We start from the raw sequence: 52988 nt of genomic DNA on the forward strand, positions 1-52988 counted from the left end.
CATCGCGGTCGAGACCTGGGCCCGCGCGCCGACGCGGACTCCACGGGCCCCGGCTCCCCGGCGGACCTGGCCGTCCGCTGCATGCGCCAATTGACCGCGGGCCTAAACGCCCCCGCCCGCCCTTAGCGACCGCCGCCGGTATGGCGGGCGGCGCCGCCGACGCGGCGCTGGACTCCGTAGGCCCCTGTGCCCCGGCGGATCTGGCCGTCCGCTGCATGCGTGAACTGACCCCGATCCCTGGGTGCGGCGACATGGACGCCACGGGACCCGGGCCCTCGGCCGCCGTCTGCCGCGTGCGTGATGGGGGTGCAGCTTGCCCGGTCGGACGGTCGGGGCGAGGGGCGGTCCGTCTTGGTCAGGTGGGGGTGAAGGCGAGGAGGGTGCGGTCTTCGACGGGGCGGTAGCCCAGGCGCCGGTAGATGGCGTTGCTCGTGGGGTTGGCGAGGTCGGTGAACAGGACGACCTCGCGTGCGCCCGCGTCCAGGGCGGAGCGGGTCACGGCGGCGGTGACGGCGGCGCCGTAGCCGTGGCGGCGGTGCTCCGGGGGTGTGTAGACCGGCGCGACGCGGGCCGTCCCGGCGACGATCCGGGTGCGGGCGGCCATTGCGACCGGGGTCCCGTCGAGGTCCCACAGGGCGAGGCCGCCGGTGGCGATGCGGTCGTCGACGGTCGCCGGGCTCACGGGCGCGTGCTCCTCGTCCGACTCGCTGAACGCGATGAACCACTTGAGGACGGCGTCGCGGTCGGCGGTGGTCGCGATGCGGGCCGCGCCGGGCGGGAGCGGGTCGGGGGCGGCGAGGGTGCCGAGGCGGACGAGGCGCTGGCGCATCGAAACGCGGGTGGTGCCGCCAGTCCGGTGCCGCCACGCGTCCGCGAACGCCTCGGCCGTCTCGGGGGCGGCGTGCACGCCCGGGACGTCGCCGTGCAGGGCGTCCGCGAGTTCGCGGGCCGCGTCCGGTGGGCAGCCCAGCAGCGGGGGGCGCGGCGGCGTCCAGATCGCGACGCCCGCGACGCGGTCGCCCCGGGTCCAATGCCCGAACAGGACGTCCTCCCGGTCGGCGGGGTCCTGGGCGCGCATGGTCGCGGTCACCGTGAGGGTCACCGTGTGGACGGCGGGGTCGGCGTGCATGAAGGTTCCGGCGTCGGCGAGGAAGGATTCGAGGTCGCGTGTCAACGTCCAGCCCATCGGGTCAGTCTGGACGACGCCGCGTGTCCGGCGCACGCGGATATTCGATCGTCCGTCGTCCGCGGGAGCCCTACGATCGCGCCATGGACTTCGAGGTGCGGGTTGCGCGTGACGCCGATCTGGCGGTCCTGCCGGAGATCGAGCGGGCCGCGGACGGGCTGTTCCGGCCGTTCGGCATCGTGTTCCCGCCCGGCCCCACCGTGATCGAGGAGCTGATCGGGACGGACGCCGGCATCCTCGTGGCGGGCGACCCGCCGGTGGCGTTCGCCGCGGTCCGCGACGTCGACGGGGCGGCGCACCTGGAGCAGATCGCCGTCCGCGCCGATCTCACCGGGCGGGGCATCGGCGTCCCGCTGCTGGCGGCCGTCCGGACGCGCGCGGCCGGGTCGCCGGGCGTGAGCCTGCTGACGTTCCGGGACGTCCCGTGGAACATGCCCTGGTACGAGCGGCACGGGTTCGCCGAGCTGCCGGAGGCGCGCTGGGGGCCGGGCCTGCGGGCGCACTGGGACGCCGAGGTCGCGGCGGGCCTGCACCGGCTGGGCCCGCGCGTCGTCATGTGGGCGCCGACCGACCGGCCCGGCGCTTGCGGCGCAGCAGCCGGTACCCCGTCCCCAGGGTGAGCAGGATGAGGAGCAGTGCGATCACCGGTGCCAGGATCGCCGCCAGGCTCATGCCGACCGACGCGGTGTCCTCCGCGGTGCTGACGACCGGCGCGCCGACGCCGAACGTCCCGGCGTCGATCAGCGGACGCGCCGTCGCCTTGACCGCGTGCACCGCCAGCGCCACCGCGATGCCGAGCACCCAGCCGATCCAGCCGTGCTCCCGCATGAACGACGAAGCCTGCCCGTCCAGCCGCTCCGCCGCGTCGGTGGCGGCGAAGACCGCTCCGCCCGCCGCCGGACGGACGAGCGTCTGCACGGCGTCGTTCACGGTGTCGACCGCGGGGATCTTGTCCAGGACGACTTCGGCGGCCAGCAGGATCGTGAGGCCCGCCAGCACCCAGCCGTTCGTCAGCCATCCGAACTCGGCGGGCATCCGGACGAGGTCGGTGAAGCGGGCCAGGAACCCGACGACGAGCATCGGGATGTAGGCGTTCAACCCGGCGGCGGTCGACAGGCCGAGGCCGGTCAGTGTCGCGAGCATCGTCCGGAGTCCCCCGTATCGTTGTTGTCCTAGGACGCGGGTCGCCCCCGCCCGGGTTCCCGGGCGGCGCGCCCGGCACAACAGGACAGGGGGGACGATGGCGAGCCCGGGGGCGTGGTTGCGCGGTCTGCGGGGCCGGCTCGGCGATCGGACGTTCTCCGCGGCCGCTCTGGTCGCGCTGCTGGCCCTGGCGGTCGTCCCGCTGGTGGCATTGCCCGCGGTCCGGTGCGAGGTTTTCGGCGCCGGCTGCCGGGAGCCGGTACCGGACATGCGGGCCGACCCGGTCGTGGCGAAGAAGCGGGCCGTGCCTCCGGTCCAGGCGGCCACCCGGGGCAGGTACGTGGCGCTGGGCGATTCCTACTCGTCCGGGCTCGGCGCCGAGCGGACCATCACCGACCGCAATCCGCTGAACCGCTGCCACCGGACGTCCGAGGCGTACTACCACGGGGTCGCCGCGGCGTTCGAGTTCGCCCGGGGCAGCGCGTTCTGGGCGTGTTCCGGGGCCACCACCGCGGACGTGCTGGACGGCAAGGGCGGCGAGCGCCCGCAGATCGACCGGATCGGCGGCGACACCAGCCTGATCACCATGAGCATCGGCGGCAACGACGTGGGCTTCTCCAAGATCCTCGCGGGGTGCGTGGTGAAGCTGCCGTGGAGCGACGCCTGCACCGAGCAGGGTGTCGACATCGCGTCGCGGATGGCGGAGCTCCGCCAGGAGCTGCCCGCTCTGATCGGCGGGCTCCGGGAGCGGGCGCCCCGGGCGCGGATCGTCCTGATGGGCTACCCGAAGGCGTTCTCGGAGGTGGCGGGCGCGGGCGGCGACAACATCACGGTCGCCGACCAGCGGTGGCTGAACGCCCGTACGTACGAGCTGAGCCGGCTGATCGAGCAGACGGCCGCCGAGCTAGACGCGGGGATCGCGGCGACGGGCGCGCCCGGCAGCGTCGAGTTCGTGGACGCCTACGGCGCGTTCGCCGGGCACGAGGCGGGCAGCCGCGACCCGTTCATGAACGGGCTCACCGTCGACCTGTCCGCGTTCAAGGCCGAGCCGCGCAGCTTCCACCCGACCGTGAAGGGCCACGACGCCCTCGCGCGGCTGTTCGTCGAGCAGATCAAGAAGGGCCCCGGCCGCCCCCTCGCCTGAGGCGCGCGGCCGCCGGGGAGGGCGGCTTCTGCCTCCTCGCCGACGACATGGCGGAATGGATCGGCGCCCGCTAACCCGAGACCGTCCCCTCGCACCATGTGACGCCGTCGGGCAAACCGGGCACAAGGGACTGAGGGGGTTCCGATGTCCGTCACGCTCGTGCTCGCCGGAGACACGATGCTGGGCCGGGGCGTCGCCGAACGCGTCGCCGCCGACCCGGACGGCCTGTTCTCCGCCGGGGTGCGCGACGCCGTCGCCGAAGCCGACCTCGCCGTCCTCAACCTCGAATGCTGCGTCTCCGACCGCGGACGGCGGTGGGACCCGGTCGGCAAGGCGTTCCACTTCCGCGCGCCGCCGCCCGCCGCCGGCGTGCTCGCCGGTCTCGGCGTCGACTGCGTCACCCTCGCCAACAACCACGCCCTCGACTACGGCCCCGACGCCCTGGCCGACACCCTCGACCACCTGGCCGCCGCGGGCGTCCGGACCGTCGGGGCCGGGCGGAACCCGGAGGAGGCGTACGCACCGGCCGTCCTGGAAGCGGGCGGCGTTCGCCTGGCGATCGTCGGCGTCACCGACCACCCCGCCGACTTCGCCGCCGCGCCCGGCCGTGCGGGCGTCGCCCACGCCGACCTGGAGACCGGCGTGCCCGCCCGCCTCCTCGACCGCATACGGGACCTGCGCGCCGCCTGCGACGCCGTCGTCGTCACCCCGCACTGGGGCCCGAACATGACCTCGGAGCCGCTCCCGTACGTCCGGCGGGCCGCGCGGGCGTTCCTGGACGCCGGGGCCACGCTGGTCGCCGGGCACTCCGCCCACGTCTTCCACGGCGTCGCCGGTCCGGTCCTGTTCGATCTCGGCGACTTCATCGACGACTACGCCGTGGACGACGTCCTGCGCAACGACCTCGGGCTCCTCTTCCGCGTCACCCTGGACGACCGCGGCCCGGTCCGCGTGGACGCGATCCCCGTCCGCCTCGACTACGCCCGCACCCGTCTCGCCGAGGGCACCGACCGCGCCTGGATCACGAGCCGCCTCACCGCCGCCTGCGCGGCCTTCGGCACCGGGGTCGCCCCCGGCGAAGGCGGCCGCCTGACGGTCACGCCCGGCTGACGATCACTCCCCGGCGTCCCCCGAGGGGCCGAGGATCACCGGGTCCAGGGGCCACGGCCCTTCTACCGTGACCTCGCCGGACGCCGGGTCGTGCGCCCCCTCGGCGACGAGACCGCCGTAGCGGTACGCCGCCTGCCGCGCCAGATCGACACGGACGGCCCAGACCGCGCCGCGGGCGCCGGGCCCCGCGCTCCGCAAGGCCCGCGCGAGGTCCTCCATCGCCCGCCGCCGGTCCCGGCTGATGCCCACCGGGCCCGTGCCGGGTACGTCCGGGCCCCGGACGTCCCAGCTGTACAGATACTCGCCGCTCCAGGCGTCCATCCGGCCCCCTCGTCGCCCGCGCCGTCCGCCTCCCCGTGCCCTGTCCCGGGCCGGCCGGGGTCCCCACCGGTTCCCCGGCCGCCGACCGGTGGACCGCGCGGGAACACCGGTGGGCGGCCGGCGGGAACCCGCGTCGCGGGGGCACGAAGATCTCGATCTCGTGCCTCCCGCCCCCGGGAGGGGGCGCTCCCCGGGCCCCTCTTGCTGGGGGACGGCCCGGGTTCCGGCCGGCCGACGCTCATCCTGCCGAGACGGCGGCGCGGGCGCATCGGTAGGGGAACCGATCGGCGTACCGAACTTCGGCGGCGGGCGGCGGCGTCCGTACGGCGCGGCCCGTACCGAGAGCCCGCCGGTTCCGCGCTCGGTACGGCGGGAAACCCGTGACGCTGTCCGGAACCGGCCCGGCCGGTGCCGCACCGGCTCGGCGGATCGTGGTCGCGATCCGTGAGGAAGTCACTACAATTCAGCTGACTCCGCGAGCCGGGCTCCCGGCGGAAGCTGACCTGGAGGCGGCAATGACGCTTGCTACCGCGCTGGAACGACAGACGGGACGGCTTCCTGCGGAGCTCACCAGCTTCGTCGGCCGGAAGGCGGAGCTGCGGGAGATCCCGCGGCTGCTCGCCGAGCATCGCCTGGTTACGCTGACCGGGCCGGGCGGCGTCGGCAAGACGAGGCTCGCCGTGCGCGCGGCGGCCGAGCTGCGCGGCAGCTTCGCCGAGGGCGTGTTCTTCGTCGCCCTCTCCGGGCTGACCGAGCCGACGCTGCTCCCGCAGGCGGTCTGCGACGCGCTGGGGGTGGGCGAACGCACCGGCGACGCGGTCGACCGGCTCGCCGACCACCTCGCCGACCGCCGCCTGCTGCTCGTGCTCGACACCTGCGAGCATCTGGTCGACGAATGCGCGATGCTGACCGAGGCCCTGCTGCGGACCGCCCCCGGGCTCCGCGTCCTGGCGACCACCCGCCAGATCCTCGACATCATGGGCGAGTACATCTTCATGGTCGCGCCGCTCGACCGGCCCGGGAACTCCCTGGACGGCCCGGACGCCCTCGACTGCGACTCCGTCAGGCTCTTCGCCGAACGCGCGGCCGCGACCGTCCAGGGCTGGACGCTCGACGACGGCGACCGCGCGGCGGTCGTGCGGCTGTGCGACCGCCTCGACGGCATCCCGCTGGCGATCGAGCTCGCCGCCGTCCAGCTCCGGGCGTTCTCTCCCGACCAGGTGCTCGGCAGGCTCGGCACGCACATGTTCCGGGCGCGCGGCAGGCGCGCCGGCCTCGGCCGCCACCAGACGCTGCACGCCGCGGTCGACTGGAGCCACGAACTCTGCTCGGACGAGGAACGGCGGCTGTGGGCGCGGCTGTCGGTGTTCGCCGGGGACTTCGACCTGGAGGGCGTCGAGCACGTCTGCGCCGACGGCCCGGACGGCGCCGAACCCGCGCCCGAGCGCATCGTCGAGGTGCTGACGGGGCTGCTGGAGAAGTCGATCGTGCACCGTGCCGACCGCGGCGACCGCGTCCGCTACCGGATGCTGGACACGCTGCGCGAGTACGGCGCCGAACGCCTCGCGGCGGCGGGCGAGCAGGACCGGGTCCGGCGGCGCTGCTTCGAGTGGTACGCGCGGCGGCTCCGCCGCGCCCGCCTGGAACTGAACACCTCCGCGCAGGTGCAGTGGCTGGAATGGTTCGGCCTCGAACGCGCCAACATCTGCGGTGTGCTCGGCCACATCCTGGCGACGGCGGAGCCGCACGCGATCCGGGACGTCATGGCCGCCCTCGGCCGCCTCTGGGCGCTGCAGGGGGTGATGGGCGAGGCCCGCTACTGGATGGACCGCCTGCTGGCGGCCCGCGACACCACGGCGCCGGGCTGGGCGGGTTTCCTGTCGATCGCCGCCCTGACCATGACGCTCCAGGACGACATCGGCACGGCGGGCGGCCTGCTGGAACGGGCGGTGCTGCAGGCTCGCGCGGACGACGATCGGAACACCCTCGTCGAGGCGATCGCGGGCCAAGGAATCGCGGCCCTGTTCGCGGGCGACCACGACCTCGCGCTGGAGCGGCTCGGCACCGCCGCGGAGCTGTACCGCGACACCGACTACGACGACGTCGTGCCCATGCTCGTCGAGGTGTTCCGCGGTCTGGCGCACATGTTCGAGAACCGGCTCGGTCCGGCCGCCGAGCACGCCGGGCTGGCGGCACGGGTCGCCGCGGAGCGCGGGGAACTGTGGGTGCGCTCCTACGGCATGCTGGTCGGCGGGATCGCGCTGTGGCTGGCCGGTGACCTGGACGCCGCGCTGGCGCGGCTGCGTGCCGCGCTGCGGACCAAGCGCGACCTCGACGACGAGCTCGGCATCACGCTGGGGCTGGAGGCGATCGCGGGCTGCCTGTGCAGCGGCGGCGAGCACGCCCGCGCCGCGCGGCTCCTCGGCACCTCCGACCGGATGCGGGAGTTCACCCAGACGGCGTGGTTCGGGCCCCAGCACGCCGCGCTGCGCGACAACCACATCGCCTTGGCGAAGCAGGCCCTCGGGGACGAACGGTACGAGGCGGCGTTCGCGGAGGGGGCGCGGCTGCCGAGCGCCTACGCCGTCGAGGACGCGCTCGACGAGACCCCGTCACCCGGTCCGCGCGCGGACGGGCCCGCCGCGGCCGCCGCCGCGCCCGCTCACCGAGCGCGAACTGCAGGTCGCCGCGCTGGTGGCCGAAGGGCTCTCCAACCGCGACATCGCCGAACGGCTGACGATCGCCAAACGCACCGCCGACTCGCACGTCGAGCACATCCTCGCCAAGCTCGGCCACACCTCCCGCGCGCAGATCGCCGCCTGGATCACCGCGCGCGACGGCTGAGACCGTCCGGGACGCCCGGTCAGTGCAGGTCGCCGTCCTCGTGCAGGCGGTCGAAGATGATCTGGTCGACGGGTGACACCCGGTCGCGGTCGCGGTAGGACAGCCAGCCGACCTCCTCGATCTCGTTGCGCGGGACGGGCGTCCCCCGGTGGTCGGCGGTGTAGCAGGTCATCCGGACGGTGACGCCGCACGCGTGCCCGTGCGCCTGCGCCCGGAACGTACCGAAGTGCCGGACGGTGTCGGGTTCGATGGCGACGTCGAGTTCCTCCTCGATCTCCCGGACGAGCGTGTCGAGGTCGGTCTCGCCGGGCTCGCGCTTGCCGCCGGGAAGGTAGTAGACGTCTTTGCCGCGCGATCGGGTGCTGAGCACCTTGCCACCGTCCAGGTGGATCCACGCGATCTTGTCGATGGTCTTGATCAATCCTGCTTCCCCCGTCGGTCGCCGTTCGCCCCGTTTTCGCCCCCGTCCCCCATCATTGCAATTCTCAAGGGACGGCGGTGTCTTTTTTACTCATTCGCCTCACGTAACCTGACCGCAAAGATTCCCCCTGACCAGCGGAAACCCCCGGTGCTCGGCAAGTGGAAGGCGCTGAGCAGCTGCACTGCAGACCCCCGATGGAGGCCCCCATGTGCAACTCCTACGAGCCTGATCTCTTCTCGGACGAGTCCCTCGTCGACGACCCGCATCCGTACTTCGACCGGCTGCGCGGGGAGTGCCCGGTAAAGATCGAGCCGCACCACGGCGTGGCCGCGGTGACCGGCTACGACGACGCCGTCGCGGTCTTCCGGGACCACGCGGCCTACTCGTCGATCAACGCGGTGACCGGGCCGTTCCCGAGCCTGCCGTTCGAGCCGGAGGGCGACGACATCGGGGCGCTGATCGAGAAGTACCGCGATCACTTCCCGATGAACGAACACCTGGTGACCCTCGACCGGCCGCAGCACACCGCGCACCGGGAGCTGCTGAAGAAGCTGCTGACGCCGCGGCGGCTGCAGGAGAACGAGGCGTTCATGCGGCGCCTGGCCGACCGCCAGATCGACGAGTTCCTCGGGCGCGGCCGGTGCGAGCTGATGAGCGAGTACGCCAAGCCGTTCTCGCTGCTGGTCATCGCGGACCTGCTGGGCGTCCCGGAGGAGGACCACCGGAGTTTCCGGGCGCAGCTGGCGTCCGGGTCGGCTCCGCTGGAGAACGGCGAGGTGCCCATCGCCAACCCGCTGGAGTTTCTGGAGGAGCGGTTCACCGGCTACGTCGAGGACCGCCGCCGCGAGCCGCGCGGCGATGTGCTGACCTCGCTGGCCACGGCCCGCTTCCCCGACGGCACGCTTCCGGAGGTGGCCGACGTGGTCCGGGTCGCGTGCTTCCTGTTCGCGGCCGGGCAGGACACCACGGCCCGCCTGCTGACCTCGGCGTTCCGGATCATCGCCGAGCGGCCCGACCTGCAGCGGCTGCTGCGGGACGAGCGCGGGCGCGTCCCCGCGTTCGTCGAGGAGACGCTGCGGATGGAGAGCCCGGTCAAGAGCGACTTCCGGCTCGCCCGCACGGCCACGACGCTCGGCGGGGTCGACGTCGCCCCCGGGGGACCACGGTGATGGTGCTCAACGGCGCGGTGAACCGCGACCCGGAGCGGTTCGAGTGCCCGCACGAGTTCCGCGTCGACCGTCCCAACGTGCGCGAGCACCTGGCGTTCGGGCGCGGCATCCACTCCTGCCCCGGCGGGCCCCTCGCCCGCATCGAGGCCCGCGTCAGCATCGAACGGCTCCTGGAGCGCACGGGCGGCATCACGCTCGACGAGGCCGAGCACGGCCCGTCCGGCGAGCGCCGCTTCTCCTACGAGCCGACCTACATCCTGCGCGGCCTCAACGAGCTGCACCTGGAGTTCGCGCCGGTCGCGGACGCCTGATCGCGGCGGCCCCGGGAGGGGCCGCCGGTCAGTCCGCGGTGATCTCGTTCAGCCGTTCCACGGCGTCCGCGAACTCCTGCACCATGTCGTAGACGACCTGGCGGGCGGGCTTGACGGTGTTCATCAGGCCGACGCACTGGCCGACGAAGTAGCTCGCCAGCTGCCGCGCGCCCGGGTTCCCGGACTCGGCGACCTTGTTGATCTGCCGCATGGCGCCCTCGGCGACGATCATCTGCAGCGGCATGCCGAGCGCCGGGGCTCGCGGGGCCCTCCCACTCGTCCGTCCAGGCGGAGCGGAGCTGCCGGGCGGGCTTGCCGGTGCGCGACCGGGACCGGATCGTGTCGCGGGACGTCGCGGCGAGCAGCTTCTCCTTGACCTGGGGCGGGGTCTCGGCCTCCTCGGTGGTGAGCCAGACCGAGCCGCACCAGACGCCGGACGCGCCGAGGGCCAGGGACGCGGCCATCTGGCGGCCGGTCGCGATGCCGCCCGCCGCGAGGACGGGCACCGGTGCGACGGTGTCGACGATCTCGGGGACCAGGACCATCGTGGAGATCTCGCCGGTGTGCCCGCCGGCCTCGCCGCCCTGCGCGACGATGAGGTCGGCGCCCTCGGCGACCTGCCGGCGGGCGTGCTCGGCGGTGCCGACGAGCGCGGCGACGGGGACGCCCGCGGCGCGGGCCTTCTCCACCATCAGCGGCGGGGGAGTGCCGAGCGCGCTCGCGATGAGCCCGATCGGGTGCGCGAGCGACACGTCGATCAGCTCGGTGGCGCCCTTCTTCGTCACCTGCGGGCCGCCGGGCGAGTTCGCCCGCTTGGCCTTCTCGAAGTCGGGCAGCGGGACGTCGTACTTCTCGAACAGCCCGGCGAGGAACGTCCAGTGCTCCTCGGAGACCGTGGCGAGCATGGCGCCGAGGCCGCCGCCCCGCTCGGCCGATTCGTCGATCTTGGCGGGGACGAGGACGTCCACGCCGTACGGCCGCCCGTCGACGTGGTCGTCGATCCAGCGGAGTTCCTCCTCCAGCCGGTCGGGCGTGTAGGCGACCGCACCGAGGACACCGAAGCCGCCCGCGTTGGTGACGGCGGCGACGACGTCCCGGCAGTGGCTGAACGCGAACAGCGGAAACTCGATGCCGAACCGGCGGCAGACCTCGGTGTTCATACCGCGAACGCTACTGGACCGAACGTCATTCGGTCCAGTGCCGGAACAGCAGGTACGGCTCGCCCTCGTCCGGGTGCGCGAACACCGCGCGCAGCGGCAGGCCCTCGCGCAGCGCCGCACGGTCGACGCCGTCCAGCCGGGCGTGCAGCCACGGCCCCTCGGCCAGTTCCACCAGTGCGAGGAACGCCCGGGGGCGGGACGGCGCCGTCCGCGGCCGGGCGCCCGTGCGTGATCGTCCACGTGACGAGCGACGCCGCGCCGCTCGCGTCCGCCCAGTCGAGCCCGGTCGTCCCGCAGCCGGGGCAGTCGCCCGCGTCGGGGGCCAGCCACCGGTCGCAGGCCGCGCAGTGCTTGATCACGAGCCGGTCGGCGGCGGCGCCGTCGAAGAACGGGTCGGTGCGGCCGTCGCGCCGCAGAACGCCGATGTCCATCGGTCAGACTCCCTTCGGGTGCGGGCTGACGATCAGCGTGGAGTGGTGGTCGAGGATCCCGCCGTTCCCGCTGACCAGGATGACCTCGTTGGACGGCGCCTGCCGGTCGCCGCCGTCCCCGCGGGCCTGGATCACGGCCTCCGACAGCGGCGTCATGCCCCACATGTAGTACCCCGACAGCTGCCCGCCGCCGGTGTTGGTCGGCAGCGCCCCGCCGGGGCCGAGGGCGCCGGACGCGGCGAACGCGCCGCCCTCGCCCTTCGCGCAGAACCCGTAGTCCTCCAGCGACACCAGGACCGTGTACGTGTAGCAGTCGTACAGCTCGCACATGGTGACGTCCGACGCGGTGACGCCCGCCATCTTCATCGCGGTCGCCCCGGACACGGCGGCGCCGGTGGTGAGGCCCCACTCGCTGCCGCGCTCCTTGGGCAGCCCCGGGTGGCCCTGCCCCCACCCCCACAGATGGACGGGCGGACGCGCGAGGTCGCGGGCCCGTTCGGCGGACGTGACGATCACCGCGATCGCGCCGTTGGACACCAGGCAGCAGTCCAGCAGGTGCAGCGGCTCGGCGACCCAGCGCGAGTTCTGGTGGTCGTCCAGGGTGATCGGGTCGCGCATCTGCGCGAGCGGGTTGCGGGCCGCCCACTCGCGGGTGGCGACGGCGATCGCGCCGAGCTGCTCGCTGGTGGTGCCGTAGCGGGCCATGTGCCGCTGCGCGGCGAGCGCGTAGAACGCGTTCACGCTGCGCAGCCCGAGCGCGGCCGTCATCCCGCCGAACCCGTACCACTCGCGGGCGTCGCGGTGGTAGGCCGCACCGGACGACTGCTTCGGCTTGAGCGGCGCGTCCGCGAACACGCACGCCACCGCGGACGCGGCGCCGCTGCGCACCGACATCGCCGCGTAGGAGATCATCGCCCCGGCGGTGGCGCCGAAGGAGTTCATCTGCGTGAGCAGCCGCAGCTCGCGCATCCCGAGCGTGTCGGCCAGCTCGATGCCGGGGGAGCCCCCCAGCCCGTGGCTGACGATCAGCCCGTCCACCTCGCCCGGCGCGAGCCCCGCGTCGGCCGCGGCGAGCCGCACCGCGTCCGCCGCGAACCGGCGCGGGCTGCGTCCGTACACCTTGCCCAGCTCGGTCATGCCGAGCCCTGCGATCGCCGTGCCGTCACCCATCGGTCGTGCATCCCTCCCGCGTGTCCATCCGGCCACGGTACCGAATCACGTTCGGTGCACATCCGGAGGGGCGGCGCGGAACGCGCCCCGGTACGCCTGCGGGGACGCGCCGACCCGGCGCGCGAAGTGGGCCCGCAGCGTCACCGCCGACCCGTACCCGCACTCGGCGGCGACCCGCTCGACCGGCAGGTCGGTGGTCTCCAGCAACTGCTGGGCGCGGCGCACCCGGGCGTCCGCCAGCCAGCGCAGCGGCGTCGTGCCGGTCTGCTCCCGGAACCGGCGGCTCAGCGTCCGGACGCTGACCGACGCCCGCCGCGCGATGTCGTCGAGGGTGACCGGCCGGTGCAGGCCGGACTCCAGCCACGCCAGCAGGGGCTGCAGCGCGACGCCGCCGTCCGCGGGGTCCGGATGCCGGATGAACTGCGCCTGCCCGCCGTCGCGCTGCGGCGGCATGATGATCCGGCGCGCGGTCCGCGCGGCGGTCGCGGCGCCGTGGTCCCGCCGGACGATGTGCAGGCACAGGTCGACCCCGGCGGCGACCCCCGCCGAGGTCAGCACGGCGCCCTCGTCGACGAACAGCACCGACGGGTCCACGTCGATCTCCGGATGCCGCCGGGCCAGCCGCCGCGCGTACATCCAGTGGGTGGTCGCGCGCCGCCCGTCCAGCAGCCCGGCCGCCGCCAGCACGAACGCGCCGACGCAGATGGACGCGACGCGCGCGCCCCGCGCGGACGCGGCGCGCAACTCGTCCAGCACCGGTCCGGTCGCGGCGGACGGATCGTCGTGGCCGGGGACCACGATCGTGTCGGCGCCCGCGAGCGCGTCGAGCCCGAACGGGGCCTCCACCCGCATCCGGCCGAGCGCCCCGGCCGTCACCGCGCCGCCCGTCCCGGCGCACACGCGCACCTCGTACAGGGGGACGCCCCGGTCGGTTGTGGTGGCGCCGAACACCTGGCCGGGAACGGCGAGGTCGAACGGCACGACGCCGTCCAGCGCGAGGACGGCGACGATGTGCATGGCCGAAACGTAGCGCACATCGGCAGAACGGTCACTGGCAGGCGGCGGGCGGACGGCGGACGATCGATGCCGTTCACCGATCGACCGACAGGGAGACCGACATGGCCGACTTCTTCGCCGACTTCGACGCCCCCGACACCGACCTGACCCGCAAGGCGTACGACTTCGTCTGCACGACCGGGACCGCCGCGCTCGCCGGGCACAGCGCCCGGACCTACCTGTTCGGCCGGGCGCTGGGGGAGGGACGGGGGCTGCGGCCGGGCGCCGACTACGACGACGAGGCGCTCCTCCTGGCCTGCCTGCTGCACGACCTCGGCCTCACCGAAGGCGGGGACGGCGGCGAGCGGTTCGAGGTGGACGGCGCCGACTACGCCGCGGCGTTCCTGCGCGACAACGGGCTCGACGAGGAGCGGATCCGGGTCGTGTGGGAGGCGATCGCCCTGCACACCAGCCTGGGGATCGCGCACCGGATGCGTCCGGAGATCGCCCTCACCCACGCCGGATCCGGCGCCGACGTCGTCGCGTTCGGCGCGGACGCCCTCCCCGGCGGCATCGCCGACCGGGCGCACGCGGCGTTCCCGCGGCTGGACGCGGGCCGGGAACTCACCGACGCGATCATCGGGCAGATCGCCCGGAAGCCGGGCAAGGCCCCGCTCGGGTCGTTCCCCGCCGCGATGGCGGACCAGGCCGGTGCCGGCGTGCCCGCGCCGCAGTGGGCCGACCTCGTCGCGCGGGCATGGAAGAACACGGTCTGACGGAGGCGGGCGGGGCGTGAACGCGTTCGCCCGCGCCCCCGGAAAAGGGGCGCGGGCGAACGCGGCCGAGCGGCGGGCGGGTCAGGAGGCCAGGACGGCCTGCAGGAAGTCGCGCGTGCGCTGCTCGGTGGGCTCGCCGAAGATCTGGTCCGGCGGGCCCTCCTCGACGATCTGGCCCTGGTCGAACATCAGGACCCGGTTCGAGATGTCCCGGGCGAAGTGCATCTCGTGCGTGACGCACAGCATCGTCAGGTCGCTCTCGCGGGCGATGTCGCGCAGCAGGTCCTGGACGCCGACGACGAGCTCGGGGTCGAGCGCCGAGGTGACCTCGTCCAGCAGCAGCACCTTGGGCTGCATCGCGAGCGCGCGCGCGATCGCGACCCGCTGCTGCTGGCCGCCCGACAGCCTGCTCGGGTGGGCGTTCTCCTTGTCGGCCAGCCCGACCATGTCCAGCAGCTCGCGGGCCCGCGCGACGGCCTCGTCCTTGGAGACCCCCAGCACGCGGACCGGCCCCTCGGTGAGGTTGCGCAGCACGTTCATGTTGGGGAACAGGTTGAACTGCTGGAACACCATGCCGACCTGCTTGCGCATCTCGTGCAGGTGCTTCTCGTTGGCCGCGACGAGCTTGCCGCCCTTGTCCATGTGCCAGAGCGTGTTGTCGCCGATCCAGATGACGCCCTCGTTGAGCTTCTCGAGCGTCATCAGCAGCCGCAGGATCGTGGTCTTGCCCGACCCGGACGGCCCGATGAGCGTCACGCGCTCGCCGGGCCGCACCGTGAAGTCGAGCTCGCGGAGCACGACATTGCTGCCGAACCGCTTGACCACCTTCTCGAAACGGATGCCCGGAGCGCCGCTCTGCGGCAGGTGCGCGGCGGTCTCGGCCGCGCCGCCCTTGCGGACGTCGCCCGTGGGCGCGCCGCCCTTCGTCGCGTCGCTCTTCGTCGCGTCGCTCTTCGTCGCGTCACCCTTCGCCGTCGAGACGCCCTCGGTCTCGGCGGGCTTCGGGTCTTCCGGTGCGGTGTCAGTTGGTGGCATAACGCCTCTCCAGGCGGCGGACGATGATCGAGGAGATCACGCTGACCAGGACGAAGATCAGCCCGGCGACGGTCAGCGGCTCCAGGTAGCGAAGGGTCTTGGCGCCCTCGTCGAACGCGACGAAGAGCACCTCGTGGACGCTGATCGCCAGCAGCATCGGGGTGTCCTTGAACGTCGCGATCAGGTAGTTGCCGAGGGTCGGGATGACCCGGCGGATCGCCTGCGGCAGGATCACGTCCAGCCACACCCGCGACCTCGGCAGGTTGAGCGCGGTACAGGCCTCCCACTGCCCCTTCGGGATGTCGGCGATGCCCGCCCGGTACACCTCCGCCGTGTAGGTGGAGTAGTGCACGCCCAACGTGATGATCCCGGCGGTGAGCGACTCCAGCGTCAGGCCCCAGTCGGGGAAGACGAAGTAGACGAAGAACAACTGCGGGATCAGAGGCGTGGACCGGATGAACTCGGTGACCCACCGGACCGTCTGCCGGACGACCACGTTGGGCGCCCGCCGCAGCAGCGTCCACACCAGCCCGAGGACGAGGCGATCGCGTAGGCGATCAGCGTCGCCAGGACGGTGACGCGCAGGCCTTCGAGGAGGGCCGGGAGAACGTCCCAGGCGTACCCGGTGTCCCATTGCACCATCAGCCGGACACCCCCGCTCCGGGCGCGCCCGCCGCGACGGACTTCAGCGACGGCTCGTGGCCGCCCCGGCGGCCGAGCATCCGGTCGACGCGCCGTTCGGCGTAGCGGACGAACAGCTGCAGGATCTGCGCGATCACGAAGTAGAACACCAGGACGACGGCGAAGACCGTGACGGTCTCACCCAGGCTGCTCTGCAGGTTCTTCGACACCCGGGTCAGGTCGACCAGGCCGATCAGGGAGACGATGGCCGTCGCCTTCATCAGCTCGATGAGCAGGTTGCCGAACGGCGGCAGCATGAGCGCGACGCCCTGCGGCAGCAGCACGAACCGCATGCGCTGCAGGGGCGTGAAGTTCATCGCGACCGCGGCCTCGTACTGGGCCTTGGGCACGGCGTTGATCGCGCCGCGCACCACCTCCGCCCCGTACGCTCCGACGTTCAACCCGAGGGCGAGCACCGCCGCGACGAGCGAGGTGAACCGGAAGCCGACGAGCGGCAGCGCGTAGAAGAACCAGTAGAGCAGCACCAGCGCCGGGGTCCCGCGGAAGAACTCGACGTAGACGCGGTTCAGCGCGCGGACCCACCTGAGGCGCGAGGTGCCCGCCAGGCCGAAGCCCAGGGCGAGCACCAGCGCCAGCAGGGCGCCCAGGATGGTGAGCTCGATCGTCGTCCACGCGCCCTCCAGCCACTGGTCGTTGCTGAGGACCTCGGACACGGATCAGCCCTTGCAGAACTTGGCGGCGGTGTCGTCCGCGCCGGGCATCTCCGCCTCGGTGAAGCCGAACGGCTGCAGGATCGGCAGCAGCTTCTCGCCGTCCTTCAGCTTCTTCAGCTCGCCGTTGAAAGCGGTCAGCAGCTCGGTGTCGGCCTTGCGGAACCCGAACGCGCCCGCACCGAACTGCTCCTTGCCGTCGATGACGGGGGTGAAGGCGTCGGTGACCTCGTACCCCTCGCCCTCGTGCTTGGACAGCAGGTCGGCCAGCGAGATGCGGGTCAGCCAGATGGCGTCGATCCGGCCGGACTTCAGGCCCGAGAACGCGCTCGCCTGGTCGGGGAAGGTCTGGATGTCCTTCACGCCGAGGCTCTTGGCGTAGCCCTGCTCGACGGCACCGGTCAGGACGCCGACCTTGGCGCCCTTGGCGGCGAGGGTCTTGCCGTCGGTGAGGCCGTCCGGGTTGCCCTCCTTGACCATGAGGGCGCTCTTGGCGACGTACTCGGGGTCGGAGAACGCCACGGACTGGCAGCGCTCGGGAATGACGAACATTCCGGCTGCGATGACGTCGAAACGCTTGGCGTTCAGGCCGCCGATCAGGCCGCCGAAGTCGACCTGGACTCCCTCCATCTCATCGATGCCGAGATTCTTGAAGATGACGCGGGCGAGTTCGGGGGCCTCACCGGTCAGCTTCCCGGAGCTGTCGGTGAAGCCGTACGGGGCCTCGTTGGCGAAGCCGACCTTGATCTTGCCGGCGTCCTTCGCCTTCTGGAGGGTGCCGCCGCCGCTGACCTCGGTCTCCGGGTCCGTCGTGGAGCAACCCGCCGCGGCGAGGGGCACCGCGGCGGACAGCAGAACGGCGGACCGGAGGAAATCGCGTCGTGAGGAAGTCATCGTTGAACTCCTGCTTTTCGGGGGGTTGTGACGTCGCGCCCGCGGAGACGATATGCCTCCGCGGGCGCGACAGTCTTGGTCGGGTTATTGAATTGTTACGCCCATCAGTCGCGAACGGGGGTGAAGTCGCGGGCGCCGATGAACGAGGGGCGGGGCGAAGGCGCCGAGAACGGGTCGGCGCACGTGTTCTCCACGCTGTTGAACACGATGAACACGTTGGAGCGCGGGAAGGGGGTGATGTTCCCGTTCGAGCCGTGCATGCAGTTGCAGTCGAACATGGTCGCCGAGCCGGCGGTGCCCGTGAACAGTTCGATGCCGTGCTTGTCGGCCAGGATGGAGAGGCTGGCCGAGTCGGGGGTGCCGATCTCCTGACTGCGCAGGGACTCCTTGTAGTGGTCGGCGGGAGTCTCCCCGACGGCCGCCACGAACGTCTTGTGCGAGCCGGGCATGATCATGAGGGCGCCGTTGTGCACGAAGTTCTCGGTCAGCGCGATGGAGATGCTCACCGCGCGCATCCGAGGCATGCCGTCCTCCGCGTGCCAGGTCTCGAAGTCAGAGTGCCAGTAGAAGTCCTTACCAGTGAACCCTGGCTTGTAGTTGACCCGGCTCTGGTGAACGTAAACGTCCGAGCCGAGGATTTGCCGGGCCCGGCCAACGACGCGCGGGTCCTTGACGAGCGCGTTGAAGACCTCGCTGATCTTGTGGACCTCGAAGATGGACCGGACCTCGTTCGAGCCGCGCTCGGTGACCGTGCGCTCGTCGGCCAGGATCCGCGGGTCGGCGGACAGCCGGCGCAGCTCGGCGCGGTAGTCCTCGACCTCCTCCGGCGCGAGCAGCTGGTCGACGCTCAGGAACCCGTTGGCCTCGAAGGAGTCGAGGGTCGCCTCATCGATGGGACCCTCGCCGGGACTGCCGTAGACGACCGGGTCCTGGCGATACAGGAGCGCGGCCTCGGTCCCCTTGCGGGTCGGGTAGGCGTCGTCGATGGTCGGATGCGATTCGATGATGCTCATGCGTCCTCCTCTGTGAGCAGCGGGTAGACCCCGTTCTCGTCATGCACCTCCCGCCCGGTCACGGGCGGGTTGAACACGCAGACCGTCTTGACGTCGGTGTGCGCCCGCAGAGTGTGGTGGTCGTGCTCGTTGAGCAGGTACATGACGCCGGGCTCGATACGGTGCGTCTCACCGTTCTCGTGGTTGATCAGCTCCCCTTGGCCCTCGATGCAGTAGACGGCCTCGATGTGGTTCGCGTACCACATCTTGGTTTCGGTCCCGGCGTACAGGACGGTCTCGTGCATCGAGAATCCGACGCCGTCCTTGGCCAGCACGAACCGGCGGCTGTGCCACGTGGGCGCCTGAACATCGCGCTCGGTGCCGATGATCTCCTTCAGGGAACGAACGATCATGAATCTCCTCTTTCGATCTGTGGGGTCGCGGTCGGTGCCGACCCCGGCGGGCCCGTTCGGGGAGGGCCCGCCGGACCCCCTTGCGGGACGGTCGGGTCAGACCGTCACGGTCGAGCGGACGGCCTCGACGGAGTCGGCGATGATCTCCAGGCCGCGGCCGAGCTCGGTGTCGGTCACGGTGAGCGGCGGCAGCAGCTTGACCACCTCGCCCTCCGGACCGGACGTCTCCATCAGCAGCCCGCGCTTGAACGCCTCGTTGCAGACCTTCGGCGCGATCTCCGGGTCCTTCATGACCAGGCCCCAGGCCAGGCCGCGGCCGCGGACCGAGTCGACGGCGCCGGCGTGCGACAGCGCGATCTCCTCCAGGGCCGTCTGGACCTGCTGGCCCTTGGCGAGGGTCTGCTTCTCCATGCCCTCGCCGGTCCAGTAGTCCTCCAGGGCGCCGACGGCGGTGACGAACGCGGGGTTGAAGCCGCGGAACGTCCCGTTGTGCTCGCCGGGCTCCCAGACGTCCAGCTCGCGCTTCATGAGGGTCACCGCGAACGGCAGCCCGTAGCCGCTGAGCGACTTGGACAGGCAGACGATGTCCGGGGTGATCCCGGCCTCCTCGAAGGAGAAGAACGGGCCGGTGCGGCCGCAGCCCATCTGCACGTCGTCGACGATCAGGAGGATCTCGTGGCGGTGGCACAGGTCCTGCAGGCCGCGCAGCCACTCGGCGGTGGCGACGTTGATGCCGCCCTCGCCCTGGACCGTCTCGACGATCACCGCGGCGGGCTTGTCGAGGCCGCTGCCGCTGTCGTCCAGCATCGTGTCGAACAGCAGGAAGTCGGGCGTTCGGCCGTCGAGGTAGTTGTCGTAGGGCATGGCGACGCCGTGCCCCAGCGGTACCCCGGCGCCGGTGCGCTTCATCGAGTTGCCGGTGACCGCCAGCGCCCCGAGCGTCATGCCGTGGAAGGCGTTGGTGAAGCTGACGACGGTCTCGCGGCCGGTGTACTTGCGGGCGAGCTTGAGCGCGGCCTCGACCGAGTTGTTGCCCGCCGGGCCGGGGAACTGGATCTTGTAGTCCAGGCCGCGCGGGGACAGCACGAACTCGTTGAAGCGTTCCAGGAAGTCCCGCTTGGCCGTGGTGTACATGTCGAGACTGTGGACGACGGCGTCGCTCGCCAGGTAGTCCATGAGCCGGCGTTTCAGCTGCGGGTTGTTGTGCCCGTAGTTCAGGGTGCCGGCACCGGCGAAGAAATCGAGGTAGGTGCGACCGTTCTCATCGGTCATATGGCTGCCCTGCGCGCTGGTGAACACCGTGGGCCAGCCCCTGCAGTAGCCGCGGACTTCCGATTCCATGCGGGCGAAAGTGTCCATGATCTGCCTCCGGCAGGTTGGGATGGAGTGAGGGCGAATGTTGAATCGTGCGTCAGTCGACGGTGGCGATGGGGCCGATCCGGAAGAGCACCTCGGGCTCGTGTCCCCCCTCGGGGAAGTGCTCCGCGCCGAACAGCGGGCTGCGGACCAGTTCGCATCCCCGGGCCCGTGCGAACGACTCGAACATCGCGGTGGACGCGGCGTTGTCCGGGGTGACGGTGGCCTCCATGTACCGGTGGCCGCGGGCGGCGAGACGGTCGGCGAGGTCGTCGAGCATGCGGCGGGCCAGGCCCTGCCCGCGATGGTCGTGGTCGACGGCGACCTGCCAGACGAAGAACGTGTCGGCGCTGGACGGGCGGGTGTACCCGGTGATGAAGCCGCAGGGAACGCCGGCGTCGCTGGCGACGACGGAAGTGTCGGCGAAGTCGCGGCACCAGAGCGTGTAGCTGTACGGCGAGTTGACGTCCAGGACCTTGGAGTCCCGCGCGAGCCGCCACATCTCGGCGCCGTCGGTCAGGCTGGGCTCCTGGAGTCGCACGTCCTCGTTCGTCTCGTTCGCGTCCGGGCGTCGGTTCGGTGTTTCCAGGGGTTGCGCTGCCATGTCCAGGCAACTTAGCGAATCTCGGCCCGTGATCGCAGAGGAATGTTATCTGCGGGATGTTTAGCCCCGGTGCGCACTGGGTATGGTGATACGCTTATCAATTTCGGGGTAATTCAAGTCGGTGCGGCGGTGGTCCGGAACCGCCATTCCCCGCGATACGCAGGAGGTACTGCCGACTTTGCCTCCGGAGGCGTCGATCGCCTTCCTGAACGGAAGCTTAATGTCCTGTCATCGCTTGAAGAGCTGATTTGTGTATCGGTTGTGTGAGGTAAGTCACTCAGATTTAACGTGAACGTCCGGGGTGCGGTGGGCGTCACGTCGGCCGGGCCCGCCGGCGTCGGTATCGCGCCTGGTGGGGCCAACGGGGGAGGTGGCGCCGGCGCGGGTGCTGAGAGGGGCGCCTGCTGTCCGACAAGCCCCCGAAGGGCTTACTTCGGCGCCAGGGTGATCGCACCGCCGGGTAAGGCGATCGGAGGTTTCGGACGGCCCGGGCGCCCGCCGGGCCGGATTCCGGCCGCCGCGCGGCGATCGATCCGGACGGGCTCTCGAGCGGGTTAGGGGCGGCCGCAAACGGGTGCGGGCGCGGGAGGCTCAGCGGGTGCGGGCGAACCGGTCGGTCGCCTCGATGAGGTGATGCAGGATTCCCGGCTCACTGTAGGCGTGCCCGGCGTCGTCCACGATGTGGAAGTCCGCCTCCGGCCACGCGCGGTGCAGATCCCACGCCGTCGCGACCGGCGTGCACACGTCGTAGCGGCCCTGCACGATGACGGCCGGGATGTGCCGGATCTTGTCCACGTCCCGGATCAGCTGGTCCTCCTCGAAGAACCCCTCGTTGACGAAGTAGTGGTTCTCGATCCGGGCGAACGCCACCGCGTAGTCGGGCTCGCCGAAGCCGTCCGCCAGCTCCTCGTCCGGCCGCAGCGTGAGCGTCGATCCCTCCCACGTCGACCAGGCGCGGGCCGCCGCGACCCGCACGTCCCGGTCGGAGGAGTTGAGCCGCTCGTGGAACGCGGAGATGAGGTCCTCGCGCTCGTCCTCGGGGATCGGCTCGACGTACCGCTCCCACAGGTCGGGGAAGATCAGCGACGCGCCCTCCTGGTAGAACCAGTACAGCTCGAACGGCCGCAGCGTGAAGATCCCGCGCAGCACGAGTTCGGTGACGCGGTCCGGGTGCGCCTGCGCGTACGACAGGGCCAGCGCGCTGCCCCAGCTCCCGCCGAAGACCAGCCAGCGGTCGATCCCCAGGTGCTCGCGGAGCCGCTCCATGTCGGCGACCAGGTGCCAGGTGGTGTTCGCCTCCAGCGACACCTCCGGGTCCTTCGCGTGCGGCTCGCTGCGCCCGCAGTTGCGCTGGTCGAACAGCACGATCCGGTACGCCTCGGGATCGAACTGCCGCCGGTGCGCCGGGCCGCACCCGCCGCCCGGGCCGCCGTGCAGCATGACGGCGGGCTTGCCGTCGGGATTGCCGCAGACCTCCCAGTAGACGCGGTTGCCGTCACCGACGTCGAGCAGCCCGGAGTCGTACGGCTCGATCGGCGGGTACAGGGTGCGAAGCTCCATGGTCCCGGATTCTCGCACCCGCGCGCGCCCGCGCGTGCGACCGGCCCGCCCGCCGGAGCGGCGATGCCGGGGCGGTTGCGATGCCTGTGTGCACGTTCGTCCGGTATTTCGGGGGCGCGTCGGGGTGGCGTCCGGGTGTGAGTCATGGCACCGTCCGGGGTAGCCCCAGCGGCCCCGCCGGAGGACGTGATAGAGGGTTGATCAGGCACGCCGCGTGCGTGAACACCGGAGCGGGGCCACGTAACTAAACCCCAAACTGGGCAAACGTTTCGCCGGTCCGGACTAGAGTGCCTTCCGTGAGCGAAGCGACGAGCCTGCGGGCGAGGAGTGAAGCGAGCGCCATGTCCACGGGCGGCCCCGCGCACACGACGTGCACACCAGCCCCGCGAACGCGGCCCCGGGCCGCCAGTCGAGGAGAGCAGTGAGCGAGCTGAACGGATCGGGTGGTTCGCGCGGAGTCCCGGAACCGGGCTCCCCCTGGCCCGCGATGGGACGTGACCCCTCCCGCGGGTCGGACGTCTCCGTGCCTGCCGCCCAGCAGCCGATCCAGATGACCAAGGCCGACCAGCCCGGCGAGACCGCCCGGCCGCCGGAGCCCGAGCAGCCCGAGGCGCAGCCCTGGGACATCGTCGAGCGGCTCCGCCAGATGGCCGACCTCATCGGCGACGCCCTCGCCGCCGGCGAGCGCAAGGTCACCGAGGCGCAGAGCGACGCCGCGTCGCAGGTCTCGGCCGTCCAGGCGGAGAAGGAGTCGGCGCAGCGGGACGCGGCGGCGGCGTGGGGCGAGGTGCAGCGCGCGCGGGGTCAGGCCGAGGAGGCCGACCGCCGCGCGGTCGAGGCCGAACGCAAGATCGCCGAAGCCGAGCGCCGCGCCACCGAGGTGCAGAACGAGGCCGTCGCCCAGATCGCCAACCTCCAGACGGAGAAGGAAGCCGCCCAGCGGGACGCGGCCGCCGCCTGGAACCAGGCCCAGCAGGGACGCGCCCAGGCCGACCAGGCACGCGGACAGGCCGAGCAGGCGAGGGTCCAGGCCGACCAGGCCCGCGCGCAGGCCGAGCAGGCCCGCACCCAGATGGAGCAGGCGCAGGGCCAGGCCGGGCAGGCGCGCGCGCAGGCCGAGCAGGCCGAACGCCGCGTCGCCGAGGCGGAGGCGACCGTCCGGCAGGCCATCCAGCAGCGCGACGCCATGAGCGAGGCCCGCGACGACGCGCTGCGCGCCGTCGAGGACGCCGATCGGCGGCCGCCGCGGCGCCGAGACCGAGCGCGACCGCGCCGCCGAGCAGGCCGCCGAGCTGTCCCGGGCGCTGGAGACCTCGCACGCCGAGCTGACCGCGCTGCGCGCCAAGGTCGCCGACGCGGAGATGACCGCGCAGAACCTGCAGCACGCCGTGGTCGCGGCCGGCAAGGAGGCCGACGAGACCCGCGCCGCGCCGAGACCGCCGAGCGCCGCGCGCAGGAGAACGACCGCCGCGCCCAGGACGCCGAGCGGCGCGCCCAGGAGTCCGAGCGGCGCGCCACCGAGGCGCAGCGCCGCGCCGAGACCGCCGAGGCCGAACGGCAGCAGGCCCTCGACACCGCCGCCCAGTCGCTGGAGGCGGGCAAGAAGGCCGAACGGGAACGCGACGTCGCCGCCAAGGGCCGCGAGGACGCCGAGCGGACCCGCGAGGCGGCCGTCCAGGCGCAGGCCCGCGCCGAGTCGGAGCTCACCCTGGCCCGCGGCCGCGCGACCAGGCCGGTCGGGAGCGCGACAAGGCCGTGGCCGGGATGCGCCAGATGGCCGCCGAACGCGACGCCGTGGCCGAGAAGCTCGCCGAACGCGACCAGTGGGTCGACCAGCTGGCGCAGGCGGTCACCGAGCAGCGCGCCGCGATCGCCGAGCTGTCCCAGGAGCGCGACGCCGCCAAGAACGCCGCCGACCAGGCGCGTTCGCTGATCGACGAGCTGACCCGCCAGCTGCGCACGATCATGCCGACCGCCGCGACTCCGCGCCTCTGAGCGGGCCCCGGCGGGCCCGCCCCGACGGCCGTCCCCGGCGAGGGGGCCGCAGGACGCGACGCGCCGTGCGCCGCCGGGCCCCGCCCGGCGGCGCGGCCGTCCGTCCCATTCGCCCCTGACCAGCGCCGGTGCCGCCACCGGAGGTTCGCCCTCCGGACATCTCACCGGTGCGCGGCTGTTATTCTGGTGGCCCGTGGACAGTGAGCCTTTTCGAGGCTCAACGCGGTATCGTCCGCATCGCAACGACCACGGGAGCGCCTTCTTGCCTTCGGCAGCCACTGGTAGATCACGTCCTACCAAGCATCTCTTCGTCACCGGCGGTGTCGCCTCCAGCCTCGGCAAGGGTCTGACGGCGTCCAGCCTGGGCCGGCTTCTCACCCTCCGCGGCCTGCGGGTCACCATGCAGAAGCTCGACCCCTACCTCAACGTCGACCCCGGCACGATGAACCCGTTCCAGCACGGCGAGGTCTTCGTCACCGACGACGGCGCCGAGACCGACCTCGACATCGGCCACTACGAGCGCTTCCTGGACACCGACCTGCACGGCTCGGCGAACGTCACCACCGGCCAGGTGTACTCGAACGTCATCGCCAAGGAGCGCCGCGGGGAGTACCTTGGCGACACCGTGCAGGTCATCCCGCACATCACCAACGAGATCAAGGACCGCATCCGGGGGATGGCCGTCGACACCGAGGTCGACGTCGTCATCACCGAGGTGGGTCGGCGACATCGAGTCGCAGCCGTTCCTGGAGGCCGTCCGGCAGATCCGGCACGAGATCGGCCGCGAGAACTGCTTCTTCCTGCACGTCTCGCTGCTGCCCTACATCGGCCCGTCCGGCGAGCTGAAGACCAAGCCGACGCAGCACTCGGTGGCCGCGCTGCGCTCCATCGGCATCCAGCCCGACGCGATCGTGTGCCGCTCCGACCGGCCGATCACGACGGGCTCAAGCACAAGATCAGCATGATGTGCGACGTCGACCGCGACGCCGTCGTCTCCGCCGTCGACGCCGCCAGCATCTACGACATCCCGAAGGTGCTGCACTCCGAGGGCCTGGACGCCTACGTCGTCCGCCGCCTCGACCTGCCGTTCCGCGACGTCGACTGGGGCGCGTGGGACGAGCTGCTGCGGCGCGTCCACCGGCCCGCCCACGACGTCACGATCGCCCTCGTCGGCAAGTACATCGACCTGCCCGACGCGTACCTGTCGGTCACCGAGGCGCTGCGGCACGGCGGGTTCGGCAACGACGCCAAGGTCCGCATCCGCTGGGTCAAGAGCGACGACTGCGAGACGCCCGAGGGCGCCAAGCGCGAACTGGACGGCGTCGACGGCGTGCTGATCCCCGGCGGGTTCGGCGTCCGCGGCATCGAGGGCAAGCTCGGCGCCGTCCGGCACGCCCGCGAGAACGGCGTCCCGCTCCTCGGCATCTGCCTCGGCCTGCAGTGCATGGTCATCGAGGCCGCCCGCGACCTCGCCGGGATCCCCGGCGCGGGCAGCGCCGAGTTCGACGCCACCACCGCCGACCCCGTCGTGGCGACCATGGCCGACCAGCTCGACGTCGTCGCGGGCGAGCGCGACATGGGCGGCACGATGCGGCTCGGGCTCTACCCCGCCGACCTCGCCGAGGACTCGATCGTCCGCGACCTGTACGGGGAGTCGAAGGTCTCCGAGCGGCACCGGCACCGCTACGAGGTCAACAACACCTACCGCGACCGGCTGGAGGAGGCCGGGCTGCGGTTCAGCGGCCTGTCGCCCGACGGGCGGCTCGTCGAGTACGTCGAGCTGCCCCGCGACCGGCACCCGTTCTTCGTCGGCACCCAGGCGCACCCCGAGTTCCGGTCCCGGCCCACCCGCCCGCACCCGCTGTTCACCGGCCTGATCGCCGCCGCGATCGGCTACGCCGGGGAGCACGGCCGGGGACGGGCGCCCGGCGCCGTGACCGCGTCATGAGCGGCCTCGGCCCGGACGACGTCCGCGACCGCCCCGAACGCTGGCGCGTCGTCGAGGAGAACGCGGCGTTCAAGGGGCACGTGTTCAACGTCCGCCGCGACCGGGTGGAGATGCCGCGCGGCGACGGCACCGAGGTCGTCGGACGGGACGTGATCGAGCACCTCGGCTCCGTCGGCGTCATCGCCCTCGACGACCGCGACCGCGTCCTGCTCGTGCGCCAGTACCGGCACGCGGTCGGGCGGATGCTGTGGGAGGCGCCCGCCGGGCTGCGCGACGTGGCGGGGGAGCCGCTGCACGAACTCGCGCGGCGCGAACTGCTGGAGGAGGCCGGGTACCGGGCCGAGCGCTGGGACACGCTCGTCGACGTGTACCCCTCGTCCGGCATGTCGGACGAGCGGGTCCGCATCTTCCTCGCCCGCGGCGTCGCCGAGGTCCCCGCCGACGAGATCGACTTCGAGCGGATCCACGAGGAGGCCGACATGCCCGTCGTGTGGGTCCCGCTCGACGAGGCCGTCCGCAAGGTCCTCGCCGGTGACGTGCACAACATGATCGCCACGACCGGCATCCTCGCCGCGCACGCCGCCCGCGCCGCCGGGTTCACGGACCTGCGGCCGGTCGACGCGCCCGAGGGCTGACGCCGGTCGACGCCCCCTCGCGCCGCGCGAGGGGGCATGATGGGCGGGTCCCCATCGGGCGGCGCCGGGCGGATCCGCCGCGCCGCCCGCCGGAACGACCGCCGGAAGAGGTGCCGCACTGTCCCCGAGCACGACCCGCCACGGCACCGGCCGCCCTCCCGCGGAGGTTCCGGCGAGCCCGCTGGCGGCGACCGTCGACACCTATCTGGGGCATCTGGCGGTCGAGCGCGGCCTGGCCGCCAACACCCTCAGCGCCTACCGCCGCGACCTCGCCCGCTACATGCGGGTGATGCGGCTGCTGGGCCGCGCCGCCGTCGACGAGATCACCGAACGGGACGTCCGCGGGTTCCTGCTCGTCCTGCGCGAGGGCGATCCCGACCATCCGCCGCTGTCGGCGGGCTCGGCGGCGCGCGCGCTCGTCGCCGTCCGCGGCCTGCACCGGTTCGCGCTGCGCGAGGGCCTCGCCCCCGACGACCCCGCCCACGGCGTCAAGCCGCCGACGCCGCCGCGGCGGCTCCCCAAGGCGATCTCCGTATCGGACGTCGAGCGGCTCCTGTCCGCCGCGTCCGGCTGGTCCGCCGCCGACGGGCGCACCGCGCGCGGCCTGCGCGACCGCGCCCTGCTGGAGTTGCTGTACGGGTCGGGCGCCCGGATCTCCGAGGCCGACGGGCTGGACGTCGACGACCTCGACCTCGCCGAGGGCGTCGCCCGCGTCGCCGGCAAGGGCGGCAAGGACCGCGTCGTCCCCGTCGGCGACTACGCGGCCCGCGCCGTCGACGCGTACCTGGTGCGCGCCCGTCCCGAACTGGCCGGGGCCGGGCGCGGCGGCCCGGCGCTGTTCCTGAACGCGCGCGGCGGGCGGCTGTCGCGGCAGGGCGCGTGGATGGTGCTGCGCGCCGCCGCCGAGCGCGCCCAGCTTTCGGACGTCTCCCCGCACACCCTCCGCCACTCGTTCGCCACCCATCTGCTGGACGGCGGAGCGGACGTGCGCGTCGTGCAGGAGTTGCTCGGGCACGCGTCGGTGACCACCACGCAGGTCTACACTCTGGTCACGGTGCAGCTCCTGCGCGAGGTATACGCGACCTCGCATCCGCGTGCGCGGAGGGCCTGACCGGCGGCTTGACCGGGCGGGAATGTGCTGTGACGCGGCACCGACAAATACCGACGATCGGCGCGCGTCGCCTTGTGACGGCATGGTAGGGGGCCATAGAGTCCCCGTTCTGGACGGCATTTCCGGCCGCCGGGGAGGGATCTGGTGACCAGCACGAAGGGTGCGGATGGAGGGCTCTCCTCCGCCACCATAGAGACCGATCCGAGTCGGGCCCTCGGCCCGACTCAGCGCCCCGTGCCCGACTTTCCGGAACCTGAGATCCCGGCCGAGCACGGACCCGCGCGCATCGTCGCCATCTGCAATCAGAAGGGCGGCGTCGGCAAGACCACGACGACCATAAATCTCGGCGCGGCGCTCGCCGAATGCGGCCGCCGCATCCTGCTCGTGGACTTCGATCCGCAGGGCGCACTGTCGGTCGGCCTCGGCAAGGGCGACCCGCGGCAGCTCGACGTGACGATCCACAACCTGCTGCTCGAAGCCGACACCGAGTGGGAAGACGTCGTCATCGAGACGAGCGTCGAGGGCATGGACCTCCTGCCGAGCAACATCGACCTGTCCGGGGCGGAGGTGCAGCTCGTCCACGAGGTCGGGCGCGAGTACATCCTGCAGCAGGCGCTGAAGTCCGCCCGCCCGCACTACGACTACATCCTGATCGACTGCCAGCCCTCGCTGGGCCTGCTGACGATCAACGCGCTGGCGGCCAGCGAGGGCGTCCTGATCCCGCTGGAGTGCGAGTACTTCGCGATGCGCGGGGTCGCGCTGCTGATGGAGACGATCGAGAAGGTGCAGGGCCGGATCAACCCGGAACTGATCATCGACGGCGTCCTCGGCACCATGTACGACTCGCGCACCCTGCACACCCGCGAGGTGCTCGGGCGCATCGTCGAGGCGTTCGGCGAGAAGGTGTTCCACACCGTCATCAACCGGACCGTGCGGTTCCCGGACGCGACCGTCGCGGGCGAGCCGATCACCTTCTTCGACCCCAACTCGATGGGCGCGAACGCGTACCGCTCGCTGGCGCGCGAGGTCCTCGCCAAGTGGGCTTAGCCCGCCCGATCTTCGGGACGTAAAAGTGAATCAGCAAGGGCAGCCGCCGGTGCGGCCGCGGCCGTCCCCGCCCGGACGTTCCGGTAAGGGGCCGATGATCGCGGTCGTGGCGGTCGGGGTCGTGGCCCTGATCGTGGCCGCCGCGTTCGCGGCGTACCTGCTGACGCGCCCCTCCGACGGCCTGCACGAAGGGACGGGGCCGCCGGAGCGGGACGTGAGCGGGCCCGTGGACCTGCGGATGCCGCTGGAGTTCTTCCCGGTCACCGACGAGCAGCAGGCGGGCACGTGCCCGCCCGGGTACCTGCCCGAGGACGCCGGCGGTGCCTGCCTCCTGCTCGGTTCCGGCGGGTTCAGGGTGGCGCGCGTCGACGGCCTGAAGGCGGTACCGCCGGAGACGACGAGCGCCTGGGGCATCGAGATCAGCCTCACCGGGGACGACGCGAGGGCCTTCGCCCGGCTGACCGAGGAGGCCGCGGCGAAACCGTCCGGCGGGCGGATCGCCATCCTGGTCGATGAGCGGATCGTCTCCGCCCCGATGGTGACCCAGCGCATCACCGGCGGCGAAATCGTGATCACCGGCGGTTTCACCCGGGCGGAGGTCGACGACCTCGTCGAGCGGATCACCGGCGGCTGACGCCGGGGCGGCTGACGCCGGGGCGGCTGACGCCGGGGCGGCGCCGGCGGCCGAACGTGCGCGCGCACCCCCTGCGGCATGGGACGATGTGGCCGGTGGACGGCGTGGCGGATCGGGGGGACGTGCGGGTGGGCTCCGCTACGGTGAGCGACGTGGAGGAGACGCCCCCGGAACCGGACACCGGCGCGGAAACCGCCGAGGACACCGCAGGGGAGGGCGGCTTCCACGTCCACCTGGACAACTTCGACGGGCCGTTCGACCTGCTGCTCGGGCTGATCTCCAAGCACAAGCTCGACATCACCGAGGTGTCCCTGCACAAGGTCACCGACGACTTCATCGCGCACATCCGGTCGCACGGCAAGGACTGGGACCTCGACCAGGCCAGCCACTTCCTGCTCATCGCCGCGACCCTGCTGGACCTGAAGTGCGCGCGGCTGCTGCCGTCCGGCGAGGTCGACGACGAGGAGGACCTCGCGCTGCTGGAGGCCCGCGACCTGCTGTTCGCGCGGCTCCTGCAGTACCGCGCGTACAAGGAGGTCGCGCTGGTCCTCGCCGCGCGGATCGCCGAGCACGGCCGCCGCTACCCGCGGCTCGTCCCGATGGAGGCGCGGTTCGCGAACCTGCTGCCCGAGGTGCTGCTCGGGCTCGGCCCGGACGAGTTCGCGCGGCTCGCCGCCCGTGCGATGACGCCGAAGGCGCCGCCGTCGGTGTCGGTCGAGCACATGTACCAGCCGAAGGCGAGCGTCAAGGAGCAGGCGGAGATCGTCGTGGCGATGCTGCGGCGGCTGCGCAACACGACCTTCCGCGTCCTGGCGGCCGACGCCGACGGCACCTACGAGGTCGTCGCGCGGTTCCTGGCGCTGCTGGAGCTGTACCGCGACCAGTCCGTCGCGTTCCGCCAGGACGAGCCGCTCGGCGAGCTGCACGTGGCCTGGACCGGTACCGACGACGGCGACGTCGAGGTCGGCGACGACTACGAGGGCGCGCCGAAGCCCGCCGGGGACGGCGACGAAGACGGCGACGGAGACGGCGGCGACGCGCGCGACGACGATGAGGGGGCGGGATGACCCGGGAAGCGACCACCGCCGGCGAGCAGGACGGCCCGCTCGACGCCCCGGACGGTCCGACGCTGCGCGCCGCGATCGAGGCGATCCTGCTGGTCGTCGACGAGCCCGTCGACGAGATCACGCTCGCGGAGCTGCTGGAACGGCCCCGTCCGCAGATCGCGGCGGCCGTCCGGGAGCTGTCCGCGGAATACACCGCGCAGCGCCGGGGGTTCGACCTCAGGGAGGTCGCGGGCGGCTGGCGGTTCTACACCCGGGACGTGTGCGCCCCGGTCGTGGAGCGGTTCGTGACGGACGGGCGGCAGGCCCGGCTCACGCAGGCCGCGCTGGAAACCCTCGCGGTCGTGGCGTACCGGCAGCCGGTGAGCCGCGCGCGGGTGTCGGCGATCCGCGGCGTCAACAGCGACGGCGTCATGCGGACGCTGGCGCTGCGCGGCCTCATCGAGGACGCCGGGCAGGACCCGCAGTCCCAGGCGCACCTGTACCGCACCACCGGGTACTTCCTGGAGCGGCTGGGGCTCCGCGACCTCGACGAGCTGCCCGAGCTCGCCCCCTACCTGCCGGACGACCTGCCCGACGAGATGATCGACGACTGACCGAGATGATCGAGGAAACGTGAGCGAGAACGAAGGCGTGCGACTGCAGAAGGTCCTGGCCGAGGCCGGGATCGGCAGCCGCCGCCACTGCGAGGAGCTGATCGGCGAAGGCCGCGTCACCGTGAACGGCAAGAAGGTGTTCCGGTTCGGCGAGCGCGTCGACCCCGCCCGCGCCGTCATCCACGTGGACGGGCGGCGGGTCGAGACCCGCTCCGAGATGCGGTACTACATGATCAACAAGCCGCGCGGCGTGGTCAGCACGATGTCGGACGAGCGGGGCCGCAAGTCCCTCGCGGAGTACGTGGAGGTGCCCGAGCGGCTGTTCCACGTCGGCCGCCTCGACACCGACACCGAGGGGCTGATCCTCCTCACCAACGACGGGGAGCTGTCGCACCGGCTGACCCACCCGAGCTACGGCGTGTTCAAGACCTACCTCGCCGAGATCCACGGGCCGATCCCGCGCGACCTCGGCAGGCGGCTGAAGGCCGGGGTGACGCTGGAGGACGGCCCGGCGAAGGCCGACAAGTTCCGCATCTTCGACCAGGTCGGCCGCCGGGTGCTGGTGGAGATCACCCTGCACGAGGGGCGCAAGCACATCGTCCGGCGGCTGCTGAAGGAGGTCGGTTTCCCGGTGCAGCAGCTGGCCCGCGTAGAGTTCGGGCCGATCAAGCTGGGCCAGCTGAAGCCGGGCGGGATGCGTGCGCTGACCGTGCGCGAGGTCGGTGAGCTGTACAAGGCCGTCGGGCTGTAGCCGCGGGCGGACGACGAGAGGGGAGTGCACGTGGCGGTACGCGCGGTCCGCGGAGCGACGCAGATCGGTGCCGACGACCGGGAGCAGATCCTGGAGGCGACCACCGAGCTGGTCACCGAGGTGATGGGGCGTAACGGGCTCAGCACCGACGACGTCATCAGCGTGATCTTCACGGTGACGCCGGACATCACGGCGGAGTTCCCGGCGCTGGCCGCGCGCAAGCTCGGCTTCCACGAGGTGCCGCTGCTGTGCGCGACGGAGATCGGCGTCCCGCACGCCCTGCCGCTGGTGATCCGGTTGATGGCGCACATCGAGACGGACAAGCCCCGCTCGGACGTCCAGCACGTGTACCTGCGCGGGGCGACGGCCCTGCGGCTCGATATCGCTCAATAGCGGACGCGGTAGCGAATAGGGTGACGGCGTGAACGACGAACTGGCGGACCTGAGCATCATCGTGGTCGGCACGGGGCTGATCGGCACCTCGATCGCGCTGGCCGCCCGGGAGCGGGGCGCCCGGGTGCTGCTGACCGACCGGGACGCGGCGACGCTGGAACTGGCCGTCGAGCTCGGCGCCGGGGAGGCGCTGCCGGACGGCGCCCCGGACGGCCCCGCGGACCTGGCCGTCCTCGCGGTGCCGCCCGCCGCGGTGGCGGTGACGCTGCTGGACGCGCAGAAGCGCGGCCTCGCGACCGTCTACACCGACGTGGCCAGCGTGAAGGCGCCGCCGCTGGCGCAGGCGGCCGAGCTGGGCTGCGACATGTCGGTGTTCGTGCCCGGCCATCCGCTCGCGGGCAGCGAGCGGTCCGGTCCGGGCGCGCGCGCGCGGACCTGTTCCTCGGCCGCCCGTGGGCGCTGACGCCCGGCCCGCAGGCGTCCCCGGACGCCGTCGAGCGGGTCACCGCGCTGGCGCGGGCCTGCGGCGGGATGCCCGTCACGGTGGACGCCGCCGAGCACGACCGCGCGGTCGCGCTGGTGTCGCACGGCCCGCACGTGGTGTCGGCGGCGGTCGCGGCCCGGCTGACCGGCGCGGACGACACGGCGCTGGGCCTCGCGGGGCAGGGCGTCCGGGACGTCACCCGGATCGCCGCCGGGGACCCGAAGCTGTGGATCGGCATCCTGGCCGCGAACGCGCAGCCGGTCGCGGACGTCCTGGAGGGCGTCGCCACCGACCTCGCGGTGGCCGCGTCGCTGCTGCGCGACGGCAGCGACGGCGCCGCCGCGCACGTCGCCGACCTGCTGCTGCGCGGCAACGCGGGCCGGTCCCGGATCCCGGGCAAGCACGGCGGCGACCAGTCCGCGTACACGCCCGTCCAGGTGGTGATCCCGGACCGTCCGGGCGAGCTGGCGATGGTGTTCCAGGCGGCGGGGATCGCCGGGGTCAACATCGAGGACGTGACGATCGAGCATTCGCCGGGGCGGCCGCTGGGCGTCCTGGAGCTGTCGGTGGCCCCCGAGTCCGCCGACCGGCTCGCCGACGAGCTGCGGGCGCGCGGCTGGTCGGTGCCGCGCCGTCCGACGGCCGCACCGGAACGCTAGCGGGCGTCCGGGCGGGGACCGGCGGCGGGCGACACGGCGCCGGGGGTGGTCGCGGGCCGGTAGCCTGATGCGCCGGGGCTCGTACGGGAACACGCACATCGCGCGACGCGGGACGAGCGCCGCCCGTTCGCCCGACGGCCGCGCCGTGGGGCGCTCCGACGAACAGAGAAGGGGAGCGATCGTGCCGCTCGTCATCGCCATGGACGGACCCTCCGGGTCGGGCAAGTCGAGCGCGTCCAAGGGCGTGGCCCGCGCGCTGGGCCTGCGCTACCTGGACACCGGCGCGATGTACCGCGCCATGACCTGGTGGATGCTGCGCGCCGGGGTGCCGGTGGAGGACGCGGGCGCCGTCGCGGCGCGCGCGCTGGAGCCGGCCATCGAGTGCGGCACCGACCCGGACACGCCGACGATCACGGTCGGCGGCGAGGACGTGTCCGGGCCGATCCGCACCCGCGAGGTCACGAACGCGGTCAGCGCGGTCAGCTCCGTCCCGGCGGTCCGCACCCGGCTCGTCGAGCTGCAGCGCGAGATCATCGGCCTGGGCGGCATCGTGGTGGAGGGCCGCGACATCGGCACGGTGGTCGCGCCGGACGCCGCGGTGAAGGTGTTCCTCACGGCGAGCGAGGAGGCGCGGGCGGCCCGCCGGACGCTGGAACTGGCCGCCGACCCGGGCGTTTCGGCGCAGGTCACGCAGGCCGAGCAGGCCCGCCGGGACCGGATCGACTCGACCCGGAAGGCGTCGCCGCTGACGAAGGCGGCCGACGCGCAGGAGATCGACTCGACCGAGCTGGGGCTCGACGAGGTCATCGAGGCGGTCGTCCGCCTCGCCAAAGAGCGGGAGTGAGCGGGCCGCAGAGCGCCCGCCGGGGAAGCACAGTGACTGAATACGAGATCGAGACGGTCGACGTCGACGCCGAGGTCGGCGCGGACGAGGGGCCGGCGCCGGTGGTGGCGGTCGTCGGCCGTCCGAACGTCGGCAAGTCCACGCTGGTCAACCGGATCCTGGGACGCCGCGAGGCCGTCGTCGAGGACGTTCCGGGCGTCACCCGCGACCGGGTCGCCTACGACGCGACGTGGAGCGGGCGGCGGTTCACCGTCGTCGACACCGGCGGCTGGCTGCCGGACTCGTCCGGGCTGGCGGCGGCGATCGCCGAGCAGGCCCGGCTGGCGGTCGACCTCGCCGACGTCGTGATGTTCGTGGTCGACGCGACCGTGGGCGCCACCGACGTGGACGAGGCCGTGGTGGAGATCCTGCGCCGCGCGGGCAAGCCGGTGGTGCTGGTCGCCAACAAGGTCGACGACGTGGGCGCCGAGGCGGACGCGGCGATGCTGTGGTCGCTCGGCATCGGCGAGCCGCACCCGGTCAGCGCGCTGCACGGGCGCGGCAGCGGCGACCTGCTGGACGCGGTGCTGGAGGCGCTGCCCGAGGAGGCCCCGGCGGAGACGTTCGGCGAGGCGGGCGGTCCGCGCCGCGTCGCACTGCTGGGACGTCCGAACGTCGGCAAGTCGAGCCTGCTGAACAAGCTGGCCGGGGAGAATCGCGCGGTCGTCGACGCGGTCGCGGGGACGACCCGCGACCCGGTGGACGAGCTGATCGAGCTGGGCGGCCGGGAGTGGCGGTTCATCGACACCGCCGGGATCCGGCGGCGGCACCGGGAGAACCAGGGCGCCGACTTCTACGCGACGCTGCGCACGCAGTCCGCGCTGGAGCGCGCGGAGGTCGCGGTGGTGCTGGTGGACGCGGAGGAGCCCCTCGCCGAGCAGGACCTGCGGATCGTCTCGATGGTGATCGAGTCGGGCCGGGCGCTGGTGCTCGCCTACAACAAGTGGGACCTGCTGGACGAGGAGCGCCGCCACTACCTGGAGCGCGAGATCGACCGGCAGCTGCACAACGCCCGCTGGGCGCCGCGGGTGAACATCTCCGCGAAGACCGGACGGCACGTGGAGAAGCTCGTCCCGGGCATCGACACGGCCCTCGACGGCTGGGGCACCCGGGTGCCGACGTCCAAGCTGAACCAGTTCTTCGCCGATCTGGTGAACTCGCACCCGCATCCGGTGCGCGGCGGCAAGCAGCCGCGGGTGCTGTTCGCGACGCAGGCGGGCGTGCGGCCGCCGCGGTTCGTGCTGTTCACGTCCGGGTTCCTGGAGGAGGGGTACCGGCGGTTCATCGAGCGGCGGCTGCGCGAGGAGTTCGGCTTCGAGGGCACGCCGCTGGACATCACGATGAAGATCCGCGAGAAGCGCGGCAAGGGCCGCAAGTAGCCGCGTACGTGATCACGGCCCGTCCGAAACCTTCCCCGGACGGGCCGCGGCATGTCAGGATTGCTGCAGCTGGCGCGAGTAAGTTGTCCATTACTCGAGGGGTGTTTCGTGAAGCTGCTGCTGTTCGTCTCCTGTGCCGTCGTCTGCGTGGCACTGAGTTTCGCCTGGCGTGAGGCATGGATCGGTGGCGTCGGCCTGCTGTTCGGGTTCCTCGCCATGTTCACCGACCGCGACGACGTCCAGGTGGACGATGAGAAGGGCAGCTACGAGACGACGAAGGCCGTCCGGAACATGCGCGGCGGGCAGCGCTAGTACGGTTTCGTCCCCGCCGCCTACGGTGCCGGACGCGGCGGTGCCCAGTGCATCCGCCGGGATCCCGCGAGTGCGAAGGCCCGGCCGGGGACGAGCCGCAGCGCGGAGTTGCGCAGCGTCTGGCGCCATCCGCCGCCGAGGTCCGCGCCGAACCGCGCGACGAGTTCCGCCTGCCGCGCGATGGCCCGGCAGCGGGGGCGCCGCTCCGCGTCGAACTCCGCCAGGGACCGCTCCAGGACGCCCCCGCGCGCAGCGGGCGCCGATCAGGAGGCCGACGCACAGGCCGTCCTCCAGGGCCGTGGCCGCGCCCTGCCCCATCGTGGGCAGCGCGGCGTGGGCCGCGTCGCCGACCATCACGACCCGCCCCCGGACGTACGCGGGCAGCCCGCCCGGCAGGTGGTGGACGTCGTGCCGCATCAGCCGTTCCGGGGAGGTCGCGTCGATGAGGCCGCCGATCCCGGGCGCCCAGTCGGCGAACCTGGGTGCGCGCCGCCGCGTGCTCGTCGTCGAAGACCGTCCCCTCCGGACCGCGGAAGTAGCCGTACCAGTAGATCTCGGACGCGCTCACCCGCATCGCCCCGAACTCCGCGCCCGGTCCCCAGTACTCCACGAGCCGCCCGTCGAGGGCGTCGTCCGGCACGATGGCGCGCCAGCTCGTGCTCCCGCTGTAGCGGGGGCGCACTCCGGGGAACACCGCTTCGCGGACGGTGCTCCACATGCCGTCGGCCCCGACCACGAGGTCCGCTTCGGCTCCGTGCTCCGCGTTCCCGCCCCGCCACGTCACCACGGCGCGCGCCCCCCGGGACGATCCGGGCTCGATCCCCGTGACCCGCGCGTCCGGCGTCACCTCGGCCCCCGCCTCCTCGGCGGCTCGGCGGAGGGCGGCGTGGAGCCGCTGCCGCTGGAACCCCCAGACCGTGATCGCCCGGCGCACGTCCGCGCGGTCGTCGGGGATGTGGAGGAGGCGGCGGCCGCGGGTGTCGCGGAAGCCCGTGCCGACGGTTTCGTGCCCGAGCTCCGCGATGCGCCCGTCATCGAACCCGAGGCCCCGCAACGCGTCCATGCCGTTGCGGGGCACGGCGACTCCCGCTCCCACCTCGGCCGGGCCGGAGCGGCGTTCCAGCACGGTGGTCCGCCAGCCCGCCCGGGCGAGCGCCAGCGCCGACGCCAGCCCCGCGATCCCGCCGCCCGCCACCGTCGCCGTGAGCTCGTCCATGGCCTCTCCCGTCGCTCGCCGCCCGGCCGTCCGGCACGCCGCCGGAGCCCGTTCAATACGATCGTAGTGGTAAGGGTCGCGGGCCTATACTCGGGCCCATGCCACCCGCCAACCTGCGCCGACGCCGGGCTCTGGCGGACGCGGCGATCGCGCTGCTGGCACAGGAGGGAACGCACGGACTGACCCATCGGGCCGTCGAGACGCTCGCCGGCGTCCCGGCCGGGACGGCCACCAACTACTTCCGCACGCGGGAGGCGCTCCTCGTCGCGGCCGCGGAACGGGTCGTCGAACTGCACCTGGCGGACATGACGGCCGTCGCGCCCGTCGCGCCCGGCGCCGACGGGCCGGAAGGCGAGGGGGAGGCGTCGCGCCGGCCCCGGGCGGAGCCGACCGGCGTGGACGACCTGGTGGAAATGCTCGCCGGGTCGCTCTGGACCGCGGCGACGGCGCTGCGGGAGCGCTACCTGGCCGCCTTCGAGCTCCAGTTGGAGGCCCGGCGCCGCCCCGCGCTCGCCGCCGCGCTGGCCGGGCTCGAGAACGCCGCGCTCCTCAGCACGACGGAGCTGCACGGCGAGCTGCGGACGCCGATGTCCGAGGGGGCGATCCGCACGCTGATCACCCTCTACAGCGGCACGCTCTTCACCCTCGTCGCCCTGCCCGCCGGAAGCCTCCGCGAGGGAGCCGTCCGGACCCTCGCCGAAGCAATGGTCCGCGGCGCCTTCGCGGCTGCCTAAGGTTCGCCCGGGTTCGTTGATCTGCGGCGTGTTGCCCTAACTCGGGCGCCCATAAGGGCAACACGCCGCAGATCAACATCAGGAGGGGACGGTCGCCGTCGGTTCCGTTCAGACGCCCCTCGATCGCTGCTCGGGGTGGTCGGGGTCGATGTGCCAGCTGATGACGCGGGTCGGGCGGATCCGGATGAGGTCGTCGCTGAAGTAACCCTGGCCGATGTGCATGGTGCCTTTCACCGTCTCGGCGACGCCGCGGATCTCGATGCCGCGGCCCCAGCCGGGCTTGACCGCGTCGGGGTCGTCGGGGGCGGTCAGGTCGTCGACGACGAACGAGACGTGCGGGGCGGCCCGCACGTTGCGGTACTTGCGGCTGTTCGCGTTGTCGGGGCCGCCGATGTCGATGGTGCCGTCGTCGTTGAGCCGGAACCCGACCGGGCGGGTCTGCGGGCCGCCGTCGGGGCCGATCGTCGACAGCGTCCGATGCCCTGCGCGGCGAGGTAGGCGCGCTCGGCGGGGATGAAGGGATCAGTGATGGTGGTCATGCTTTGACGGTAGAACCTCAAGTTTGGTTTAGGTCAAATGCCTGTGGTAAATGCGAGCCAAGATTGCTGTGTGGTTGGCAATCTCCGGGCCACCCGCCCATATGGCTCGTATCTGCGAGGGGCTAGGGTCTTCGGGTGACGACATTCGGGATCGGCGAGGCCGCGGTGTTGCTGGGCGTGAGCGCGGACACCGTGCGGCGGTGGGTGGACGGCGGGCGGCTCCCGGCCGCGCGGGACGATCACGGCGCCGGCGCGTGCCCGGGGCCGAACTGGCGGCGTTCGTCCGGGACCAGGCGCGCGGCGGCCTCGGGGAGCACGGCGAGCGGTTCTCCTCGGCGCGCAACCGGATGCGCGGGATCGTCACCGAGGTGGTCCGGGACGGCGTCATGGCGCAGGTGGAGATCCAGGCGGGCCCGTTCCGGGTGGTGTCGCTGATGAGCCGCGAGGCGGCGGACGAGCTGGGGCTCGCCCCCGGCGTGGTCGCGGAGGCCGTCGTGAAGTCCACCAACGTCGTCGTCGAACTGCCGACGCGGGCTGAAGGGGAACCGGCATGTTCAAGCGCACCGCGGCCGTCGCCGCCCTGCTCGTCGCGCTCGCCGGTTGCGGCGAGGTGGACGGGGCGTCCGGGGACGGCGGCGGGGAGACGCTGACCGTCTTCGCGGCGGCCTCGCTCACCGAGACGTTCACCGAACTGGGGGAGACGTTCGAGAAGTCGCACCCCGGGACGGACGTGCGGTTCAGCTTCGCGGGGAGTTCCACGCTCGCCCAGCAGATCGCGCAGGGCGCCCCCGCGGACGTGTTCGCCTCCGCGAGCCCCGCGACGATGAAGGCGGTGGCCGACGCCGGTGACGCGGCCGGTGAGCCGCGGGTGTTCACCACGAACCGGCTCGTCATCGCGGTCCCCAAGGACAATCCGGGCGGCGTGCGATCGGTCGGGGATCTCGCCGGCGAGGACCTGCGGGTGGTGCTGTGCGCCGAGCAGGTGCCGTGCGGCGCGGCGGCGGCCGAGGCGCTGGACGCCGCCGGGGTCACGGTCGAGCCCGCGTCGCAGGAGAAGGACGTCAAGGCCGTCCTGACCAAGGTCCGGCTCGGGGAGGCCGACGCCGGGCTCGTCTACCGCACGGACGCGAAGGCGGCCGCCGGGGACGTCACCGGCATCGAGTTCGACGCGGCCGCGAAGGCGATCAACGACTACCCGATCGTGCAGGTCGCGGATGCCCCGCAGCCCGGGCTCGCGCAGGAGTTCATCGCCCTCGTGACGGGCCCGCAGGGCGAGGCGGTCCTCGGCGAGGCGGGGTTCCGGGCACCGTGACCGTGCGCGCTCCGAGCCCCCGGGCCGACCGGCCGCCGGGCCGCCCGCCGCTGATCCTGGTGCTGCCCGCACTCGCCGGGCTCGCGTTCCTGGTGCTGCCGCTCGCCGGGCTGCTCGTGCGGGCGCCGTGGTCCACGCTCGGCACCCGGCTGCTGCGGCCGGAGGTGCTGGACGCGCTGCGGCTGTCGCTGCTCACCGCGACGATCGCAACGGTGCTGTGCGTGCTGTTCGGCGTCCCGCTGGCCTGGACGCTCGCGCGCGTCCGGTTCCCGGGCGTCCGGCTCGTCCGGGCCCTGGTGACGGTGCCGCTGGTGCTGCCGCCGGTGGTCGGCGGCGTCGCGCTGCTGCTGGCGGCCGGGCGGCGGGGGATCGTCGGCGGCCCGCTGGAGGCGGTGGGGATCACGCTGCCGTTCACCACGGCCGGGGTGGTGCTCGCGCAGGTGTTCGTCGCGATGCCGTTCCTGGTGATCAGCGTCGAGGGGGCGCTGGGCGCGGCGGATCTGCGCTACGAGGAGGCGGCCGCGACGCTCGGCGCGAGCCGGTGGACGACGTTCCGCCGCGTCACGCTGCCGCTCGTCGCGCCGGGCGTCGCGGCGGGCGCGTCCTGTGCTGGGCGCGCGCGCTCGGGGAGTTCGGGGCGACCATCACGTTCGCGGGGAACTTCCCCGGCGAGACGCAGACGATGCCGCTGGCGGTCTACCTGGCGCTGGAGACCGATCCGCAGGCCGCGATCGTGCTCAGCCTGGTGATGCTCGCGGTGTCGGTGGTGGTGCTGGCCGCCCTCCGGAACCGCTGGACGGGCGCGTCGTGACCGACGTGACCGACGGAACGGGCGTGACCGGCGGAACGGGCGGGGCGGGCGCGCCGCGTGCGGGCCTGGACGCGCGGGTGGCGGTGCGGCGCGGCGGGTTCGTCCTCGACCTGCCGCTCACCGCGGGGCCCGGCGAGGTCGTGGCGCTGCTCGGGCCGAACGGCGCCGGCAAGAGCACCGCGCTGCGCGCCCTGGCGGGCCTGGTGCCGACGTCGGGCGGGCACCTGCGGCTGGACGGCGCGGACCTGCGCCCGCTGCCGCCCGAGCGCCGCCGCATCGGCATGGTGTTCCAGGACTACCTGCTGTTCCCGCACCTGGGCGCCCTCGACAACGTCGCGTTCGGGCCGCGCTGCCAGGGCGTCCGGCGCCGGGAGGCGCGCCGGATCGCGGCCGGGTGGCTGGAGCGGGTGGGCCTCGCGGAGTACGCGTCGGCCAAGCCCCGGGAACTGTCGGGCGGGCAGGCGCAGCGGGTCGCGCTGGCGCGCGCGCTCGCCGTCCGTCCGGGCCTGCTGCTCCTGGACGAGCCGCTCGCCGCTCTCGACGCGCACACCCGGATGGAGATCCGGGCCGCGCTGCGGCGCCACCTTGCCGGGTTCGAGGGCGCGGCGGTGCTCGTCACGCACGACCCGCTGGACGCGATGGTGCTGGCCGACCGGATCGTGGTGGTCGAGGACGGGCGGCCGGTCCAGGAGGGCGAGCCGGCGGAGGTCGCGCGGCGTCCCCGTACCGACTACGTGGCGCGGCTCGTCGGGCTGAACCTGTACCGGGGACGGGCCGGAGGCGGCCGCGTCGTGCTCGGTGAGGGTTCTCACACGCTGGACACTGTGGATTCACTCGAAGGTGAGGTGTTCCTGGCCTTCGCGCCATCCGCGGTGGCGCTGTACCGGACGCGTCCGGACGGCAGCCCCCGAAACCTGTGGCACGCCCGTGTGGGAACGATCGAACGGCACGGAGACCGGGTGCGGGTACGGCTGGAGGGGGAGTCAATTACGGCCCTCGCGGACGTCACCGCGGCGGCGGTCGCGGAGCTCCATTTGTCGGAAGGCAGCCCGATATGGGCGGCCGTCAAGGCCACCGAGACGCACGTTTACCCAGCTTAAGAGTGGTTATGTCCTGGTTTGGGGCTAGACGTCCGGGCCGTCCGTAGTCTGGTGATATCAATCACAAAAGGGCCCGGGAAGGCCCAAGAACCGACGGGATTGGTCCAGACCAAATGGCAAAAACCGAGGGTCTTGTTCATCATGCAAAGATCCTGCGAACAGCTGAAGGAGTAGCCCGTGTCCATCCAGGTCCCCGGCCTCGACCAGGCCCCTACCGGTCACACCGAACTGATTGACTGGGTACGCGGGATCGCCGAGCTGACCAAGCCCGACCGCGTCGAGTGGTGCGACGGCTCGGACGACGAGTGGGAGCGCCTCACCGCCCTGCTCGTCGAGCAGGGCACGCTCACGCGGCTCGATCCGGCGAAACGGCCCAACAGCTTCCACGCGGCCTCCGACCCCACCGACGTGGCCCGCGTGGAGGACCGGACGTTCATCTGCTCCGAGAAGGAGGAGGACGCCGGTCCCACCAACAACTGGACCGCCCCCGCCGAGATGAAGGAGACCCTGAACGGGCTCTTCGACGGCTGCATGAAGGGCCGCACCATGTACGTGGTGCCGTTCTGCATGGGCCCCCTGGGCGGCGAGATCTCCCAGCTCGGCGTCGAGATCACCGACTCCGCCTACGTCGCGGTCTCGATGCGGATCATGACCCGGATGGGCGCGGGCGCCCTGCGGCTGATCGAGGAGCGCGGCACGTTCGTCAAGGCCGTCCACTCCGTCGCGCGCCGCTGGAGCCCGGGCAGCAGGACGTCAAGTGGCCGTGCAGCTCCACGAAGTACATCACGCACTTCCCCGAGACCCGTGAGATCTGGTCGTACGGGTCCGGGTACGGCGGCAACGCGCTGCTCGGCAAGAAGTGCTACGCGCTGCGGATCGCCTCCACGATGGCCCGCGACGAGGGCTGGATGGCCGAGCACATGCTCGTCCTGAAGCTGACCCCGCCGGACGGCGAGACCCGCTACGTCGCCGCCGCGTTCCCGTCCGCCTGCGGCAAGACCAACCTCGCCATGCTGGAGCCGACGATCCCCGGCTGGAAGGTCGAGACGATCGGCGACGACATCGCCTGGATGCGGTTCGGCGACGACGGCCGCCTCTACGCGATCAACCCCGAGGCCGGGTTCTTCGGCGTCGCGCCCGGCACCGGCGAGAGCACCAACGCCAACGCCGTGAAGACCCTCTGGGGCAACAGCATCTTCACCAACGTCGCGCTCACCGACGACGGCGACGTGTGGTGGGAGGGCCTCACCGACGAGCCCCCGGCGCACCTCACCGACTGGAAGGGCAACGACTGGACGCCCTCGTCCGAGACGCCCGCCGCGCACCCCAACGCCCGCTTCACGACCCCGGCCGGGCAGTGCCCGATCGCGGCGCCCGAGTGGGAGGACCCGAAGGGCGTGCCGATCTCGGCGATCCTGTTCGGCGGCCGCCGCGCCACCGCCGTCCCGCTGGTCACCGAGTCGTTCGACTGGCAGCAGGGCGTGTTCCTCGGCGCCAACGTGGCGTCGGAGAAGACCGCCGCCGCCGAGGGCAAGGTCGGCGAGCTGCGCCGCGACCCGTTCGCCATGCTGCCGTTCTGCGGCTACAACATGGGCGACTACTTCGGCCACTGGCTGGACATCGGCAAGGCCACCGACGCCGAGAAGCTCCCGCGGATCTACTACGTCAACTGGTTCCGCAAGGACGCCGACGGCAAGTTCATCTGGCCCGGCTTCGGCGAGAACAGCCGCGTGCTGAAGTGGATCGTGGAGCGCCTCAACGGCAAGGCCGACGCCGTCAAGTCCCCGATCGGGCACCTGCCGACCAAGGAGTCGCTGGACACCGACGGCCTCGACATCGACGACGCCGACCTCGACACCCTCCTGTCGGTCGACACCGAGGTGTGGAAGGAGGAGGCCGCGCTCGTCGTGCCGCACTTCGAGACGTTCGGCGACCACACCCCGAAGGCCCTGTGGGACGAGTACCACAGCCTGGTGCGCCGCCTGGAGCACTGAGCCCCGCGCCGCATCGCGCGCCCGCCGCCCGGCACGTCCGGTCGGCGGGCGCCGGCGTTTAGGATGCGGAGCATGACGCGGCTGGAATTCCGGGTGCACGAACTGACCGTCGGCCAGCTCGCCGAGCGCAGCGGCGTGGCCGTCTCGGCCCTGCACTTCTACGAGGCCAAGGGACTGATCAGCAGCCGCCGGACGGCCGGGAACCAGCGCCGGTTCAGCCGCGACACGCTCCGCCGCGTGTCCTTCATCAAGGTCTCCCAGCGGGTCGGCATCCCGCTCGCCGAGATCCGCGAGGCGCTCGCCACGCTCCCCGAGGAGCGCACCCCGACGGTGGACGACTGGGCGCGGCTCTCCCAGCACTGGCGCGGCACCCTCGACGACCGCATCGCCCAGCTGGAGAAGCTCCGCGACGACCTCACCGACTGCATCGGCTGCGGCTGCCTGTCGATCAACAAGTGCGCGCTCGCCAACCCCTACGACCGCCTCGGCGACGAGGGCCCCGGCCCCCGCCGCCTCCTGACCGGCTCCACCGCCGCCGGAGCACGCCGAGAACGCCGGGAACGCCCGGACGCCGCCCCCCGCACGGCGCCCGACGAGGCCGCCTGCGCACCCGTCTGCGCCCCGGACGAGTAACGCCCCTCCCGTCGTGGGGCGGTCAGTCCTCGCGGGGGCGTGCGTCCCGTCCGTGGGGGTCCATGCGGCGCGGCATCGGCTCGCGGCACGCGGGCTGCGTGGGCGGCGGCTGCGCCGTGATCTGCGTGATGGGCAGCTCGGCGGGGTCCTCGCCGAGGGTGAACGGCTCGCCGTGGTGCCACAGCTCGATCCCCGGCCCGTCCAGCAGGTCGTAGCGGGCCGACTCGGCGGTCACGGTGACCCGCACGAGGCTGCCCCGGTACCGCATCCGGAACGTGAGGCGGCTGATCCCGCCGGGCAGCCGGGGCGCGAACCGGAGCCGCCCGCCGCCAGCCCGCATCCCGCCGAACCCGGCGACGAGGCCGTTCCAGGCGCCCGCCATCGACGCCAGGTGCAGGCCGTCGCCGGTGTTGCGGTTGAGGTCGTGCAGGTCCATCAGCGCGGTCTCGCCCAGGTAGTCGTGCGCCAGCTCCAGCTGCCCGACCTCCGCCGCGATGACGGCCTGCGTCTGCGCCGACAGCGACGAGTCCCGGACGGTCAGCGCCTCGTAGTACGCGAAGTTCCGCGCCTTCTGCTCGTCGGTGAACGCCTGCCCGCACAGGTGCAGCGCCAGCACCAGATCGGCCTGCTTGACGACCTGCTTGCGGTACAGATCGAAGTACGGGTAGTTCAGCAGCAGCGGGTAGTGGTCGGGCCCGGTGGCGGCGAAGTCCCAGCGGGCGTGGTTGGTGAACCCCTCGCTCTGCGGGTGCACGCCGAGCCGCCGGTCGTAGGGGATCAGCATCGCGGCGGCGGCGTCCCGCCACGACGCGGCCTCCTCGGCGTCCACCCCGAGCCGTTCGGCGACGTCCGGGTGCCGCATGGCCGTCTCGGCGGCCTCCCGCAGGTTCCGCCGCGCCATCAGGTTCGTGTAGACGTTGTTGTCGGCGACCGCGCTGTACTCGTCCGGGCCGGTGACGCCGTCGATGCGGAACACGCCGCCGACGTCGTGGTGGCCGAGGCTCCGCCACAGCCGGGCCGTCTCGACCAGGATCTCCAGGCCGATCTCCCGCTCGAACTCCGCGTCTTGCGTGACGTCGGCGTACCGGACGACCGCGTCGGCGATGTCGGCGTTGACGTGGAACGCGGCGGTGCCCGCCGGCCAGTACCCCGAGCATTCGTGGCCCCGGATCGTCCGCCAGGGGAAGGTGGCGCCGCGCAGCCCGAGCTGGCGGGCGCGTTCGCGGGCCAGCGGGAGGATCATGTGCCGCCACGCCAGGACGTCGGCGGCGGCGCCTGGCGCGGTGTAGGTGAGGACGGGCAGGACGAACGTCTCGGTGTCCCAGAACGTGTGCCCGTCGTAACCGGGCCCGGTGAGGCCCTTCGCGGGGATCATGCGGCGTTCCGCGCGCGCGCCCGCCTGCAGGACGTGGAACAGCCCGAACCGCACGGCCTGCTGGATCTCGGCGTCGCCCTCCACCTCGACGTCCGCGCCCTCCCAGAACGCGTCGAGGTAGTCGCGCTGCTCCACCAGCAGCCCGTCCCAGCCGGTCTGCCGCGCGCCCGCGAGCGCCCCGACGACCTGGTCGTGCAGCGCCGGACGGGACCGCCGGCTCGACCATCCGTACGCCATGTACTTGACGACGCGGAGCCGCTGCCCCGGCTCGACGCGCGTCGCGACCGTCAGCCGGCCCACGTCCTCGGAGCTCTCGGTGTCGACCGTCATCGACTCCGGGCCCTCGATGTCGTGCGACATGCCCGCCGCCATCCGCAGGCCGCTCTCGCGGGTGCGGTGCAGCAGCAGGACCTTCTTGCCGTTGGCGACGTGCTCCTCGCACACCAGCGGGCTGGCCAGGATCGCCGACGCGCGCGGGTCCTTCCCGCCGTCCGGCAGCGCCTCGTTGGCGACGAGCTCCGACTGCACGACGATCCGGACGGCCTCGTCCACCGGCTCGACGTCGTAGCAGATCGCGGCGACGGCCCGCTGGGTCAGCGACACCAGCCTCACCGACCCGACCTTGACCCGCCGCCCCGCCGGGGACGTCCACTCCACGTCCCGGGTGAGCGTGCCCGCCCGCATGTCCAGGATGCGCTCGTGGCGGTGCACCCGGCCGTAGCGGACGTCGAACGGCTCGTCGTCCACCAGCAGGCGGATGACCTTGCCGTTGGTGACGTTGATGACCGTCTGCCCCGACTCGGGGTAGCCGTAGGCGGTCTCGGCGTGCGGCAGCGGCCGCTGCTCGTAGAACGAGTTCAGGTAGGTGCCGGGCAGCCCGTGCGGCTCGCCCTCGTCGAGGTTGCCGCGCAGGCCGACGTGCCCGTTGGAGAGCGCGAACACCGACTCGCTCTGCCGCAGCCGGTCCAGCCGCAGCTCCGGTTCCCGCACGCACCACGGCTCGACCATGAAGACCGGGCGGTCGGCGGTCGCCTGCCCTTCCGGAACGTTCACGCTTCCTCCAAGAGTTCCGACAGGTCCCCGACGACCGTGTCCGCGCCGTGCTCGGCGAGCGCCCGCGCGTGCGCGCCGCCCGCCCGGTCGACGCCGACGACGTGGCCGAACCCGCCCGCCCGTCCGGCCTCGTCGCCCGCGAGCGCGTCCTCGAACACCGCCGCGCGCTCCGCCGGGACGCCCAGTTCCCGTGCGGCGGCGAGGAACATGTCGGGGGCGGGCTTGCCCGGCAGGTGCCGCTCGGCCGCGACGACGCCGTCCACGCGCGCGTCGAACAGGCCGCCGATCCCGGCCGCCTCCAGAACCTGGACGGTGTTGGCGCTGGACGACACGACGGCCGTCTTCAGCCCCGCGTCCCGCGCCGCCCGCACGTAGCCGATCGACCCGTCGAACCGTTCCACGCCCCGCTCCGCGATCAGCTTCAGGACGAGCGCGTTCTTGCGGTTGCCGAGGCCCCGGATCGTCTCGGCGTCCGGCGGGTCGTCCGGGTCGCCCTCCGGGAGCCCGATCCCGCGCGAGCGCAGGAACGAGCGCGTCCCGTCCTCGCGTTTCTTGCCGTCCACGTAGGGGCCGTAGTCCCGCGCGATGTCGAACGGGACGAACGGTTCGCCCGTCCGGTCCGCGCGCTCGCGCAGGTAGCCGTCGAACATCTCCTTCCACGCGGCGGCGTGCACCGTCGCGGTCCGCGTGAGCACCCCGTCCAGGTCGAACAGACACGCGGCGGTCCCGTCCGGCAGTCCCAGCATCGCACCCCCAGTCGCTCGCGATCCCGTCGGTCCATCACGTGCGACACGTTCCCGTGGGGAATAAGGGCATGCGGGCACGGTGTCCGAACAAGGGACAACGATCTTGTATACCGACCTCGGTCAGGGTCGCACACGACAAGGAGTGAGCCAATGGAGCAGGCGCGGATCGGTGTCACGGGGCTGGCGACGATGGGCCGCAACCTGGCCCGCAACCTCGCCCGGCACGGGCACCCGGTCGCCGTGCACAACCGCACGTCGTCCCGGACGAAGGCGCTGGTCGAGGAGTTCGGCGACGAGGGGACGTTCGTCCCGGCCGACTCGCCGGAACGGTTCGTCGCGGCGCTGGAGCGTCCCCGCCGCCTGGTGATCATGGTGAAGGCGGGCCCGGCGACGGACGCGGTGATCGACGAGTTCGCGCCGCTGCTGGAGCCCGGTGACATGATCGTCGACGGCGGCAACGCGCACTTCGCCGACACCCGCCGCCGCGAGCGCGACCTGCGCGGGCGCGGGATCCACTTCGTCGGCACCGGCATCTCCGGCGGCGAGGAGGGCGCGCTGCACGGGCCCAGCATCATGCCGGGCGGCTCCGCCGAGTCCTACGCGTCGCTCGGCCCGCTGCTGGAGGACATCTCCGCCCACGTCGACGGGACGCCCTGCGCGACGCACGTCGGACCGGACGGCGCCGGGCACTTCGTGAAGATGGTGCATAACGGCATCGAGTACGCCGACATGCAGCTGATCGCCGAGTCCTACGACCTGCTGCGGCACGCCGCCGGGCTCGCCCCCGCCGAGATCGCCGCGGTGTTCCGGGAGTGGAACACCGGACGGCTGGAGTCGTACCTCATCGAGATCACCGCCGAGGTCCTCGCGCACACCGACGCCGCGACCGGGCGCCCGTTCGTCGACGTCGTCCTCGACCAGGCCGAACAGAAGGGCACCGGACGCTGGACGGTGCAGAGCGCGCTCGACCTCGGCGTCCCGGTCGGCGGCATCGCCGAGGCGGTGTTCGCCCGCTCGGTGTCCGGGCACGCCGCGCTGCGCGAGGCCGCCCGCGGCCTGCCCGGCCCCGCCCGCGCGGGCGCCGAGACGCTGCCGGGCGTCCCCGACGCGATCGAGAAGGCCCTGTACGCGTCGAAGATCGTCGCGTACGCGCAGGGGTTCCACGAGATCCGGGCGGGCAGCGCCGAGTACGGCTGGAACATCGACGCGGGCGCGATGGCGACGATCTGGCGCGGCGGCTGCATCATCCGGGCCCGGTTCCTCGACCGCATCCGCGCCGCCTACGAGGCCGACCCGCAAACGCCGACGCTGCTGACCGACGCGCACTTCGCCGAGGCGCTCGGCGACGCGCAGGAGGCGTGGCGCAACGTGATCGCCATCGCCGCCAAGCACGGCGTCCCCGTCCCCGGCTTCTCCGCCGCCCTGGCCTACTACGACTCGCTGCGCGCGGAACGGCTGCCCGCCGCGCTCACCCAGGGGCAGCGGGACTTCTTCGGCGCGCACACCTACCGCCGCGTCGACCGCGACGGAACGTTCCACACCCGCTGGGGCGGCGACCGCACCGAGATCGTCCCGTGACGTCCGCCCGTCCGGCGGGCGTTCCGGTTCCCGGTCGGCGGGCGATCGGGGGCAGGATGGAGGGGTGAGTCTTATCGATGAGCTTCCCTCCGGAAACGACGCCGACGCCGATTCGCTGTTCGAGGCCTTCGAGCGGTGGGTGTCCGGGCGCGGGATCACGCTGTACCCCGCGCAGGAGGAGGCGCTGATCGAGATCGTGTCCGGCGCGAACGTGATCCTGTCCACCCCGACCGGGTCCGGCAAGAGCCTCGTGGCGGCGGGGGCCCTGTTCGCGGCGCTCGGCAAGGACCAGGTCGGCTTCTACACCGCGCCGATCAAGGCGCTGGTGTCGGAGAAGTTCTTCGACCTGTGCGAGATGTTCGGCCGCGACAACGTCGGCATGATGACCGGCGACGCCAGCGTCAACGCCGACGCCCCGATCGTCTGCTGCACCGCCGAGGTGCTGGCCAACATCGCGCTGCGGGACGGCGCGAAGGCCGACATCGGCGTCGTCGTCATGGACGAGTTCCACTTCTACGCCGAGCCCGAGCGGGGCTGGGCGTGGCAGATCCCGCTGCTGGAGCTCCCGCAGACCCAGTTCCTGCTGATGTCGGCGACGCTCGGCGACGTGTCCTTCTTCCAGAAGGACCTCACCCGCCGCACCGGACGCCCGACCGCGCTCGTCACGTCCGCGGAACGTCCCGTCCCGCTGATCTACGACTACCGGGTCACGCCGCTGCACGAGACGATCGAGGAGCTGCTCGGCGAGCAGAAGGCGCCGATCTACCTGGTGCACTTCACGCAGGCCACCGCGATCGAGCGGGCGCAGTCGCTGATGAGCATCAACGTGTGCACCAAGGCGGAGAAGGCCCGGATCGCCGAGCTGATCGGCGGGTTCCGGTTCACCACCAAGTTCGGCCGGAACCTGTCGCGGTTCGTCCGGCACGGCATCGGCGTCCACCACGCCGGGATGCTGCCGAAGTACCGGCGGCTGGTGGAGCGGCTCGCGCAGGCCGGGCTGCTGAAGGTCATCTGCGGCACCGACACGCTCGGCGTCGGCGTCAACGTCCCCATCCGGACGGTCGTGTTCACCGCGCTCAGCAAGTACGACGGGCACCGGGTGCGGCGGCTGCGGGCCCGCGAGTTCCACCAGATCGCCGGACGCGCCGGGCGTGCGGGCTTCGACACGGTCGGGTTCGTCGTCGCGCAGGCCCCCGAGCACGTCGTGGAGAACGAGAAGGCCCTCGCCAAGGCGGGCGACGACCCGAAGAAGCGCCGCAAGGTCCAGCGCAAGAAGGCCCCCGAGGGGTTCGTCGGCTGGGACGAGGAGGTCTTCCGCAAGCTGCAGGACGCCGAACCGGAGATGCTGCGGTCCCGCTTCCAGGTCAGCCACGCGATGCTGCTGTCGGTGATCGCCCGGCCGGGCAACGCGTTCCAGGCGATGAAGGCGCTGCTGACCGACAACCACGAGGAACCGGCGGCGCGCCGCCGGCACATCTCCCGCGCCATCGCGATCTACCGGTCGCTGCTGGCCGGGGGAGTGGTCGAGGCGCTGCCCGAGCCCGACGACGCCGGACGGTACGCGCGCATCACCGTCGACCTGCAGGAGGACTTCGCGCTCAACCAGCCGCTGTCGACGTTCGCGCTCGCCGCCTTCGAGGTCCTCGACCCGGGCTCGCCGTCGTACGCGCTGGACGTCCTGTCGGTGATCGAGGCGACGCTCGACGACCCCCGGCAGATCGTCGCGGCGCAGTTGAACAAGGCGCGCGGCGCCGCCGTCCAGGAGATGAAGGCCGAGGGCATCGAGTACGAGGAGCGGATGGAGCTGCTCCAGGACGTCGACTACCCGAAGCCGCTGGAGGAGGAGCTCGGCGCCGCCTACGAGATCTACCGGGCGGGGCATCCGTGGGTGGGCGACCATCCGCTGCGGCCCAAGTCGGTCGTGCGCGACATGTACGAGCGGGCGATGACGTTCACCGAGTACATCGCCTACTACGAGCTGGCGCGCGGCGAGGGCCTGGTCCTGCGGTACCTGTCGGGGGCCTACAAGGCGCTGCAGCAGACCGTCCCCGAGTCGATCAAGACCGACGACCTGATCGACCTCATCGAGTGGCTCGGCGAGCTCGTCCGGCAGGTCGACTCCAGCCTCCTGGACGAGTGGGAGCAGCTCGCCAACCCGGCCGACGAGCCCGACGAGCCGATCGAGGAGCGCGTCACGAAGGTCACCGCGAACGCGCGGGCGTTCCGGGTGCTGGTGCGCAACGCGCTGTTCCGCCGCGTCGAGCTGGCCGCGCTGGAGCGGTACCGCGACCTCGGGGAGCTCGATCCGGACTTCGGCGCGGACGGCTGGGAGGACGGCATGGACGGCTACTTCGCCGAGCACGACGAGCTGCTCACCGGCCCCGACGCGCGCGGCCCGAAGCTCCTGCAGATCGAGGAGGTCCCCGAGGACGCGCTGTGGCGCGTCCGGCAGGTGTTCGACGACCCGGCGGGGCACCACGACTGGGGCGTCTCCGCCGAGGTGGACCTCGCGGGCTCCGACCAGGAGGGCGAGGCGGTCGTCCGGGTGACCGGCGTCGACCGGCTCTGACCGGCGTCTCGGGCAGGTTCTGAACCGGATCGGGAAGGCCGAGGCCGTGGAGGATGGAACCGTGGAGGACGGGATCATGGTGCAGGTCGCGGTGGCGCAGTTCGCGCCCGGGACGAACAAGGACGAGAACCTCGCCGCGATCGGCGGCCTGGTGGGGGAGGCCGCCGGGCGCGGCGCGAAGGTCGTGGCGTGCCCCGAGTTCGCGATGTTCGCGGCGCCGAAACTGGACCGCCGGTACGTCGACTCCGCCGAGCGGCTCGACGGCCCCTTCGCGGGCGGGCTCGCCGAACTGGCCCGCGCGCACGGCGTGCACGTCGTCGCCGGGCTGAACGAGCGGCTCGACGAACCGGACCGCATCGCCAACGTGCTCGTCGCGTTCGCCCCCGACGGGACGGTCGCCGCGACGTACCGCAAGGTCCACCTGTACGACGCGTTCGGGTACAAGGAGTCGGAGATCGTCCGGCACGGCGACATCGGCGACCCCGAGACCTTCACGGTGGACGGCGTCACGTTCGGCATGCAGACCTGCTACGACGTCCGCTTCCCCGAGGTGACGCGGCGGATCGTGGACGCGGGCGCCGACGTCCTCCTGCTGCCCGCCCAGTGGGTGCCGGGGCCGCTCAAGGAGGACCACTGGGGGACGCTCGTGCGCGCCCGCGCCATCGAGAACACGATCTACGTGGCCGCCGCCGACCAGTGCGCGCCGACCGGTGCGGGCAACAGCATGATCGTCGACCCGATGGGCGTGGTCGCGGCGGCGCTGGGGGAGGCGCCGGGCACGGCCGTGGCGGGCGTCGAGCCCGCCCGGATCGCGGCCGTCCGGGAGAAGAACCCGGCGCTGGCGCTGCGCCGCTTCACGGTCTCGCCGCGCTGAGCGGGGCGTCCGGGGCCGGGGCCGGAGCCGGGCGTTGTATCGAGGTGTTAACGGCGTGCGCGTTCGCCGTGTGCGGACGCGCGCGACGGTGACGATCGGGGGGTGCGTCCTTCCCCGGCCCCCCGCCGCCTGCCCCCGTCCGGCTACACGCGCGCGGCGCCGAGCCCGCCCCGGC

44 protein-coding genes and 11 pseudogenes are annotated in these 52988 nt (G+C 72.7%); 32 read left to right on the top strand and 23 right to left on the bottom strand.

Annotated elements, in window-relative coordinates; genetic code table 11:
* Positions 1–355 precede the first annotated feature (355 nt).
* Entirely contained in the window at positions 356–1222 is an 867-nt protein-coding gene (locus tag BJF79_RS32500) for a GNAT family N-acetyltransferase (RefSeq protein WP_262402870.1), read from the bottom strand.
* Between the two features lie 47 nt (positions 1223–1269).
* On the opposite strand from BJF79_RS32500, the gene BJF79_RS32505 reads away from it, so the two are divergent.
* Positions 1270–1806 (top strand): GNAT family N-acetyltransferase, encoded by a 537-nt coding sequence (locus tag BJF79_RS32505; RefSeq protein WP_075903199.1) that lies wholly within the window; start codon positions 1270–1272, stop codon positions 1804–1806.
* Here the strand turns inward: BJF79_RS32505 and BJF79_RS32510 are convergent.
* Positions 1739–2329, bottom strand: a complete 591-nt coding sequence (locus BJF79_RS32510; protein ID WP_075903201.1) for a DUF4126 domain-containing protein — start codon at positions 2327–2329, stop codon at positions 1739–1741. The genes BJF79_RS32505 and BJF79_RS32510 overlap by 68 nt on opposite strands.
* A gap of 97 nt (positions 2330–2426) precedes the next feature.
* On the opposite strand from BJF79_RS32510, the gene BJF79_RS32515 reads away from it, so the two are divergent.
* Together BJF79_RS32515 and BJF79_RS32520 are read left to right on the top strand one after the other, a co-directional pair.
* Positions 2427–3473 (top strand): SGNH/GDSL hydrolase family protein, encoded by a 1047-nt coding sequence (locus tag BJF79_RS32515; protein WP_075903203.1) that lies wholly within the window; start codon positions 2427–2429, stop codon positions 3471–3473.
* 144 nt (positions 3474–3617) lie between these two features.
* Positions 3618–4583, top strand: coding sequence for a CapA family protein (locus BJF79_RS32520; RefSeq protein WP_075903205.1), 966 nt, complete (start codon positions 3618–3620; stop codon positions 4581–4583).
* Positions 4584–4586: 3 nt separating this feature from the next.
* On the opposite strand, the gene BJF79_RS32525 is transcribed toward BJF79_RS32520, so the two are convergent.
* Entirely contained in the window at positions 4587–4904 is a 318-nt protein-coding gene (locus tag BJF79_RS32525) for a hypothetical protein (protein ID WP_075903207.1), read from the bottom strand.
* Between the two features lie 515 nt (positions 4905–5419).
* Here BJF79_RS32525 and BJF79_RS62620 point away from each other — a divergent pair.
* Positions 5420–5809 (top strand): annotated as a pseudogene (locus BJF79_RS62620) (AAA family ATPase); the annotation flags it as partial.
* Between the two features lie 1789 nt (positions 5810–7598).
* A complete protein-coding gene (locus BJF79_RS62625; protein WP_262402878.1) occupies positions 7599–7748 on the top strand; it encodes a helix-turn-helix domain-containing protein in 150 nt (49 codons plus the stop codon).
* Positions 7749–7767: 19 nt separating this feature from the next.
* Here the strand turns inward: BJF79_RS62625 and BJF79_RS32535 are convergent, their stop codons facing one another.
* The gene (locus BJF79_RS32535; protein WP_262402871.1) at positions 7768–8169 is read right to left on the bottom strand and encodes an NUDIX hydrolase; all 402 of its coding nucleotides are present in this window, start codon (positions 8167–8169) and stop codon (positions 7768–7770) included.
* Positions 8170–8375: 206 nt separating this feature from the next.
* Between BJF79_RS32535 and BJF79_RS32540 the strand changes: the two genes are divergently transcribed.
* The gene (locus tag BJF79_RS32540) at positions 8376–9338 is read left to right on the top strand and encodes a cytochrome P450 (RefSeq protein ID WP_262402872.1); all 963 of its coding nucleotides are present in this window, start codon (positions 8376–8378) and stop codon (positions 9336–9338) included.
* Positions 9338–9649 carry a cytochrome P450 gene (locus tag BJF79_RS62630; RefSeq protein WP_262402873.1) on the top strand — a complete coding sequence of 104 codons (312 nt, stop codon included), beginning with the start codon at positions 9338–9340 and terminating at the stop codon, positions 9647–9649. Before BJF79_RS32540 ends, BJF79_RS62630 begins: the two co-directional genes overlap by 1 nt.
* A gap of 28 nt (positions 9650–9677) precedes the next feature.
* Here the strand turns inward: BJF79_RS62630 and BJF79_RS32545 are convergent.
* The 5 genes and pseudogenes from BJF79_RS32545 to BJF79_RS32560 all read right to left on the bottom strand — a co-directional run bounded on the left by BJF79_RS32545 (position 9678) and on the right by BJF79_RS32560 (position 13427).
* Positions 9678–10809: pseudogene (locus BJF79_RS32545) on the bottom strand (NAD(P)H-dependent flavin oxidoreductase).
* Positions 10810–10834: 25 nt separating this feature from the next.
* Positions 10835–10981, bottom strand: a complete 147-nt coding sequence (locus BJF79_RS62635) for an OB-fold domain-containing protein (RefSeq protein WP_262402874.1) — start codon at positions 10979–10981, stop codon at positions 10835–10837.
* Between the two features lie 154 nt (positions 10982–11135).
* Positions 11136–11240 (bottom strand): annotated as a pseudogene (locus BJF79_RS67535) (hypothetical protein); the annotation flags it as partial.
* 3 nt (positions 11241–11243) lie between these two features.
* Entirely contained in the window at positions 11244–12410 is a 1167-nt protein-coding gene (locus BJF79_RS32555) for a thiolase family protein (protein ID WP_075903209.1), read from the bottom strand.
* A 45-nt stretch (positions 12411–12455) separates the two neighbouring features.
* Positions 12456–13427 carry a GlxA family transcriptional regulator gene (locus tag BJF79_RS32560; RefSeq protein ID WP_075903257.1) on the bottom strand — a complete coding sequence of 324 codons (972 nt, stop codon included), beginning with the start codon at positions 13425–13427 and terminating at the stop codon, positions 12456–12458.
* Between the two features lie 101 nt (positions 13428–13528).
* Between BJF79_RS32560 and BJF79_RS32565 the strand changes: the two genes are divergently transcribed.
* The gene (locus BJF79_RS32565; protein ID WP_075903211.1) at positions 13529–14182 is read left to right on the top strand and encodes an HD domain-containing protein; all 654 of its coding nucleotides are present in this window, start codon (positions 13529–13531) and stop codon (positions 14180–14182) included.
* A gap of 81 nt (positions 14183–14263) precedes the next feature.
* Here the strand turns inward: BJF79_RS32565 and ehuA are convergent, their stop codons facing one another.
* The 9 genes and pseudogenes from ehuA to pip form a co-directional block, all read right to left on the bottom strand.
* Positions 14264–15217 carry an ectoine/hydroxyectoine ABC transporter ATP-binding protein EhuA gene (gene ehuA, locus BJF79_RS32570; protein WP_262402875.1) on the bottom strand — a complete coding sequence of 318 codons (954 nt, stop codon included), beginning with the start codon at positions 15215–15217 and terminating at the stop codon, positions 14264–14266.
* Positions 15204–15859, bottom strand: a pseudogene (gene ehuD, locus BJF79_RS32575) (ectoine/hydroxyectoine ABC transporter permease subunit EhuD). The gene ehuA and the pseudogene ehuD overlap by 14 nt, the downstream one beginning before the upstream one ends.
* Entirely contained in the window at positions 15859–16572 is a 714-nt protein-coding gene (ehuC, locus tag BJF79_RS32580) for an ectoine/hydroxyectoine ABC transporter permease subunit EhuC (protein WP_075903213.1), read from the bottom strand. Before ehuC ends, ehuD begins: the two are co-directional and overlap by 1 nt.
* A 3-nt stretch (positions 16573–16575) precedes the next feature.
* Positions 16576–17463, bottom strand: a complete 888-nt coding sequence (gene ehuB, locus BJF79_RS32585; protein ID WP_075903215.1) for an ectoine/hydroxyectoine ABC transporter substrate-binding protein EhuB — start codon at positions 17461–17463, stop codon at positions 16576–16578.
* 104 nt (positions 17464–17567) lie between these two features.
* Positions 17568–18476: an ectoine hydroxylase gene (gene thpD, locus BJF79_RS32590; protein ID WP_075903217.1), complete on the bottom strand. Its 909-nt coding sequence runs from the start codon at positions 18474–18476 to the stop codon at positions 17568–17570.
* The gene (locus BJF79_RS32595; protein WP_075903219.1) at positions 18473–18868 is read right to left on the bottom strand and encodes an ectoine synthase; all 396 of its coding nucleotides are present in this window, start codon (positions 18866–18868) and stop codon (positions 18473–18475) included. Before BJF79_RS32595 ends, thpD begins: the two co-directional genes overlap by 4 nt.
* Before the next feature lie 96 nt (positions 18869–18964).
* A complete protein-coding gene (ectB, locus tag BJF79_RS32600; protein ID WP_075903221.1) occupies positions 18965–20227 on the bottom strand; it encodes a diaminobutyrate--2-oxoglutarate transaminase in 1263 nt (420 codons plus the stop codon).
* A gap of 52 nt (positions 20228–20279) precedes the next feature.
* A complete protein-coding gene (gene ectA / locus BJF79_RS32605) occupies positions 20280–20828 on the bottom strand; it encodes a diaminobutyrate acetyltransferase (RefSeq protein WP_075903223.1) in 549 nt (182 codons plus the stop codon).
* A 591-nt stretch (positions 20829–21419) separates the two neighbouring features.
* Positions 21420–22388 carry a prolyl aminopeptidase gene (gene pip, locus BJF79_RS32610; RefSeq protein ID WP_075903225.1) on the bottom strand — a complete coding sequence of 323 codons (969 nt, stop codon included), beginning with the start codon at positions 22386–22388 and terminating at the stop codon, positions 21420–21422.
* Positions 22389–22911: 523 nt separating this feature from the next.
* Between pip and BJF79_RS56120 the strand changes: the two genes are divergently transcribed.
* The 14 genes and pseudogenes from BJF79_RS56120 (at position 22912) to BJF79_RS32685 (ending at position 36279) form a co-directional block, all read left to right on the top strand.
* Entirely contained in the window at positions 22912–24321 is a 1410-nt protein-coding gene (locus BJF79_RS56120) for a hypothetical protein (RefSeq protein WP_158079363.1), read from the top strand.
* A gap of 324 nt (positions 24322–24645) precedes the next feature.
* A pseudogene (locus BJF79_RS32625) lies at positions 24646–26331 on the top strand (CTP synthase).
* On the top strand, positions 26328–26966 hold the full coding sequence (locus BJF79_RS32630; RefSeq protein ID WP_075903231.1) for an NUDIX domain-containing protein: 639 nt from the start codon (positions 26328–26330) through the stop codon (positions 26964–26966). The pseudogene BJF79_RS32625 and the gene BJF79_RS32630 overlap by 4 nt, the downstream one beginning before the upstream one ends.
* 181 nt (positions 26967–27147) lie before the next feature.
* On the top strand, positions 27148–28077 hold the full coding sequence (locus tag BJF79_RS32635) for a site-specific tyrosine recombinase XerD (RefSeq protein ID WP_075903233.1): 930 nt from the start codon (positions 27148–27150) through the stop codon (positions 28075–28077).
* Between the two features lie 189 nt (positions 28078–28266).
* The gene (locus BJF79_RS32640) at positions 28267–29124 is read left to right on the top strand and encodes a ParA family protein (protein ID WP_075903261.1); all 858 of its coding nucleotides are present in this window, start codon (positions 28267–28269) and stop codon (positions 29122–29124) included.
* A gap of 94 nt (positions 29125–29218) precedes the next feature.
* Positions 29219–29758: a SecDF P1 head subdomain-containing protein gene (locus BJF79_RS32645; protein WP_075903235.1), complete on the top strand. Its 540-nt coding sequence runs from the start codon at positions 29219–29221 to the stop codon at positions 29756–29758.
* Positions 29759–29910: 152 nt separating this feature from the next.
* The gene (locus BJF79_RS32650; RefSeq protein ID WP_075903264.1) at positions 29911–30825 is read left to right on the top strand and encodes a segregation and condensation protein A; all 915 of its coding nucleotides are present in this window, start codon (positions 29911–29913) and stop codon (positions 30823–30825) included.
* Positions 30822–31418 (top strand): SMC-Scp complex subunit ScpB, encoded by a 597-nt coding sequence (gene scpB, locus BJF79_RS32655; protein ID WP_083734379.1) that lies wholly within the window; start codon positions 30822–30824, stop codon positions 31416–31418. The genes BJF79_RS32650 and scpB overlap by 4 nt, the downstream gene beginning before the upstream one ends.
* Before the next feature lie 19 nt (positions 31419–31437).
* Entirely contained in the window at positions 31438–32169 is a 732-nt protein-coding gene (locus BJF79_RS32660; protein WP_075903237.1) for a pseudouridine synthase, read from the top strand.
* A 30-nt stretch (positions 32170–32199) separates the two neighbouring features.
* Complete coding sequence (gene aroH, locus BJF79_RS32665) at positions 32200–32562, top strand: chorismate mutase (protein ID WP_075903268.1); 363 nt, start codon at positions 32200–32202, stop codon at positions 32560–32562.
* 58 nt (positions 32563–32620) lie between these two features.
* Positions 32621–33705 (top strand): annotated as a pseudogene (locus tag BJF79_RS32670) (prephenate dehydrogenase).
* A gap of 181 nt (positions 33706–33886) precedes the next feature.
* Positions 33887–34549, top strand: a complete 663-nt coding sequence (gene cmk / locus BJF79_RS32675) for a (d)CMP kinase (RefSeq protein WP_262402876.1) — start codon at positions 33887–33889, stop codon at positions 34547–34549.
* Positions 34550–34596: 47 nt separating this feature from the next.
* The gene (gene der / locus BJF79_RS32680; RefSeq protein ID WP_410050171.1) at positions 34597–35967 is read left to right on the top strand and encodes a ribosome biogenesis GTPase Der; all 1371 of its coding nucleotides are present in this window, start codon (positions 34597–34599) and stop codon (positions 35965–35967) included.
* Between the two features lie 108 nt (positions 35968–36075).
* Positions 36076–36279 carry a hypothetical protein gene (locus tag BJF79_RS32685; protein WP_075903241.1) on the top strand — a complete coding sequence of 68 codons (204 nt, stop codon included), beginning with the start codon at positions 36076–36078 and terminating at the stop codon, positions 36277–36279.
* A 321-nt stretch (positions 36280–36600) separates the two neighbouring features.
* On the opposite strand, the pseudogene BJF79_RS65930 reads toward BJF79_RS32685, so the two are convergent.
* A pseudogene (locus tag BJF79_RS65930) lies at positions 36601–36696 on the bottom strand (hypothetical protein); the annotation flags it as partial.
* Between the two features lie 331 nt (positions 36697–37027).
* A pseudogene (locus BJF79_RS62640) lies at positions 37028–37495 on the bottom strand (FAD-dependent oxidoreductase); the annotation flags it as partial.
* Between the two features lie 98 nt (positions 37496–37593).
* On the opposite strand from BJF79_RS62640, the gene BJF79_RS32695 reads away from it, so the two are divergent.
* Positions 37594–38229, top strand: coding sequence for a TetR/AcrR family transcriptional regulator (locus tag BJF79_RS32695; protein ID WP_075903243.1), 636 nt, complete (start codon positions 37594–37596; stop codon positions 38227–38229).
* A 108-nt stretch (positions 38230–38337) separates the two neighbouring features.
* Here BJF79_RS32695 and BJF79_RS32700 read toward each other — a convergent pair whose 3' ends face one another.
* Positions 38338–38700 carry a PPOX class F420-dependent oxidoreductase gene (locus BJF79_RS32700; RefSeq protein WP_316043483.1) on the bottom strand — a complete coding sequence of 121 codons (363 nt, stop codon included), beginning with the start codon at positions 38698–38700 and terminating at the stop codon, positions 38338–38340.
* A 203-nt stretch (positions 38701–38903) separates the two neighbouring features.
* Here BJF79_RS32700 and BJF79_RS32705 point away from each other — a divergent pair.
* The 6 genes and pseudogenes from BJF79_RS32705 to soxR all read left to right on the top strand — a co-directional run.
* A pseudogene (locus tag BJF79_RS32705) lies at positions 38904–39289 on the top strand (molybdopterin-binding protein); the annotation flags it as partial.
* A gap of 29 nt (positions 39290–39318) precedes the next feature.
* Entirely contained in the window at positions 39319–40080 is a 762-nt protein-coding gene (gene modA / locus BJF79_RS32710; protein ID WP_075903245.1) for a molybdate ABC transporter substrate-binding protein, read from the top strand.
* Positions 40077–40891: pseudogene (locus tag BJF79_RS32715) on the top strand (ABC transporter permease). The gene modA and the pseudogene BJF79_RS32715 overlap by 4 nt, the downstream one beginning before the upstream one ends.
* 5 nt (positions 40892–40896) lie before the next feature.
* Positions 40897–41991 (top strand): ABC transporter ATP-binding protein, encoded by a 1095-nt coding sequence (locus tag BJF79_RS32720; protein ID WP_075903272.1) that lies wholly within the window; start codon positions 40897–40899, stop codon positions 41989–41991.
* Between the two features lie 177 nt (positions 41992–42168).
* Positions 42169–43985: pseudogene (locus BJF79_RS32725) on the top strand (phosphoenolpyruvate carboxykinase (GTP)).
* Between the two features lie 63 nt (positions 43986–44048).
* Positions 44049–44618 (top strand): redox-sensitive transcriptional activator SoxR, encoded by a 570-nt coding sequence (gene soxR, locus BJF79_RS32730; RefSeq protein WP_316043482.1) that lies wholly within the window; start codon positions 44049–44051, stop codon positions 44616–44618.
* A gap of 22 nt (positions 44619–44640) precedes the next feature.
* Here soxR and BJF79_RS32735 read toward each other — a convergent pair whose 3' ends face one another.
* Together BJF79_RS32735 and BJF79_RS32740 are read right to left on the bottom strand one after the other, a co-directional pair.
* Positions 44641–47046: a glycoside hydrolase family 65 protein gene (locus tag BJF79_RS32735; protein ID WP_262402877.1), complete on the bottom strand. Its 2406-nt coding sequence runs from the start codon at positions 47044–47046 to the stop codon at positions 44641–44643.
* Positions 47043–47792: an HAD family hydrolase gene (locus tag BJF79_RS32740; RefSeq protein WP_075903247.1), complete on the bottom strand. Its 750-nt coding sequence runs from the start codon at positions 47790–47792 to the stop codon at positions 47043–47045. The genes BJF79_RS32735 and BJF79_RS32740 overlap by 4 nt, the downstream gene beginning before the upstream one ends.
* 150 nt (positions 47793–47942) lie before the next feature.
* Between BJF79_RS32740 and gndA the strand changes: the two genes are divergently transcribed.
* From gndA to BJF79_RS32755, 3 genes are all read left to right on the top strand, one after another.
* A complete protein-coding gene (gndA, locus tag BJF79_RS32745) occupies positions 47943–49370 on the top strand; it encodes an NADP-dependent phosphogluconate dehydrogenase (protein ID WP_075903249.1) in 1428 nt (475 codons plus the stop codon).
* A gap of 64 nt (positions 49371–49434) precedes the next feature.
* Positions 49435–51939 carry a DEAD/DEAH box helicase gene (locus BJF79_RS32750; RefSeq protein ID WP_075903251.1) on the top strand — a complete coding sequence of 835 codons (2505 nt, stop codon included), beginning with the start codon at positions 49435–49437 and terminating at the stop codon, positions 51937–51939.
* 76 nt (positions 51940–52015) lie between these two features.
* Positions 52016–52813, top strand: a complete 798-nt coding sequence (locus BJF79_RS32755; protein ID WP_075903278.1) for a carbon-nitrogen hydrolase family protein — start codon at positions 52016–52018, stop codon at positions 52811–52813.
* The last annotated feature ends 175 nt before the right edge of the window (positions 52814–52988 follow it).

It is taken from the genome of Actinomadura sp. CNU-125 (genome assembly GCF_001942465.1).
Taxonomy (GTDB): Bacteria; Actinomycetota; Actinomycetes; order Streptosporangiales; family Streptosporangiaceae; genus Spirillospora.

What these genes read in the sequence shown, in the direction of transcription:
- BJF79_RS32505 (WP_075903199.1), top strand. Translation starts at nt 1,270, where the DNA reads ATGGACTTCGAGGTGCGGGTTGCGCGTGACGCCGATCTGGCGGTCCTG.
- BJF79_RS32510 (WP_075903201.1), bottom strand. Translation starts at nt 2,329, where the DNA reads ATGCTCGCGACACTGACCGGCCTCGGCCTGTCGACCGCCGCCGGGTTG.
- BJF79_RS32515 (WP_075903203.1), top strand. Translation starts at nt 2,427, where the DNA reads ATGGCGAGCCCGGGGGCGTGGTTGCGCGGTCTGCGGGGCCGGCTCGGC.
- BJF79_RS32520 (WP_075903205.1), top strand. Translation starts at nt 3,618, where the DNA reads ATGTCCGTCACGCTCGTGCTCGCCGGAGACACGATGCTGGGCCGGGGC.
- BJF79_RS32525 (WP_075903207.1), bottom strand. Translation starts at nt 4,904, where the DNA reads ATGGACGCCTGGAGCGGCGAGTATCTGTACAGCTGGGACGTCCGGGGC.
- BJF79_RS32540 (WP_262402872.1), top strand. Translation starts at nt 8,376, where the DNA reads ATGTGCAACTCCTACGAGCCTGATCTCTTCTCGGACGAGTCCCTCGTC.
- BJF79_RS62630 (WP_262402873.1), top strand. Translation starts at nt 9,338, where the DNA reads ATGGTGCTCAACGGCGCGGTGAACCGCGACCCGGAGCGGTTCGAGTGC.
- BJF79_RS32555 (WP_075903209.1), bottom strand. Translation starts at nt 12,410, where the DNA reads ATGGGTGACGGCACGGCGATCGCAGGGCTCGGCATGACCGAGCTGGGC.
- BJF79_RS32560 (WP_075903257.1), bottom strand. Translation starts at nt 13,427, where the DNA reads ATGCACATCGTCGCCGTCCTCGCGCTGGACGGCGTCGTGCCGTTCGAC.
- BJF79_RS32565 (WP_075903211.1), top strand. Translation starts at nt 13,529, where the DNA reads ATGGCCGACTTCTTCGCCGACTTCGACGCCCCCGACACCGACCTGACC.
- ehuA (WP_262402875.1), bottom strand. Translation starts at nt 15,217, where the DNA reads ATGCCACCAACTGACACCGCACCGGAAGACCCGAAGCCCGCCGAGACC.
- ehuB (WP_075903215.1), bottom strand. Translation starts at nt 17,463, where the DNA reads ATGACTTCCTCACGACGCGATTTCCTCCGGTCCGCCGTTCTGCTGTCC.
- thpD (WP_075903217.1), bottom strand. Translation starts at nt 18,476, where the DNA reads ATGAGCATCATCGAATCGCATCCGACCATCGACGACGCCTACCCGACC.
- BJF79_RS32595 (WP_075903219.1), bottom strand. Translation starts at nt 18,868, where the DNA reads ATGATCGTTCGTTCCCTGAAGGAGATCATCGGCACCGAGCGCGATGTT.
- ectB (WP_075903221.1), bottom strand. Translation starts at nt 20,227, where the DNA reads ATGGACACTTTCGCCCGCATGGAATCGGAAGTCCGCGGCTACTGCAGG.
- ectA (WP_075903223.1), bottom strand. Translation starts at nt 20,828, where the DNA reads ATGGCAGCGCAACCCCTGGAAACACCGAACCGACGCCCGGACGCGAAC.
- pip (WP_075903225.1), bottom strand. Translation starts at nt 22,388, where the DNA reads ATGGAGCTTCGCACCCTGTACCCGCCGATCGAGCCGTACGACTCCGGG.
- BJF79_RS32630 (WP_075903231.1), top strand. Translation starts at nt 26,328, where the DNA reads ATGAGCGGCCTCGGCCCGGACGACGTCCGCGACCGCCCCGAACGCTGG.
- BJF79_RS32645 (WP_075903235.1), top strand. Translation starts at nt 29,219, where the DNA reads ATGATCGCGGTCGTGGCGGTCGGGGTCGTGGCCCTGATCGTGGCCGCC.
- scpB (WP_083734379.1), top strand. Translation starts at nt 30,822, where the DNA reads ATGACCCGGGAAGCGACCACCGCCGGCGAGCAGGACGGCCCGCTCGAC.
- BJF79_RS32695 (WP_075903243.1), top strand. Translation starts at nt 37,594, where the DNA reads ATGCCACCCGCCAACCTGCGCCGACGCCGGGCTCTGGCGGACGCGGCG.
- modA (WP_075903245.1), top strand. Translation starts at nt 39,319, where the DNA reads ATGTTCAAGCGCACCGCGGCCGTCGCCGCCCTGCTCGTCGCGCTCGCC.
- soxR (WP_316043482.1), top strand. Translation starts at nt 44,049, where the DNA reads ATGCGGAGCATGACGCGGCTGGAATTCCGGGTGCACGAACTGACCGTC.
- BJF79_RS32740 (WP_075903247.1), bottom strand. Translation starts at nt 47,792, where the DNA reads ATGCTGGGACTGCCGGACGGGACCGCCGCGTGTCTGTTCGACCTGGAC.
- gndA (WP_075903249.1), top strand. Translation starts at nt 47,943, where the DNA reads ATGGAGCAGGCGCGGATCGGTGTCACGGGGCTGGCGACGATGGGCCGC.
- BJF79_RS32755 (WP_075903278.1), top strand. Translation starts at nt 52,016, where the DNA reads ATGGTGCAGGTCGCGGTGGCGCAGTTCGCGCCCGGGACGAACAAGGAC.